48 protein-coding genes (1 of these 48 only partly in view) are annotated in these 57,671 nt (G+C 59.2%); 27 read left to right on the forward strand and 21 right to left on the reverse strand.

Features of this window, described 5'->3' with window-relative positions; translation table 11 throughout:
- Positions 1-243: 243 nt before the first annotated feature.
- The 7 genes from ACMXYJ_RS10900 (at position 244) to ACMXYJ_RS10930 (ending at position 4,452) form a co-directional block, all read left to right on the forward strand.
- A complete protein-coding gene (locus tag ACMXYJ_RS10900) occupies positions 244-438 on the forward strand; it encodes a hypothetical protein (RefSeq protein ID WP_082555884.1) in 195 nt (64 codons plus the stop codon).
- A 40-nt stretch (positions 439-478) separates the two neighbouring features.
- Positions 479-1,816 carry a serine hydrolase domain-containing protein gene (locus ACMXYJ_RS10905; RefSeq protein ID WP_415759807.1) on the forward strand — a complete coding sequence of 446 codons (1,338 nt, stop codon included), beginning with the start codon at positions 479-481 and terminating at the stop codon, positions 1,814-1,816.
- A gap of 35 nt (positions 1,817-1,851) precedes the next feature.
- Positions 1,852-2,172 carry a YbjQ family protein gene (locus tag ACMXYJ_RS10910; protein ID WP_415759809.1) on the forward strand — a complete coding sequence of 107 codons (321 nt, stop codon included), beginning with the start codon at positions 1,852-1,854 and terminating at the stop codon, positions 2,170-2,172.
- Positions 2,173-2,839: 667 nt separating this feature from the next.
- Positions 2,840-3,211 carry a hypothetical protein gene (locus tag ACMXYJ_RS10915; RefSeq protein ID WP_059404653.1) on the forward strand — a complete coding sequence of 124 codons (372 nt, stop codon included), beginning with the start codon at positions 2,840-2,842 and terminating at the stop codon, positions 3,209-3,211.
- A gap of 183 nt (positions 3,212-3,394) precedes the next feature.
- Complete coding sequence (locus tag ACMXYJ_RS10920) at positions 3,395-3,823, forward strand: glycine zipper domain-containing protein (protein ID WP_415759811.1); 429 nt, start codon at positions 3,395-3,397, stop codon at positions 3,821-3,823.
- Between the two features lie 128 nt (positions 3,824-3,951).
- Positions 3,952-4,140 carry a hypothetical protein gene (locus ACMXYJ_RS10925; RefSeq protein ID WP_415759813.1) on the forward strand — a complete coding sequence of 63 codons (189 nt, stop codon included), beginning with the start codon at positions 3,952-3,954 and terminating at the stop codon, positions 4,138-4,140.
- A gap of 99 nt (positions 4,141-4,239) precedes the next feature.
- Positions 4,240-4,452: a hypothetical protein gene (locus ACMXYJ_RS10930; RefSeq protein WP_415759814.1), complete on the forward strand. Its 213-nt coding sequence runs from the start codon at positions 4,240-4,242 to the stop codon at positions 4,450-4,452.
- A 566-nt stretch (positions 4,453-5,018) separates the two neighbouring features.
- On the opposite strand, the gene ACMXYJ_RS10935 is transcribed toward ACMXYJ_RS10930, so the two are convergent.
- Both ACMXYJ_RS10935 and ACMXYJ_RS10940 read right to left on the reverse strand, forming a co-directional pair.
- Positions 5,019-5,417 carry a hypothetical protein gene (locus ACMXYJ_RS10935; RefSeq protein WP_415759815.1) on the reverse strand — a complete coding sequence of 133 codons (399 nt, stop codon included), beginning with the start codon at positions 5,415-5,417 and terminating at the stop codon, positions 5,019-5,021.
- A gap of 3 nt (positions 5,418-5,420) precedes the next feature.
- Positions 5,421-10,274 (reverse strand): RHS repeat-associated core domain-containing protein, encoded by a 4,854-nt coding sequence (locus ACMXYJ_RS10940; protein ID WP_415759817.1) that lies wholly within the window; start codon positions 10,272-10,274, stop codon positions 5,421-5,423.
- A 263-nt stretch (positions 10,275-10,537) separates the two neighbouring features.
- Between ACMXYJ_RS10940 and ACMXYJ_RS10945 the strand changes: the two genes are divergently transcribed.
- Positions 10,538-11,233 carry an HAD-IA family hydrolase gene (locus ACMXYJ_RS10945; protein WP_415759818.1) on the forward strand — a complete coding sequence of 232 codons (696 nt, stop codon included), beginning with the start codon at positions 10,538-10,540 and terminating at the stop codon, positions 11,231-11,233.
- Positions 11,234-11,302: 69 nt separating this feature from the next.
- On the opposite strand, the gene ACMXYJ_RS10950 is transcribed toward ACMXYJ_RS10945, so the two are convergent.
- Entirely contained in the window at positions 11,303-12,049 is a 747-nt protein-coding gene (locus tag ACMXYJ_RS10950; protein ID WP_415759819.1) for a 3-oxoacyl-ACP reductase family protein, read from the reverse strand.
- A 125-nt stretch (positions 12,050-12,174) separates the two neighbouring features.
- On the opposite strand from ACMXYJ_RS10950, the gene ACMXYJ_RS10955 reads away from it, so the two are divergent.
- Positions 12,175-13,098 (forward strand): LysR family transcriptional regulator, encoded by a 924-nt coding sequence (locus ACMXYJ_RS10955; protein ID WP_415759821.1) that lies wholly within the window; start codon positions 12,175-12,177, stop codon positions 13,096-13,098.
- A 117-nt stretch (positions 13,099-13,215) separates the two neighbouring features.
- Here the strand turns inward: ACMXYJ_RS10955 and ACMXYJ_RS10960 are convergent, their stop codons facing one another.
- From ACMXYJ_RS10960 to ACMXYJ_RS10970, 3 genes are all read right to left on the reverse strand, one after another.
- Positions 13,216-13,944, reverse strand: coding sequence for an aspartate/glutamate racemase family protein (locus ACMXYJ_RS10960; RefSeq protein WP_033055712.1), 729 nt, complete (start codon positions 13,942-13,944; stop codon positions 13,216-13,218).
- 56 nt (positions 13,945-14,000) lie between these two features.
- Positions 14,001-15,542 carry an NCS1 family nucleobase:cation symporter-1 gene (locus ACMXYJ_RS10965; RefSeq protein ID WP_415759822.1) on the reverse strand — a complete coding sequence of 514 codons (1,542 nt, stop codon included), beginning with the start codon at positions 15,540-15,542 and terminating at the stop codon, positions 14,001-14,003.
- Positions 15,543-16,114: 572 nt separating this feature from the next.
- Positions 16,115-16,855, reverse strand: coding sequence for a phosphoadenylyl-sulfate reductase (locus ACMXYJ_RS10970; RefSeq protein WP_008027340.1), 741 nt, complete (start codon positions 16,853-16,855; stop codon positions 16,115-16,117).
- 173 nt (positions 16,856-17,028) lie between these two features.
- Here ACMXYJ_RS10970 and thrH point away from each other — a divergent pair, with 173 nt between their 5' ends.
- Complete coding sequence (gene thrH / locus ACMXYJ_RS10975; RefSeq protein WP_056744191.1) at positions 17,029-17,646, forward strand: bifunctional phosphoserine phosphatase/homoserine phosphotransferase ThrH; 618 nt, start codon at positions 17,029-17,031, stop codon at positions 17,644-17,646.
- A 99-nt stretch (positions 17,647-17,745) separates the two neighbouring features.
- Here thrH and pabB read toward each other — a convergent pair whose 3' ends face one another.
- From pabB to ACMXYJ_RS10995, 4 genes are all read right to left on the reverse strand, one after another.
- Positions 17,746-19,083: an aminodeoxychorismate synthase component I gene (gene pabB, locus ACMXYJ_RS10980; protein ID WP_415759824.1), complete on the reverse strand. Its 1,338-nt coding sequence runs from the start codon at positions 19,081-19,083 to the stop codon at positions 17,746-17,748.
- Positions 19,084-19,389: 306 nt separating this feature from the next.
- Positions 19,390-20,376, reverse strand: coding sequence for an alpha-L-glutamate ligase-like protein (locus ACMXYJ_RS10985; protein ID WP_415759826.1), 987 nt, complete (start codon positions 20,374-20,376; stop codon positions 19,390-19,392).
- Positions 20,376-21,911 (reverse strand): inactive transglutaminase family protein, encoded by a 1,536-nt coding sequence (locus ACMXYJ_RS10990; protein ID WP_415759827.1) that lies wholly within the window; start codon positions 21,909-21,911, stop codon positions 20,376-20,378. Before ACMXYJ_RS10990 ends, ACMXYJ_RS10985 begins: the two co-directional genes overlap by 1 nt.
- Before the next feature lie 5 nt (positions 21,912-21,916).
- On the reverse strand, positions 21,917-22,453 hold the full coding sequence (locus ACMXYJ_RS10995) for an ATP-dependent zinc protease family protein (protein WP_415759829.1): 537 nt from the start codon (positions 22,451-22,453) through the stop codon (positions 21,917-21,919).
- A 302-nt stretch (positions 22,454-22,755) separates the two neighbouring features.
- Between ACMXYJ_RS10995 and ACMXYJ_RS11000 the strand changes: the two genes are divergently transcribed.
- From ACMXYJ_RS11000 to prpD, 6 genes are all read left to right on the forward strand, one after another.
- Positions 22,756-23,475, forward strand: coding sequence for a GntR family transcriptional regulator (locus ACMXYJ_RS11000; RefSeq protein ID WP_415760708.1), 720 nt, complete (start codon positions 22,756-22,758; stop codon positions 23,473-23,475).
- Complete coding sequence (prpB, locus tag ACMXYJ_RS11005; protein ID WP_010456549.1) at positions 23,472-24,362, forward strand: methylisocitrate lyase; 891 nt, start codon at positions 23,472-23,474, stop codon at positions 24,360-24,362. The genes ACMXYJ_RS11000 and prpB overlap by 4 nt, the downstream gene beginning before the upstream one ends.
- A gap of 167 nt (positions 24,363-24,529) precedes the next feature.
- Positions 24,530-25,657, forward strand: coding sequence for a bifunctional 2-methylcitrate synthase/citrate synthase (prpC, locus tag ACMXYJ_RS11010; RefSeq protein WP_095128807.1), 1,128 nt, complete (start codon positions 24,530-24,532; stop codon positions 25,655-25,657).
- Positions 25,658-25,858: 201 nt separating this feature from the next.
- Positions 25,859-28,450 (forward strand): Fe/S-dependent 2-methylisocitrate dehydratase AcnD, encoded by a 2,592-nt coding sequence (gene acnD, locus ACMXYJ_RS11015; RefSeq protein ID WP_415759830.1) that lies wholly within the window; start codon positions 25,859-25,861, stop codon positions 28,448-28,450.
- Positions 28,451-28,505: 55 nt separating this feature from the next.
- The gene (gene prpF, locus ACMXYJ_RS11020) at positions 28,506-29,696 is read left to right on the forward strand and encodes a 2-methylaconitate cis-trans isomerase PrpF (protein WP_415759831.1); all 1,191 of its coding nucleotides are present in this window, start codon (positions 28,506-28,508) and stop codon (positions 29,694-29,696) included.
- Between the two features lie 195 nt (positions 29,697-29,891).
- Entirely contained in the window at positions 29,892-31,376 is a 1,485-nt protein-coding gene (gene prpD / locus ACMXYJ_RS11025) for a 2-methylcitrate dehydratase (protein WP_415759832.1), read from the forward strand.
- 100 nt (positions 31,377-31,476) lie between these two features.
- On the opposite strand, the gene ACMXYJ_RS11030 is transcribed toward prpD, so the two are convergent.
- Positions 31,477-32,415 (reverse strand): DMT family transporter, encoded by a 939-nt coding sequence (locus ACMXYJ_RS11030; protein WP_415759833.1) that lies wholly within the window; start codon positions 32,413-32,415, stop codon positions 31,477-31,479.
- Positions 32,416-32,507: 92 nt separating this feature from the next.
- Between ACMXYJ_RS11030 and ACMXYJ_RS11035 the strand changes: the two genes are divergently transcribed.
- Positions 32,508-33,917, forward strand: a complete 1,410-nt coding sequence (locus ACMXYJ_RS11035) for a PLP-dependent aminotransferase family protein (RefSeq protein ID WP_415759834.1) — start codon at positions 32,508-32,510, stop codon at positions 33,915-33,917.
- A gap of 123 nt (positions 33,918-34,040) precedes the next feature.
- On the opposite strand, the gene ppsR is transcribed toward ACMXYJ_RS11035, so the two are convergent.
- Positions 34,041-34,859, reverse strand: coding sequence for a posphoenolpyruvate synthetase regulatory kinase/phosphorylase PpsR (gene ppsR, locus ACMXYJ_RS11040; RefSeq protein WP_033055694.1), 819 nt, complete (start codon positions 34,857-34,859; stop codon positions 34,041-34,043).
- Positions 34,860-35,033: 174 nt separating this feature from the next.
- On the opposite strand from ppsR, the gene ppsA reads away from it, so the two are divergent.
- The 8 genes from ppsA to ACMXYJ_RS11080 all read left to right on the forward strand — a co-directional run bounded on the left by ppsA (position 35,034) and on the right by ACMXYJ_RS11080 (position 43,086).
- Positions 35,034-37,409: a phosphoenolpyruvate synthase gene (gene ppsA / locus ACMXYJ_RS11045; protein ID WP_415759835.1), complete on the forward strand. Its 2,376-nt coding sequence runs from the start codon at positions 35,034-35,036 to the stop codon at positions 37,407-37,409.
- A gap of 91 nt (positions 37,410-37,500) precedes the next feature.
- The gene (locus ACMXYJ_RS11050; protein WP_415759836.1) at positions 37,501-38,490 is read left to right on the forward strand and encodes an alpha/beta fold hydrolase; all 990 of its coding nucleotides are present in this window, start codon (positions 37,501-37,503) and stop codon (positions 38,488-38,490) included.
- Positions 38,491-38,611: 121 nt separating this feature from the next.
- Positions 38,612-39,103 carry a ribonuclease E activity regulator RraA gene (rraA, locus tag ACMXYJ_RS11055; protein WP_415759837.1) on the forward strand — a complete coding sequence of 164 codons (492 nt, stop codon included), beginning with the start codon at positions 38,612-38,614 and terminating at the stop codon, positions 39,101-39,103.
- Positions 39,104-39,129: 26 nt separating this feature from the next.
- Positions 39,130-40,125 carry a zinc transporter ZntB gene (locus ACMXYJ_RS11060; protein ID WP_415759838.1) on the forward strand — a complete coding sequence of 332 codons (996 nt, stop codon included), beginning with the start codon at positions 39,130-39,132 and terminating at the stop codon, positions 40,123-40,125.
- A gap of 63 nt (positions 40,126-40,188) precedes the next feature.
- The gene (locus tag ACMXYJ_RS11065; RefSeq protein ID WP_008146303.1) at positions 40,189-40,437 is read left to right on the forward strand and encodes a hypothetical protein; all 249 of its coding nucleotides are present in this window, start codon (positions 40,189-40,191) and stop codon (positions 40,435-40,437) included.
- 2 nt (positions 40,438-40,439) lie between these two features.
- Complete coding sequence (locus ACMXYJ_RS11070; protein WP_008027407.1) at positions 40,440-41,264, forward strand: mechanosensitive ion channel family protein; 825 nt, start codon at positions 40,440-40,442, stop codon at positions 41,262-41,264.
- An 89-nt stretch (positions 41,265-41,353) separates the two neighbouring features.
- Positions 41,354-41,944, forward strand: coding sequence for an RNA polymerase sigma factor SigX (sigX, locus tag ACMXYJ_RS11075; RefSeq protein WP_008146300.1), 591 nt, complete (start codon positions 41,354-41,356; stop codon positions 41,942-41,944).
- A 107-nt stretch (positions 41,945-42,051) separates the two neighbouring features.
- Positions 42,052-43,086 carry an OmpA family protein gene (locus ACMXYJ_RS11080; protein ID WP_415759839.1) on the forward strand — a complete coding sequence of 345 codons (1,035 nt, stop codon included), beginning with the start codon at positions 42,052-42,054 and terminating at the stop codon, positions 43,084-43,086.
- An 85-nt stretch (positions 43,087-43,171) separates the two neighbouring features.
- On the opposite strand, the gene cobA is transcribed toward ACMXYJ_RS11080, so the two are convergent.
- The 8 genes from cobA to ACMXYJ_RS11120 form a co-directional block, all read right to left on the reverse strand.
- Positions 43,172-43,936 (reverse strand): uroporphyrinogen-III C-methyltransferase, encoded by a 765-nt coding sequence (gene cobA, locus ACMXYJ_RS11085; RefSeq protein ID WP_415759840.1) that lies wholly within the window; start codon positions 43,934-43,936, stop codon positions 43,172-43,174.
- An 11-nt stretch (positions 43,937-43,947) separates the two neighbouring features.
- Positions 43,948-46,662: a nitrate reductase gene (locus ACMXYJ_RS11090; protein ID WP_415759841.1), complete on the reverse strand. Its 2,715-nt coding sequence runs from the start codon at positions 46,660-46,662 to the stop codon at positions 43,948-43,950.
- Positions 46,662-46,979: a nitrite reductase small subunit NirD gene (gene nirD / locus ACMXYJ_RS11095; protein ID WP_008146292.1), complete on the reverse strand. Its 318-nt coding sequence runs from the start codon at positions 46,977-46,979 to the stop codon at positions 46,662-46,664. Before nirD ends, ACMXYJ_RS11090 begins: the two co-directional genes overlap by 1 nt.
- Entirely contained in the window at positions 46,976-49,429 is a 2,454-nt protein-coding gene (gene nirB / locus ACMXYJ_RS11100; protein WP_415759843.1) for a nitrite reductase large subunit NirB, read from the reverse strand. Before nirB ends, nirD begins: the two co-directional genes overlap by 4 nt.
- 404 nt (positions 49,430-49,833) lie before the next feature.
- Positions 49,834-51,504 carry a protein kinase domain-containing protein gene (locus ACMXYJ_RS11105; protein ID WP_415759844.1) on the reverse strand — a complete coding sequence of 557 codons (1,671 nt, stop codon included), beginning with the start codon at positions 51,502-51,504 and terminating at the stop codon, positions 49,834-49,836.
- Between the two features lie 7 nt (positions 51,505-51,511).
- Positions 51,512-52,723 (reverse strand): nitrate/nitrite transporter, encoded by a 1,212-nt coding sequence (locus ACMXYJ_RS11110; RefSeq protein ID WP_415759845.1) that lies wholly within the window; start codon positions 52,721-52,723, stop codon positions 51,512-51,514.
- A gap of 333 nt (positions 52,724-53,056) precedes the next feature.
- The gene (locus ACMXYJ_RS11115) at positions 53,057-53,632 is read right to left on the reverse strand and encodes an ANTAR domain-containing response regulator (RefSeq protein ID WP_008146285.1); all 576 of its coding nucleotides are present in this window, start codon (positions 53,630-53,632) and stop codon (positions 53,057-53,059) included.
- Positions 53,633-53,647: 15 nt separating this feature from the next.
- Entirely contained in the window at positions 53,648-54,859 is a 1,212-nt protein-coding gene (locus tag ACMXYJ_RS11120) for a CmpA/NrtA family ABC transporter substrate-binding protein (RefSeq protein ID WP_415759846.1), read from the reverse strand.
- A gap of 230 nt (positions 54,860-55,089) precedes the next feature.
- Here ACMXYJ_RS11120 and ACMXYJ_RS11125 point away from each other — a divergent pair, with 230 nt between their 5' ends.
- Positions 55,090-56,109 (forward strand): quinone-dependent dihydroorotate dehydrogenase, encoded by a 1,020-nt coding sequence (locus tag ACMXYJ_RS11125; RefSeq protein ID WP_033055681.1) that lies wholly within the window; start codon positions 55,090-55,092, stop codon positions 56,107-56,109.
- Between the two features lie 241 nt (positions 56,110-56,350).
- On the opposite strand, the gene rmf is transcribed toward ACMXYJ_RS11125, so the two are convergent.
- Positions 56,351-56,566: a ribosome modulation factor gene (gene rmf, locus ACMXYJ_RS11130; RefSeq protein WP_003223300.1), complete on the reverse strand. Its 216-nt coding sequence runs from the start codon at positions 56,564-56,566 to the stop codon at positions 56,351-56,353.
- Between the two features lie 530 nt (positions 56,567-57,096).
- On the opposite strand from rmf, the gene rlmKL reads away from it, so the two are divergent.
- A protein-coding gene (gene rlmKL / locus ACMXYJ_RS11135) for a bifunctional 23S rRNA (guanine(2069)-N(7))-methyltransferase RlmK/23S rRNA (guanine(2445)-N(2))-methyltransferase RlmL (protein WP_415759847.1) crosses the window boundary here: on the forward strand, positions 57,097-57,671 show its start. It continues 1,696 nt past the right edge of the window; the window shows 575 of its 2,271 coding nt (coding positions 1-575); its start codon is at positions 57,097-57,099; its stop codon lies off the right edge, out of view.

The raw sequence follows: 57,671 nt of genomic DNA on the forward strand, positions 1-57,671 counted from the left end.
TTATTGACCCAAGCCCATCGGCGAAGGCGCTTCCGAAATTCATGTAGGACGGGTGATAGGCATGTGGGAAGTAATGCTGGAAAGCCAGGTAGCTGGGTGCTTTCATAGGTTTCGGCACCTGACTCGAGCCGTTTCGTGAGGGTATTCGCTATGCGCCTTTAGGGGGCAAAATGAATCAACGGCAAGGCACATGACGCGGCCTATTATCTGGAAGGACGAACGCACGTTATGCAGGAATTCACCATGAAACAGGCCGAACTGGAAAAGGTTCATGTGGAGATCGTCAAACTGATGGCTGAGCAGCGCAAGCTGAACGCCGAGGCCGGGAAGATGACCCGTGAGACTTTTTGGTATCCGGTGGCTGTAGCGACCGGGTTGATTGGCACGGTGGCCACTGTCACCGCAACTGTCACCGCAGTGTTGGTCAAGCTGCTCTAACCTGTTGGACTGCCCAAAACCCCTCGAATGGAATCGAACAATGTCTCACCCTTGCGCCGCTTCCCGTCGTATAGCTATTTCCCTCACCGCCGCGCTGATAAGTACCGTCTCCTTATTCGCCACAGCATCCACAACCAGGACTTTCCCCGATGCTGAAGCCAGCGACCCCGCAAAACTCGGCTGGATGGTCGGCTCGCCACCCCCTGCAGATCGCACCGTGCGTTTCGAAGACGGCAGCTATTTCCAGTTCCCGGCGATGCGCTGGAGTGTCTCTAACTTCCGTCAACTGATGCCTACGATCAACGTTTCACGGGGGCTCGGCGCGCCGGTTCCATTGGTGTCTGCGCTGCGCAAAGACATCGATGCGATCAACTTCGTCCCGCTGGGCGCGAAGGCTCCGATGACCTGGGAGCAATCCCTTGCGGCCACCTACACCGACGGGATTGTGGTGATGCATCGCGGGAAAGTGGTCTACGAGCGTTACTTTGGCGTGCTGAAGCCTGAAGGCCAGCACGCGGCAATGTCGGTGACCAAGTCCGTGATCGGCACGTTGGGGGCGATGTTGGTGGCAGAAGGGCGAATCGATGCGAACAAGCACGTCGCCGAATACGTCCCTGAACTGGCGGCTTCCGCATTTGGCAGCGCCACGGTGCGCCAGGTCCTCGATATGACGACCGGCCTCAAGTACAGCGAGGACTACGCCGACCCGAACGCCGAGGTCTGGGCTCATGCAAAAGCCGGCAGCCCTCTGCCCAAGCCAAAGGACTACAGCGGTCCGCGAAGTTACTATGAGTTTTTGCAGACGGTTCAACCGCAAGGCGAACACGGCAGCGCGTTTGGCTACAAGACCGTCAATACCGATGTACTGGGCTGGATCATCGCTCGAGCGACCGGTCGCAACGTCGCACAGTTGTTGTCGGAACGTATCTGGAGTCGTTTGGGTACTGAGCAGGACGCCTATTTCACGGTGGACTCCATTGGCACCCCGTTTGCCGGCGGCGGCTTGAACACCGGTTTGCGTGACCTGGCACGGTTTGGCGAGATGTTGCGTAATGACGGCCAGTTCAACGGTCAGCAAATCGTGCCCAAAGCGGTGGTTGACGACCTCCGTCGCGGCGGCGACAAGCAGGCATTCGCCCAGGCGGGTTACGATTTGTTGAAGGGTTGGAGCTACCGTTCAATGTGGTGGGTGACCAACAAAGAGGGCGGAGCCTTCATGGCGCGTGGGGTTCATGGGCAACGCATTTATGTAGACCCGAAAGCCGAGATGGTGATTGTTCGCTACGCCTCCCACCCGGTCGCCAGTAACTCGGCTAACGATCCGGTCACCTTGCCGGCGTTTGATGCGTTGGCTCAACATCTGTCCAGGTTGCCTTGAGTAATTACCCTCGGGCCATGAAAGAAGGAAATTTAATGATCACCACCACAACCCACTCCATCGAAGGCCGACAAATCACCGCCTATCTGGACATCGTCAGTGCCGAGTCGGTGCAGGGTGTCAACGTGATCCGCGATATGTTCGCTGGGATGCGGGATTTTTTCGGTGGGCGCTCTCAGACATTGGAGCGGGCGCTGAAGGAGGCACGGATTCAGGCAACCGACGAGTTGAAGGAGCGGGCGCGGGCACTTCAGGCTGATGCGGTGGTGGGGCTTGATTATGAGATCAGCATGCCGGCCGGGAAAGGCGGAATGGTGGTGGTGTTCGTGACCGGGACGGCGGTCAAGTTGAGGTGATTTGAGTCACGCTGCCGTTCGTCGGGGACGCAATAATCCGAACTACAAGTCCGGTAATGACTGACTAGTCTCAAAAGCGTTGAAGGTCGATATTTTCCAGGCAAATAGGGCTTGCCGGTGTCGACCCTTTTTTGAGAGGGGAAAGGTATGGCTGATTCGTATATCGAAGACGACGGGTCTGAGTTTCCGATCAATAATTGCGTGCAGTGTGGTCAAGCGGAGTATGTGCAGGGCTTTGGTGAGAACCGGGTCCAGGTCGCCAAATTGAAATCCAAGGTGCCCCGAACCGAAAAAGCGAATTTCTTGCCCAAGAGGATGCCGTCTTCCAGGAAGTAACCGTCAACTGGATAACCCCCGCCATTGAGCGGGGTTTTCATTTTCACAACGTCGACTGTTGGGATTTGGACTACAGATACATAACCCGCTGTTGGTATTTTTTTTCACAAACTTTTCACACCTACCTACGTAGGCTCAACTCATCCGTTAGAAAGCAGTACCTGGCCCGTTCCCCAGCGGGCTTTTTTTTGCCTGTCATAAAACCTTTTCTAAAAACGCTGTCCAACCGTCGCCTATTGCGAGGTTGTACCCGTGCGTGTCTGGACTTTGTCTCCTCTAAAGCATTCAATCTCGCCCCTTTCGGTTACCCCCTTTTTTTGAGGTTCTTGTCATGCGTTTAACACTGCCTGCTTTGGTTCTGGGGCTTTTGGTTGCTCAAGGTGCGATGGCTGCGGGTGATGGCACTGCCGCCATCGGTGGTGGTTTGGGTGGCGCGCTGGGTAATGTGGTCGGCCAGAGCATGGGCGGCAGCACCGGTGCAGCAATTGGTGCTGGTGTCGCGGGCGCGGCCGGCAGTGCTGTTGCAGCACGCAAAGGCAGCCGCACTAAAGCCGCCATTGGCGGTGGTGTCGGCGCGGCCGGTGGTTCGGTGATCGGCAACAGCCTGGGCGGCAAGACCGGTTCCACCATTGGCGCAGGTTTGGGCGGCGCATTGGGCGGCGGCGTGGGCAGCAACCTGGCCAAAGGTCACAAGCGTCACTGATCCTGATCGATCAGCTGAAAAAGCCCGGCTTGATGCCGGGCTTTTCGTATCTGGATATTTCTTCTTCACACTCTTCGGAACTACAGCTGTCCAACGATCAGCGCTGGTGTGATGAAAACGCTAGACTCACGCCATCCGTAACGCGTTCTCTTACCCCCGATACGGAATTTAGAGGTTCATATCATGCGTTTGACATTGTCCACGTTGGTTCTGGGACTTTTGGTCGCTCAAGGTGCAATGGCCGCCGGTGACGGCACTGCTGCAGTTGGCGGTGGTATTGGCGGTGCGCTAGGTAACGTGGTCGGCCAGCAAATGGGCGGCAGCACGGGTGCCGCGATTGGCGCCGGTGTAGGCGGCGCGGCAGGTAGCGCGGTCGGCGCGAACAAAGGCAGTCGCACAGAAGCGGCTATTGGTGGTGGTCTGGGATCGGCCGGTGGCTCGGTGATCGGCAATAGCCTGGGCGGCAAGACCGGTTCGACCATTGGCGCAGGCCTGGGCGGCGCGGCGGGTGGTGCGGTAGGCAACAACCTGGGTAACGATAGCGGCAGTTCGCACTCCGGTAGCGGCCACAAGCATAAGCATAAAAACAAGCACAAGAACAAACATCACTGATTCGACATCTAACTACACCAGAAACCCGGCCCAGCGCCGGGTTTTTCGTTCCTGGTAGCAGGACTCTGGAACGTTTGGTCGTGGGCCGCCTCGAACTTCATACACCCCAGAATGTTGTGAGGCATGCCATGACTCCTGAAACAGAAGGCAAGGAAGAAAAAGGCCCGAGCGGGCTTCCGTTCATTAACGATCCAGGAAACGAAGACCCAGGCTCACTGATGGATGACGCAACGGTGCCGCTCAATGATTCCGATGATGCGGGCGACGTCGGAAATATCGAGTTCGAAGACGAGGAAGAGGATGAGGACGAAAATTGACCCTGCTGTTTGACCGATCGTCTCTCTGATCGAACTCAGCGCAGGGCGCAATCCTCGAAACTTCAGGGCCTGCTATTCAGGCCCCACGAGAGGTGCCTTATGAACGCTGATCCGAAAGACTCCGACATCGACGATACCCCCGAATATCCGCTGCCTTCACCGACCGATCCCCTGAGTCGTGATCAACGTCCGCCTGATGACGACACCGCTGTAGAGCAGTTGCCGTCTGATGAAGTGAAGCGTGGGGATGTGGAAGCTCTCACCGACGACCCGGACATCGCCGGTGAAGACGGCTCAAACGAACCAAGCTGAACATACGCTGTGGCGCAGCGCCATTCGTCGATTGTGCGGCACCTTTAAAAAGCGATGACTGCCAGAAATCAGGTACGCACCTTTTAAAGGAGATACACCATGATCAGGTCAAAATTGACGGCCCTGACGGTGATCGGCGTGTTGTCGGCCGGCTCAATGTCGGCGTTTGCCCAGTCCTCCGGCAACGATGCACCTGTGGATAAGGGCGGGATGCCGCCGTACTCCGAAATGAATGCGGGCTCCGCGGACGAGAAGGCGCTGCCGCCTGGCGCTATTAAGGGTGGGAATGGTGGTGATGCAAATGGAAGTAGCACCAGCCCGGAGAAGGGAAGCGGGGCGATGAGTGGTGGAGATTCGATGGGGAGCGGTTCTGGGAGTGGGTCTGGAGGATCCGGTAGTTCTGGGATGAGTGGGAGCGGGAGCGGTGGGAGTTCGGGGCGTGCGGGAGGAGGAACTGGGGGGGCAGGTGGTGGTACGAGTGGTTCGGGTGGTTAAGTCCGAATTCTTACCGGAAGATGAGCCCAGTTCTAACTGGGCTTTTTCCAGATACTTTATATTTACCCTAGCTACTCGTCGGAGATATCAGACTCAACCCATTGCATGAAAAACTCTTCCTGAACCTCAGGTTCGTTTGTCAGATTATTTTCCTCGTAATCAAAGATACTTACTAAATCACTTCTTAATGCTTGTTTACCCAGTGTCAGCTCATATGCTTTTACACCTAACGACATCTGTGAGGACATACTAGAGGGGTGTACGTTTATTTTTGCTCCTTTACACAAAAAAGTTACGTCACGATGGTCTTTCCTGACATGACCCAGGCATTTGTAAAAATCGTCGCCAGAGTATGAGTTTCGATAACCATCTTCCATAACAAAAGTGATGCTCAGATTTTCGGAGTCACAGAGAAGCTCAGCGGATTGACGCTTGCCATTTTTGATTATCAAAATCGTTACGCTGTCCACGTTCTATTTCCTGTTCGGATTTAAGGTGGTGTGACCAGATGGGCGACCATTAGCACCAATAGGGGTTACGCCTAAAATATCTTCTCTTTTGACTCCGCCTTGAATTGCTAACTCTCGCTCGCTACCAAACTTATATTTTTTCCCAAGCTCCGAAGTCAGATCTCGCCCTGGGATCATCCGTATGGTGTACAAAAAACCGCTTCTCATGTTGAATTTTGTTGCGAAATCGATTCCAACCTCTCTAACTGGGGTAGTGCTTACAAAATTGCTTGGAGGCTTGTTGCTATCTAGGGAATGGAGCAGCAAGTCATTGCTGTCGCCCTTGGTTTTAAATCCTTGTTCAAATATCTCATCTGGGTGACGACCGTCTCCACGATATAAATACAATTCCTCTGGGTATGATGGGAGTTGAGCTTCCCCCTCATCAACCTTAATACTCCCCGCCGGATCCACATCCCCAAATGCCGGCCGCTTACACCCATCCCCACCCGGACACTCACTCAACCCCAGCGGATCAACCCACCCCGTCGGGTTCCGCGTGTACTGATACCCGTTTAACCCTCCCGCCAACTTGCTCGGATCCGGCGTCAAATACCGTCCAACATCCGGATTGTAGTAGCGATGCCGGTTGTAATGCAGGCCCGTCTCCGCATCGAAATACTGCCCCTGAAACCTCAACGGCTGATCAAGCACCTGATGGGTATCGCGGTTGAGGCGAGTCAGGCGGCCATAGGCGGTGTATCGGGCGGCCCAGATGATGTCGCCGCTGTAGTCGGTGAGTTCTTGCGGTGTGCCGAGGTGGTCGAGTTGGTAGTAGAACGGGCAGGCCTGGCGTGGGCCTTTGCCGTCGAGCATGGCCAACGGGCGGAAGCTGCCGGGTTCGTATACGTAGCTGCGGTAGTGCTCGCGGCTGCTTTCGGCGATGAGGTGGTCGCCTTGCCAGAAGAACTCGGTGGTTTTGCCGTCGACGGTTTTGGCGATGCGGCGGCCGAAGGCGTCGTAGCGGTAGGTCGCCTGGCTGCCGTTAGGCAGGGTGACGCCGATCAGCCGATGTTGGCAGTCGTAGCGGTATTCGGTGATCAGTTTTTGCGCGGTGCCGCGGCGCTCACGGATGAGGTTGCCGAAGGCGTCGTAGTCGTAATGGCGGTCGCCTTGGATGAGCAGGCGGTTGCCTTTGACGTTGGCTGGGCCGGGGCGGTCCTGCATCAGCAGGTTGCCCGCCGGGTCGTGGGCGAAGCTTTCCGGTTGTTGATCACGGGAGTGGCGGACGGGGATCAGGCGGTTGAGCGGGTCGTATTGGTAGCTGCGTTGGCCGTGTCGCGTGTCGGCAATGTAGTCGAGGTTACCGTTGGCGCTGTAGGCATAGTCGCGACGATACAGCTGACTGACAGCGTGGGCCTTCAATCGGCCCTGATCGTCGTAGGCATATTCGCTGAGCAATTGCCCCTGCTGGCGCTGCTGTTCGCGGCCGAAGGCAAACTGGTGGGTCGTGAGCCGCGCGCCGTTGAGGTCGATCGCCGTCAGCGCCCCGCCCTTGGCGTGGTGGTAATCGAGTTTGCTGCCGTCCGGCAGGCGCAGGCGATTGAGCTGGCCGCAAGCGTCGTAGCCATAACGCAACGTGCCCCAACCCTGATGCTCGGTGATCAGCCGATCCTGCGGGTCGTATTCGAACTCCAGCGGATGATCGTGGCCGTCGTCGACGCCGATCAGTCGGCCGAGGCTGTCATAGCGGTATTCAACCTTGATGCCGTCGGGCAGGGTTTTGACCCGCAACCGCCCGGCCGAGTCCCGCTTATAAGCCGTTACCAACCGCGAGCCATCTTCGCCGAACTCGGTTTTCTCCAGCAGCTGGCCGTTGAGGTCGTAGGCGTACGCCGTGCGTTGACCGTCGAATCCGGTTTCCTGTCGGATCAAGCCATTGGGCGTGTAGTCCAGGAGATATGTTTCGCCGGATTCGTTTTCGATCTCGGTAAGAAGCAGCTGCGCGTTGTCGTAGCGGTACTTCAGCTGGGTGCCGTCGGGGTTGAGGCGGCGGCTGACCAGATGCAGGTCGTCGATGTATTCGTAACGGGTGACGCGACCCAGTTCATCGCGTTCGGCGGTGATCTTGCCGTAGGCGTTGTAGCTGAAGGCGCGGCTGGCGCCGGTAGGCAGCGTGGTCTGGATCAGTCGGCCAACGGCATCCCAGTGGTACTGGGTGACGGCGCCGTGTTCGTCCTGACGGGTAATCTGCCGCCCCAACGCATCGTAGGAAAACCGCCGCTGACCGCCGTCCGGCAAGGTCTCTTCGAGCAGTTGCCCCAAGGCGTTCCAGACGAACACATGCCGGCTGGTGTCCGGGTAGCGGATCGACAGCAGTTGCCCTTTGTCGTCGTAGTAATAGTGGCTGACCTGACCGTCGGGGTCGGTCGCTTCGGTGATGTCGCCTTGCGCATTGCGCTGATATTTCCACACCGCTTTGCCGCGATACCGCGCGTGCAGGAAACCGTTGCGATACTCGTAGGCTGTCGGCTCGTCTTCCGGCAGAATCAGCGCGATCAGCCGTCCGACTTCGTCGTAACGGTATTCGGTGACGGCGCCAAGCGGATCCTGCTCGGCAATCAGCTGACCGTTGTCGTCGTAAGCCTTGAGGTGTTCGCCGCCGTCCAGCTCGACCTTGCGCACCAGTCGCGCCCGGTCGTCGTGCTCGTAAATCTCTTCGCTACCGTCAGTGTTCTTAACCAGCACACTGCCGTTGTCGTCCCAGCTATAACGCGTGTCCATCTGCGTAAACGACGCCCAATGCCGCACGCACCGGGCCGCTTTACCGGCACGCTCCCACTCCCAGTAGAAACTTGCTCCGCCGGCGAGTTGCCGCTGCAGAATCACGTGCTGATCGTCGTAGTCGTAACGTTCGCTTTCGCCAGCGGCATTGGTGGCTTCGATCAAGCGATGACGAGCGTCGTAACGGTAGGCAACCAGTGTTTGCTCGGTACGCCAGGCGTCTTCCAGGGTGTCGGCCGGCTGAAAACGCTGATAGTCGACGGCGACCATGTACCGGCGGTCATAGCGCAAAAGAAGGGAACGCCCTGCGCCGTTATCGAGGCGTTTGATCCTGTTAGACGTGTCCCGCTGTACCGTCAGCCGATTGCCATAGGCATCGCTGATTGCTGTCAGACGTCCTGCACGAAAGTGGAAAAACCGCGCTTTTTCGCCAGCCAGGGCGAGGATCAGTTCTTCGGGTCCATCGCCCAGATAAATCGCTGCCCGCGACAGGCTGTTGTGAATTGTCGGGCGCTCTATATTCGGTAACGGAAAGGTCGTACGACGGTTTTCATGGTCGATCCAGATGACGTGATCGCCATCGATTTCCAGGTGATGGGCGAGTGAGTGACTCCAACCAAATCCGAGCCCGCAATCGATCTCCACCGCACTGGTGCGATAGAGCCGGGTGAAGTCGAACGGCAAAATCCCGTCAAGTGAACCATCGGTCAGCGTGAGCAGTTCTTCGCCTGTGACCATCGACACCGGACAGCCATGGGTACAGGTCAACGGTCCGCAATCGGCGCTGTCGCCATTGGGGTTTTTCGCCTGATCCGGGGCATCGTCGCGATGTTCCTGCCTGCCAATCCTGGTCATGGCTTCAGACTTGTCGCGAGCAATGGCCACCGGATTCTTCACCAACAAAACCGGCGCAACCCCCGCGGTGATTTGCAACGACACGGCGGGAGCAGGATTGATCGGTGCATTCCGGGCATTGACCATCAGCGGTTTGAGCGCGCCAGCGTGGGCTGTCAGGTCGGACCTGGCGGTGAGCTCAGCCAATCGCAAACTGGCGGCCGCCAGCCATTGTCGGGTCTGTGGGGACTTGATCCCGGACAGCACCTTCTCACTCAGGCGCAACTCCAGTCCTGCAGGACCGGTGAGGCACATGAGCAGGAAACTGATCAATATCTCTGTACGAATTTCCGCCACGACTTCGGCGATGTACTGCGGCGGCAGCATCCTCAGCCAAGTGGTGAACGCCGCGAGATGAATGAACATCAACGGCTCGTCGCTCAGCATCAGCAACACCTTGGCGATGGACTCCGCCGAGGCGTTCAGCAGCGTTTCAATCTCGGTTTGGGTCAGGTATTCAAGGAGTTTTTCGCTGTTGGCCTGAAGGTCCGCGATCAGGGCGTAAATCTGTTTTACGTCATCCCACAAACTGTTCAGCGAGTTCTCGAAACCGCGCCAATCGGCCTGTTGCAGCATGCCATAGCGCTTGATGAAACCGGCCTGGGAGAACCCGGCCCACGCTGGCTCGAACTCAGTCGTCCACTCATTGCGCAACCAGCGTTCCAGTTCGCCGATGACGCCCTGATAGGAGGCATAAAGTGCTTTGACGTGATCAGCGGATACCTCGGGAAAGAAGGTGATGCGATAACGCTGGCCGCGCTGGCAATCGGGGATTTCCAGGATGCCAGTGGGGCCGATCTCGTGGTAGATCGGCTCGCCAAACGTCTGCTCGCCCGCCACCTCGGAAAGCAAAGGTTCAAGCATCACCGGCGTATTGCCGATCGGCACGAAACGCGCTGCCTCAAACATATGCACCAAAGTCAACGGACCGCTGGTCTGGCACGCGGCGACTGTCGCACTGACAGGCGTAGTCGAATGCTTCGGTGCGTTTAGACGGACTTCATTGCCGACCTTGAATACTTGCTCGACATCCAGGGCCTTGCCGGTCCAGAAACTTTCAGCCCAGGCGTCGTAATCATTGAGGCAGAGCCGAAAGTCATCGAGCAGCGCTTCGACATCCGGGTGCTCAGGGTCCATGGCGGCGACCACCAGCAGCCCGATGGTGTTGTTCAAGGCCAGGAGGTTGTCAGGTATGAACATTCGCAGTCCCTCGCGCGGATCAATTCAGAGCGCGAGACTTTGCGGGGGATCGGCGGGGAAAGAAGTCGGGAAAGTAAGTGTTTGGTGTAGGGGAAATCGCTAAATGACGGAGAGCACTTCGGCGCAGGTTTTAGTACCGCTCAGGCATTGCCCGTTGCCCTATGCCCGCCGCGCTCGCTATGCTGCTGAATCCTTTAATCGATCGCGGACCCGGCCGTACCTGAGCCGCCTCTGGGATGTCATTAGAAAACGGATCAGATGCGATGAATGCACCGCTGAATGAATTCGGCCCGATCAAGGCCGTGATTTTCGATATGGACGGCTTGTTGCTGGACACCGAGGGCATTTACACCGAGGTCACGTCCATGATTGCTGCGCGTTACGGTCGAGTCTTCGACTGGAGCGTCAAACAGAACATCATCGGCCGTGGTGCAGGTGATCTGGCGCGTTATGTGGTCAAGGCGCTGGACCTGCCGATTACCGCCGAAGAGTTCCTGGTGATCCGCGAACCGCTGATGCGCGAGCGTTTTCCTACAGCGCTGGCGATGCCTGGCGCACAGGAGCTGGTTCGGCATCTGAAGGCCAACAACATTCCGATCGCGGTGGGCACCAGCTCTTCGCGTCAGTCGTTCGGCCAGAAAACCACCTTGCACCGCGATTGGTTCGCGCTGTTCGATTTCATCGTGACGGCTGACGATCCGGAGGTCGGCGCGGCCAAACCGGCGCCGGACATCTTCCTCACGGCGGCGCGGCGCCTGGGTGTCGCGCCTGAGGATTGCCTGGTGTTCGAGGATTCGCCGTTCGGTGTCACGGCGGCGAAAGCGGCGGGGATGACCGCGATTGCGATCCCGGATGCGGCGATGGCTGACGAAAAGTACGCACACGCCGATGGCATTCTTCGTACGCTGAAAGCGTTCAAACCGAGCGCTTGCGGTTTGCCAGCGCTCGAATGGGCTTAACGCGGCGTACATGAAAACGCCGGCAACCTGATCAGGGTTGCCGGCGTTTTTTATGCGTGATTCAGAACATCAGGCGCCGAAACCACCGTCGATGGTCAGGCTGGCACCGGTGATGTAGCCGGCTTCCGGCCCCACGAGGTAAGCGACGAAGCTGGCGATTTCTTCCGCTTTGCCGTAGCGACCCACCGCCATCAACGGGATCAGGCTTTCGGCGAAGTCGCCACTGGCCGGGTTCATGTCAGTGTCGACCGGGCCCGGTTGCACGTTGTTGATGGTGATGCCACGCGGGCCGAGGTCGCGCGCCAGGCCTTTGGTCAGGCCGACCAGCGCCGACTTGCTCATGGCGTACGGGCCACCACCGGCGAAGGGCATGCGGTCGGCGTTGGTGCTGCCGATGTTGATGATGCGACCGCCTTCCGTCATGTGTTTGGCAGCGGCCTGGGTGGCGATGAATACGCTGCGCACGTTGATCGCGAGGGTCTGGTCGAAGTCTTCGAGTTTGAAATCTTCCAGCGGTGCAACGGCCAGCACGCCTGCGTTGTTGACCAGAATGTCCAGGCGACCAAAGGCTTTTACGGTGGCGGTCACGGCGTTGCGGATGGCCTCGGCGTCGGCGCTGTCAGCCTTGATCGCGAGGGCTTTGCCGCCGTTACCGGTGATGCTGTTTTGCAATTCTTCGGCTTTGGCCGTGGAGCTGACGTAGGTGAAGGCCACTGTCGCGCCTTCAGCGGCCAGGCGTTTGACAATGGCGGCGCCGATACCGCGGGATCCGCCTTGAATCAAAACCACTTTGCCGCTGAGGTTCTGAGTAGTCATATCGATCTCCAAAGTCCCGAGGCGAGATGTCTCGGTTGATGGAGCCTAGTATCGATTCAGGATTACCGGCTGAGTAGACGGTAATTGCGATAGTCTGTGTAAACCAAAAGTTTATAGTGGCGCTTATGGAAACCTTCAGCAGTATCGAATGCTTCGTGCGCAGTGCCGAGGTCGGCAGCTTCGCCGAAGCCGCGCGCCGTCTGAGTCTGACCCCGGCGGCGGTGGGCAAGAGTGTTGCCAAACTTGAGGCGCGACTGGGTGTGCGGCTGTTTCAGCGCAGCACTCGCAGCCTGACGCTCACTGAAGCGGGTCATCGGTTTCTCGGCGAAGTGAGTTCCAGTCTTCACACGATCCAGAATGCTGTGGCCAATCTGGCCAGCGCCGAGGGTCTACCCGCGGGGACGTTGAAGGTCAGCATGGGCACGGTGTTCGGGCGGTTGTACATCGTGCCGTTGCTCGGGGAGTTTCTGCGGCGCTTTCCGGCGATCAACCCGGACTGGCATTTCGATAACCGTCAGGTCGATCTGATCGCTCAGGGTTTCGATGCGGCGATTGGTGGGGGATTCGAGCTGCCGCAGGGGGTGGTGGCGCGCAAGCTGACGCCGGCCCATCGGGTGTTGGTCGCGTCAGCCGACTATCTTGCAGGGCGTGAGGTGATTGCCGAGCCCGATGATCTGAAGCATCACGATGGCATCCTGATTCGATCGCCGCAGACGGGCCGTGTGCGTTCCTGGCAATTGACCAGTCGCGCCCAGCAACACAGCTCGCTGACGCTCAAGGCGCGGATGACCATGAGTGATTCGGAGGCGGCCTGCGCCACGGCCGCCCAAGGGTTGGGCATTGCGCTGGTGAGCATGCCGTTTGCCGTGGGCTATCTGGAGGCCGGGACCTTGCAGCGGGTGCTGCCGGACTGGTTTGTCGACGATGGCAACATTTCGATTTATTACGCAGAGCACAAACTGCTGCCCGGTAAGACCCGGGCGTTTGTGGATTTCATCATTGAGCAGTTTGCGGAGCAGGGGTTGGGGCAGCGGTTTAGTGCTCTTTGAGTCTGGCTGGAGACCGAGGCGTGGCCATCGCGAGCAGGCTCGCTCCCACATTGGATTTTGTGAACGACACAGACCCATTGTGGGAGCGAGCTTGCTCGCGATTAACGATGACGCGCTCTACCTGCCGAAACGCCCGGGCCAGCCAATAATTTTCTTCGGCCGCGGGGTCGCATAAGTCCGCACTTTGGACGTCGACAAGCCCAACCGCACCAACGACTCGGCAATCGTCACCGCCGCCGTCACACCATCCACCACCGGCACGCCAGTGCGCCGGCGAATCTGTTCATCCAGCCCGGCCATGCCGCCGCAGCCCAGGCAAATTACCTCGGCCTTGTCTTCCAGCACGGCCAATTCCGCCTGGCGAATAATTGCCTCCAGCGCACGCTCAGGATCGGATTCCAGTTCCAGCACCGCCAAACCACTGGCCCGCACCGACGCGCAGCGGTCCCAGAGTCCGGACAGTTTGAGGCGATCCTCGATCAGCGGCACGGTGCGGTCCAGCGTGGTGACCACCGAGTAGGCATGGCCGAGGAACATGGCGGTGCTGGCCGCCGCATCGGTGATGTCCACCACCGGCACGTTGAGCAACTCCTGCAAACCTTCGCGGCCGTGTTCGCCGTAACCGGCCTGGATCACGGCGTCGAAGGGTTGGTCGTAAGCCATCACCCGATCCATCACCGCGATGGCGGCCAGATAGCTTTCGAAATTGCCTTCAATGGAGTCAGCACCGAAGTAGGGCGTCAGGCCGATGATTTCCGTGCCCGGCGCGGCCACGGACTGAGCCGAACGTGCGATGGCCTGGGTGATGGATTCGGTGGTGTTGACGTTGACCACGAGAATTCGCATGTGAAGTCCTTATAGCGGGTGGTTCTGCGGCCCGAGGGTGCTGGGCCGCCAAGGGATTAATGGCTGACGTTATCGACGGCGATGGCTTCACCGCTGACGTCTGCGTAATGGGGCTGCCGTTTGGCGATGATCAGGTAGAGCATCCCGGCAATCCCGGCCCCAATCAGCCAGGAGAAGGGCGATACGCTGTCGAAGCCCGGTACCAGCGCCAGGACGATGGCGATCAGTGCGGCAGGAATGAACGCCGCGACGGCGCGTAAATTGACTCCGCGGCTGTAGTAATAAGCGCCGTTAGGATCTTCGCTGTACAACTGCGGCACGTTGACCTGACCTTTTCGTACGAGCCAGTAGTCGACCATGATCACGCCGTACAACGGGCCGAGCAGGGCGCCGAGGCCGGACAGGAAATACACGATCACCAGCGGGCTGTTGTAGAGGTTCCACGGCAGGATCAGTACTGCAATGGTCGCGCTGATCAGGCCGGCGCGGCGGAACGTCAGGTATTTGGGCGCCAGGTTGCTCAGCACGAAGGCCGGGGCGACGAAGTTGGCCATGATGTTCACCGCCACGGTGACGATCAGGAACGCCAGGCAGCCGAGCACCAGAAAGAAGGTGTTGGGAATCGAGGCGATGATCTCGGTCGGGCTTTCGATGATCCGGCCATTGATCTGAAATTGCGCGCCGCAGAGCAGGACGGTGATGCTGGCGAACACCAGAATATTCACCGGCAGGCCCCAGAAATTGCCGACCTTGATGGTCTTGCGGCACGGTGACGAGCGAGCGAAGTCGCAGAAGTTGAGGATCAGCGTGCCGTAGATCGACAGCCACAACGCACCGCCGGCAAAGATGTTGCGCCACATCTCGCCGCCGGTCAGCGGTTCGCGGATCGACCAGGCGATGGTCGCGTTGGCCTGAAAGTACATCCACCCGGCGAGGGCGGCGACGGTCAGCAGAATCACCGGCCCAGCGAACGCCTCGTAGCGCCGCACCATCTCCATGCCGTAGGCGAGAATCGCCAGTTGCACGAACCAGATCGCCACGAAGCACACCCAGCCCAGGCTCGATAGGCCGAGGATCGAATTGTGGTCGTAGTCGGCGAAGCCCGGATGAACCGCTGTCAGCAGTACCCGAAAGACCACCGAGGCGAGGTAGGTCTGAATCCCGAACCAGGCGATGGCGATAACGGCACGGATCAATGCAGGAATCTGCGCCCCGTGAATGCCGAAACTGATCCGGCTGATGACAGGAAACGGCACGCCGGTCTTCTGCCCCATGTAACCGGAGAGGTTCATGAAGCTATACACCAACGCCGCGCCGATCCCCAGGGACAGCAGGATTTGCCAGCCGCCCAGTCCGAGGGCATACAGCCCGATGGCGAATGAATAATTGGCGATGTTGTGAACGTCGTTTGTCCACAGGGCAAAGATGCTGTAGCGGCCCCAGCGTCGACCTTCGGCCTTGGTCGGCGCCAGGTCCTTGTTGTGCAGGCGAGGGCTGAGTACGACAGGTTCTTGAAACGTTTGGTCGTGAGGGGTTGAAGTCGGTGGGAAGGAGGGCAGATCCAGCGCGATGTTGTTATTGGAGAGGCTAGTACGCATTCCGGCAGGCTCCGAGCTTGGCGTCGCGATGACTGTGCATGAGCGTTGGCTCGACAAATCTTCGTCGCGGGCAGTCAGCATCATTGGTTACGGGGCATCTGCAGCCTGTACGGGATAGGGCGCTTCAGGCTTGCGGATCTAAAGTGTGTTTATGTTTTGATGTGATTGTATACAAAACATGTATGCACTTAAGCCAGATCCATGCCAGTCAGCGATCTATGAAATCTGACGCTAATTTCGTTTCGTTATCGATAAGTGATAAGTGACTGAAATAAAGGCGATAAAAATTGACTGTTTGAACAGGTATTTATTTTTCAGCGGGATTTGCAGAAAACGTCGACTGAGGAAGTCAGGGCAGGGGCGTGTAACTTTTTGGGGCGCTAAAATAAAAAGTGCACACACAAATGGCACCTATGGTGACATTCGTGTGTACACATTTTTGGAGCCGATCATTGAACCTGTGGGAGCGGGCTTGCTCGCGAAGAGGCCTTCACATTCGACATCTATGCTGAATGTCAGTCCGCTTTCGCGAGCAAGCCCGCTCCCACATTTGGATCTCACAAGGCGGGACGTTATGCCTTGGATTTGCTGATGATGTTGCCCGCATGCAGACCGCATTCTTTCTGCGTCGCTTCTTCCCACCACCAACGACCTTCGCGCTCGTGCTGGTTCGGCAACACCGGACGGGTGCAGGGCTCGCAGCCGATGCTGATGAACCCGCGTTCGTGCAGGCTGTTGTACGGCAGCTCCAGCATGCGGATGTAACCCCAGATCTCTTCGCTGGTCATTTGCGCCAGCGGGTTGAACTTGTACAGGGTGCGTTCCGGGGTGGAGAACGCGGTGTCGATTTCCAGCACGGCGACGGCGCTGCGGGTGCCGGGGCTCTGGTCCCGACGCTGGCCGGTGGCCCAGGCGGTGACGCCGGACAACTTGCGGCGCAGTGGCTCGATCTTGCGGATGCCGCAGCATTCGCCATGGCCGTCCTTGTAGAAACTGAACAGGCCTTTTTCCTTCACGAAAGGTTCGAGCTTGGTGTAGTCCGGCGACACCAGTTCGATGTCGATCTTGTAGTGCTCGCGCACCTGATCGATGAAGCGGTAGGTCTCGGGGTGCAAGCGGCCAGTGTCGAGGCTGAACACTTTGACGTTCTTGTTCAGCTTCCAGGCCATGTCCACCAGCACCACGTCTTCGGCGCCGCTGAAAGATATCCACAGGTCATCGCCAAACTCGGCGAACGCGAGTTTCAGGATGTCCTGGGCGGATTTGTTGGCATAGGTCGTGGCGAGTTCCACGACGTCGAACGTTGGGCTCATCAGGGCGGCTTCCTACAGGTCGGTGGCGCTGGGCGCTCTATATAGGCCAGATGGTAACAAAATCCTGCAGCGACTGGCGCGCCCTATGCGTTGCACCGGTCAGCCTGAATCGCTAGAGTTCGGCAGTCTTTTGGCTCGCTCGACTCAATAATCAATACAAATGGGAGTGTCTTGTGGAAATTGCCTGTCTGGATCTTGAAGGTGTACTGGTTCCGGAAATCTGGATCGCCTTCGCCGAAAAAACCGGGATCGAATCCCTCAGGGCTACCACCCGGGACATCCCCGACTACGACGTGCTGATGAAGCAGCGTCTGCGGATTCTCGACGAGCACGGCTTGAAACTCACTGACATCCAGGAAGTGATCGCCACGCTCAAGCCGCTGGACGGTGCCATCGAGTTCGTCAACTGGCTGCGTGAGCGCTTTCAGGTGGTGATTCTGTCGGACACGTTCTACGAGTTCTCCCAGCCGCTGATGCGTCAACTGGGTTTCCCGACCTTGCTCTGCCATCGTCTGATTACTGACGATTCCGGGCGGGTGACGAGCTATCAATTGCGTCAGAAAGATCCCAAGCGCCAGTCGGTTTTGGCCTTCAAGAGCCTTTACTATCGGGTGATCGCGGCGGGGGATTCCTACAACGACACCACGATGCTGGGCGAGGCGGATGCGGGGATTCTGTTCCATGCGCCAGACAATGTGATTCGCGAGTTTCCGCAGTTCCCGGCGGTGCACAGCTTTGAAGAGCTGAAGCAGGAATTCATCAAGGCTTCGAATCGGGCGTTGAGTTTGTAGTCGTCTGGGAGGACGTCATCGCGAGCAAGCTCGCTCCCACAGGGTTCGGTGATCGCCTGTGGGAGCGAGCTTGCTCCGGGCGGCGTTCCGACGATGCTTTTAAAGGTTCTGCAAGGTATCGAGCAACACCTTCACCTTGGTAATCGATTCCTGATACTCGGACTGCCACTCGGAATCTGCGACGATCCCGCCACCGCCCCAGCAACACACCTGCCCATCCTTGACCAGCAAACTGCGAATCGCGATGGAGCTGTCCATCTCGCCGCGCACATCCAGATACAGCAAAGACCCGCAGTACAACCCGCGACGCGTCGGCTCCAGTTCGTCGATGATCTGCATCGCGCGAATTTTCGGCGCACCGGTAATCGAGCCGCCAGGGAAGCTGCCGGCGATCAGGTCCAGCGCGTCCCGGTCATCCGCCAGTTCTCCAGTGACGCTGCTCACCAGGTGATGCACGTTCGGATAGCTTTCCAGGCTGAACAACTCCGGCACTCGCACCGAGCCGATACGACAAGTGCGGCCGAGGTCATTGCGCAGCAAGTCGACGATCATCAGGTTTTCTGCGCGGTCCTTGGGGCTGGCCAGCAGTTCGGCGGCGTTTGCCGCATCTTCGGCAGCGGTCAGTCCGCGAGGGCGGGTGCCTTTGATCGGGCGGGTTTCCACATGGCGTTCGCTGACTTTGACGAAACGTTCTGGCGACAGGCTCAATACCGCGCCGCCGTCGGGCAGGCTCTGAAAACCGGAAAACGGCGTCGGGCACGCCGCTCGCAGCGCGCAATACGCGGCCCAAGGATCGCCCTGGCACTGAGCGCGGAAACGCTGGGCGAAATTGACCTGGTAACAGTCGCCGGCCTGGATGTACTGCTGAATGCGTTCGAGCGCGTGGCGATATTCGTCAGTGCTCAGGTCGGCCTTCATCGGGGCTTTCAATGTGAAAGGTTCGACCACTTCAACCGAAGGCTCACTGAACAGTGAGATCAGGCGCTGACGTTCGCTATCGATCAGCGACGGGTGGAAGACCAACTGACTTGTACTCAGTTGGTGATCGGTAATCAGCGCCCAGTCATACAACCCGAAACGTGCGTCGGGCAGTTGCAGATCGTCCTGCGCCTGACTGGGCAGGTTTTCCAGATGCCGACCGAAGTCGTAGCTGAGGTAGCCGATTAAGCCTCCCGCGAAGGGCAGGTCAACAGATACCGTCGCTTCACCGAGTCGTGTCAGATTGTCGCGAAGGCGTTGCAGGAAATCGCTGCCACTTTCGGCAGGCAATACTGCTATTTGCTCCAGTGGCCAGGCACTGAGCAAGTCGTAGCGACCGCGATCGGCGGTTGGTCGACCACTGTCGAGCAGCACGGCACCGGGGGCATGACGAATCGCCGCAAAGTACTCGGCGGGGTTGGCGCAATAGGGGAGCGGGTGTACGGAACAGGTCAACATGGGCGGGGCAGATCAGCCATCGAGGCGGGGTGGCGATTGTAGTCTTCTCGGGGAATTGCTCCTAGAGGGGATGTCGGGGATTGGCAGGTTGGTGGAGGTTCAGGATTCGTGTCGGATTCAAAAGCCACCCCTCACCCCAGCCCTCTCCCCAGTGGGGAGAGGGGGAAAGGGAGCAGATTGGGGGCTTTTCAAAACCTGAGTTCGGCTCGGGCTTTCAGGTCGACGCAGCTCCAAGAACACCTCGGTCAGTCCCCTCTACCTCTGGGCGGTCCGGCGTTTCGGGAGGGTTAGGGTGAGGGGTGGATTTCAGCCTTCAACCGCAGGAATATGCCCAAACATTTCCTGAACAAACTCAACCCGTTCCTGCACCGTCTCAACAACCCCGCGAGCCTTCAACTCTTCCAGTCGCGCCTCGACCGCATGGGTGCGCAACGTCAGCCCGCAATCATTGGCAATCTGAATGTTCAGCCCTGGCCGGGCATTGAGCTCAAGAATCAGCGGACCTTTCTCCTGGTCCAGCACCATGTCGACACCGATGTAACCCAGTCCGCACAGCTCATAGCAGCCCGCGGCAAGTTTCATGAAACCGTCCCAGTAGGGCAGTTGCACGCCATCGACCGCGTTGGTGGTGTCCGGGTGTTTGTTGATGATGTTGTTCAGCCAGGTGCCACGCAGTGTCAGGCCAGTGGCGAGGTCGACACCAACGCCGATAGCCCCCTGGTGCAGGTTGGCCTTGCCGCCGGACTGACGGGTTGGCAGCCGCAGCATGGCCATCACCGGATAGCCCATCAGCACGATGATCCGAATGTCCGGCACGCCTTCGTAGCTGATGCTCTTGAAGATCTGGTCCGGGGTCACGCGGTACTCGATCAGCGCCCGATCCCGGTGACCGCCCAATGAGTAGAGGCCGGTCAGGATGCTGGAGATATGGTGCTCGAGTTCCTCATGGTCGACGATCTTGCCGGACACTGTGCGATAGCGCCCCTCGAACCGGTCGGCCACCACAATGATGCCGTCACCGCCCGCACCCTGGGCCGGTTTGATCACGAAATCGTTGCGCCCGCCGATGATGTCGTTGAGGTTGTCGATTTCTTTCTCGGTGGAAATCACGCCATACAGTTCCGGCACATGAATGCCGGCGGCGATGGCGCGTTCCTTGGTGATGATTTTGTCATCCACAATCGGGTACAGACTGCGCTTGTTGTACTTGAGCACGTAGTCCGCGTTACGCCGATTGATCCCCATGATGCCCCGGGCTTCCAGGGCCTTCCAGGTCTTCCAGAAGCCGAACATCAGGCGTCAGCCTTCTTCAGGAAAGCCTTGAAACGCACCAGTTCGGTCAGGCGGTAGCCGCGATAACGACCCATCGCCAGCATGAAGCCCACCAGGATCAACAGGATCGCGGGGAAGGTGAACACGAAGTAAACCAGTTCCGGAACGCTCATGATCAGGTGCGCCAGCGACGCGGCGAACAGCGTACCGATCGCCACTTTCATAGCGTGGCCCGAACCGCGTTCTTCCCACGTAATCGACAGGCGTTCGATGGTCATGGTCAGAATCACCATCGGGAACAGCGCCACCGACAGCCCGCGTTCCAGGCCGAGTTTATGGCTGAGCAGGCTGATCGCCGCGATCAGCACCACTACGAAGGTCAGCACCACCGACAGCCTCGGCAGCATTTGCAGCTTCAAGTGTTCAAGGTAGGAGCGCAGCGACAGGCCCAGCGCCGTGATGATCGTAAACAGCACAATACCGAAGCCGAGCTGGGTTTCCCGGAACGCCAGCGCGATCAGCACCGGCGTAAAGGTGCCGAGGGTCTGAATGCCGATCAGGTTGCGCAGGATCAGGATCACCAGCACACCGATCGGGATCATCACCATGATCATGAACGTCTGCTGGGTTTGCAGCGGCAGGCCGTACAGCGAGTATTCGAGGAAGTTGGCGTCGGTGTTTTCGTCGGTCAGCTTGGCCAGGCGAATCGCGTTCATTTCGCTGTTGTTCAGGCTGAAAGTCACGTTGGCCTTCTTGCCGCCATCGACGGTGATCAGGTTTTCGTCGCCGGTCCACCACAGCAGGCGGTCGGTCGGCAGGCCCTGTTCACCGGTTTCCGGGTTGAAGTACAGCCAGTCGGTGCCGTTGAAACTGCGCAGCCACAGTTCCGGCATTTGCGGCTGGTCGGCCACCAGACGAATGGTGTGGACCTTTTCCACCGGCACGTGCGCGATGGACAGCACCAATTCGACGATTTTCGCCTTGTGCCCGGGGGACGGATCGCCGCCCAGCAACAGTTTCACGTTGTCGTCGTTAAGATTGTTGACACGCTTGATGGCTTCGCCGATGAAGGTTTCGACGTCGGCCGAGTGCTGACGAATCGGCGCGAGCAGGGCTTCGGCGGCGACTTTTTCTGCGCCTTCGACGGCGATGCTGTCGCGGAAGGTAGGGCCTTTGATCTTGGATTTTTCACCGGTGTAGCGCTTGGTCAGCACCAGGCGGTAATAAAGGGTCTGATTGCCCTTGGCCCGACGTGCCGACCAGGTGACTTTGCGGTTGCCGTCGACACGGTTCACGGCCACGCCGTAGTTATTGGAGATGAAGCTCTCGTTGAGGCTGACGTAATCGCGGCTCAGCGGCGGCACGAACATCTGGATCTTGACCGGGTCCTTGGTACTGGCGACGAACTCGACTTTGGCGTCGATGTTCCACAAGTCGTCGGTGGCGTCTTCGGTCACGGGGATGCCGAGCACGAAGATCTGATAGGCCGTGACTGAAATACCCAGCACCACCAGGATGGCGATCAGGAATTTCAGGTGAAGGGTAAGAGAGCGCATTGGAATTACTCTGCGGTATGAACGTCGGTGGCGCAGGCGGGTTTGCCAGCAGCGTATTTAAGACTGGGGTCGACCAGCGCATCGAAGCGTTTCAGCGCTTCGGAGCCGATCAGGAGCGGATATTGGAAGGCGCTACGGTCGGTCAAGTTCACTTCGATGCTGCGTAAAGCCGAACCCATGCAGATATTCAGCTCGATCACCGGACGGGCGGTGTACTTCTTGCCTTCTTCCGGGTCGTAGTCGCCGGCCCGGCGCTTGATCTTGCTGACGCGGGCCAGTGGCCGTTCGATCGGGTGCGAGTGCGCAGCGTCGATCGCCAGATAGAAGCGCACCCAGGATTCGCCATTGCGTTTGAAGCGTTTGATGTCACGGGCGCTCAGGGACGCGGTTTTCGCCCCGGTGTCGAGTTTGGCGGCGACTTCCAGGTCGATGCCGTCCAGGGCGGCGTACTCGTTGAGGCCGTAAACAGTCTTTTCCCCCGCCGCGGCGAAACCGGGCAGGCAAAGAAGATAAAGGAAGGTGGGGAAGGGCTTGAGTCTCATAAATCCTGGTGCGCAGCGGTCCGTACTTCGATTCAAGGCCCTGGCATCGCTGCGCAAGCTCCCTCGTATGCCTATCAACTGTTTATGACAAGCAGTGCAGATGTCACAAACAAATGCGGCCGGCATTCTAGCACGGTGGTTTTATGGCGCCACCGCCGGGAGGCGGCTATAAACAGAAGGGCTGCGTCGTTCTGGTGCAGTCGGTTATTAGATGATTGTCGACAATACCTAATTATCCTTTGACTAAAAGGTCTGTATTCGCTAGTTTTTGCGGCATCAGCTTTCAAGGTGTCGACAATATGCTGGATCAACTCGATCCCCCGGTCATTGCCCAAGACGATTCGGAGACACTGTCCGAGAACGTCTTCCGGCGCATTCAGGCGGCCATCGTCAAGGGCGAGATCGCCCCGGGCAGCAAGATCTCCGAGCCGGAACTGGCGCGCACCTATGGCATCAGCCGCGGGCCGTTGCGTGAGGCGATCCACCGTCTGGAAGGCCAGCGCCTGCTGGTTCGCGTGCCGCACGTCGGGGCGCGGGTGGTTTCGTTGAGCCACGCCGAGCTGCTGGAACTCTACGAAATCCGCGAATCCCTCGAAGGCATGGCTTGCCGTCTGGCGGCCGAGCGCATGACCCTCGAAGAAATCGACGAACTGCGCCGGGTCCTCGAAACCCATGAGCGCGATGCGGCGTTTCAGGCCGGTGTCGGCTACTACCAGCAGGAAGGCGATTTCGACTTCCATTACCGAATCATCCAGGGCAGCGGCAACCGCACCCTGACGCAGATGCTTTGCGGCGAGCTCTATCAACTGGTGCGCATGTACCGCATCCAGTTTTCCACCACGCCCAATCGTCCGCGTCAGGCCTTTGCCGAGCACCACCGAATTCTCGACGCCATCGCCGACCGTGACGGTGAGCTAGCCGAGTTGTTGATGCGCCGTCATATCGGCGCCTCCAAACGCAATATCGCCCGTCACTACCAGGACGGCGCTAACCAGACAGTCACTGAACGAGGTGAGTCATGAGTTCCAACAAGAGCACTCCAGGCCAGCGTTTCCGCGATGCGGTCGCCAGCGAACATCCGCTGCAAGTGGTCGGCGCGATCAACGCCAATCACGCGCTGCTGGCCAAGCGCGCCGGTTTCAAGGCTATTTATCTGTCGGGTGGCGGGGTGGCTGCAGGCTCCCTCGGCGTGCCGGACCTGGGCATCACCGGCCTGGACGACGTGCTGACCGACGTGCGTCGCATCACTGACGTCTGCGACCTGCCGCTGCTGGTGGACGTGGACACCGGTTTCGGTTCCTCGGCGTTCAACGTCGCGCGCACCGTCAAGTCGATGATCAAGTTCGGCGCGGCGGCGATTCACATCGAGGATCAGGTCGGCGCCAAGCGTTGCGGTCACCGTCCTAATAAAGAGATCGTGTCCCTGCAGGAAATGGTCGACCGCATCAAGGCTGCTGTTGATGCGCGCACCGATGACAGCTTCGTGATCATGGCCCGTACCGACGCCCTCGCGGTGGAAGGTCTGGAATCTGCACTGGATCGTGCCGCGGCGTGCATCGAGGCTGGCGCCGACATGATTTTCCCGGAAGCCATCACCGAACTGGACATGTACAAGCTGTTCGCCAACCGCGTGAAAGCGCCGATCCTGGCCAACATCACCGAATTCGGCGCGACGCCGCTGTACACCACCGAGCAGCTTGCCGCTGCTGATGTGTCGCTGGTGTTGTATCCGCTGTCGGCGTTCCGCGCGATGAACAAAGCCGCGGAAAACGTCTACACCGCGATCCGCCGCGACGGCACGCAACAGAACGTCATCGACACCATGCAGACCCGCATGGAGCTTTACGATCGCATCGACTACCACACCTTCGAGCAGAAGCTCGATGCGTTGTTCGCTGCTAAAAAATGAAGATCAAGAGATCGCAGCCTCGTTTCACTCGACAGCTCCTACAGGGTTGTTGTCGAACGCGGTCGATGTAGGAGCTGCCGAAGGCTGCGATCTTTTCGGCAACACTCAAAAGACCTGATGAATCACAACTTGCCGATTCCCTAACAAATTCAAGATTGGAGACAGCAATGGCCGAAGCAAAAGTACTCAGTGGCGCCGGGCTCCGTGGCCAGGTTGCCGGGCAAACCGCACTGTCCACCGTGGGCCAGTCGGGCGCAGGTCTGACCTATCGTGGCTACGACGTTCGCGAACTGGCGGCTGACGCACAATTCGAAGAAGTGGCCTACCTGCTGCTTTACGGCGAACTGCCGACCAAAACCCAACTCGCCGCTTACATCAGCAAACTGAGCAAGCTGCGCGACCTGCCGCAAGCACTGAAAGAAGTGCTGGAACGCATCCCCGCCGACGCCCACCCGATGGACGTGATGCGCACCGGTTGCTCGTTCCTGGGCAACATCGAGCCGGAGAAAGACTTCTCCGAACAACACGACGTGACCGACCGTTTGCTCGCCGCGTTCCCGGCGATCATGTGCTACTGGTATCGCTTCAGCCATGACGGCAAACGCATCAGCTGCGTGAGCGACGAACAATCCATCGGCGGCCACTTCCTGCACCTGCTGCACGACAAGAAGCCGAGCGAGTTGCACGTCAAAGTGATGAACGTTTCGCTGATCCTCTACGCGGAACACGAGTTCAATGCCTCGACGTTCACCGCACGGGTTTGCGCCTCGACCCTGTCGGACATGTATTCCTGCGTCACGGCGGCCATTGGCTCGCTGCGCGGTCCGCTGCATGGCGGCGCCAACGAAGCGGCGATGGAAATGATCGAGCGCTTCAGCTCGCCGGAAGAGGCGATCAAAGGCACTCTCGGCATGCTCGAGCGCAAGGACAAGATCATGGGCTTCGGCCACGCGATCTATAAGGACAACGATCCGCGCAACGAGGTGATCAAGGGCTGGTCGAAAAAACTCGCTGACGAAGTGGGCGACACCGTGTTGTTCCCGGTTTCCGAAGCCATCGACAAGACCATGTGGGAACAGAAGAAGCTGTTTCCGAACGCCGACTTCTACCATGCGTCGACGTACCACTTCATGGGCATCCCGACCAAATTGTTCACACCGATCTTCGTCTGCTCGCGCCTGACCGGCTGGGCGGCGCACGTGTTCGAACAACGTGCCAACAACCGCATCATCCGCCCGAGCGCCGAATACGTCGGCGTCGAACAGCGCAAGTTCGTGCCAATCGAACAACGCTGAATGGTGAGCTGACCCGGAGCAGGAAAACACCGCTAAGCCCTTGTGGGAGTGAGCCTGCTCGCGATGACGGACTGACATTCAACATTGATGTCGACTGATGTATCGCTATCGCGAGCAGGCTCGCTCCCACAGTGGAAGGTGTGAGCTTCGAATCCGGTGCCAGGCCCCACCTTTTGAAACTACCGTGACCGAGTCCTGACGATGAACACTGAATTCCGTAAACCGCTGCCCGGCAGCCATCTGGATTACTTCGACGTCCGCGCGGCTGTCGAGGCCATCCAGCCCGGCGCCTACGACACTCTGCCGTACACCTCCCGCGTGCTGGCGGAAAACCTGGTGCGTCGCTGCGACCCGGCCACGCTCACAGAATCCCTGAAGCAATTCATCGAGCGCAAACGCGACCTCGACTTCCCATGGTTCCCGGCTCGTGTGGTGTGCCACGACATTCTCGGCCAGACCGCGCTGGTCGACCTCGCCGGCCTGCGTGACGCCATCGCCCTGCAAGGTGGCGACCCGGCGCAAGTGAACCCGGTGGTGCCGACCCAATTGATTGTCGACCACTCCCTGGCCGTCGAGCGCGGTGGTTTCGATCCGGAAGCGTTCGAGAAGAACCGCGCCATCGAAGACCGTCGCAACGAAGACCGTTTCCACTTCATCAACTGGACCAAAAAGGCCTTCAAGAACGTTGATGTGATTCCGCCGGGCAACGGGATCATGCACCAGATCAACCTGGAGAAAATGTCTCCGGTGATCCAGGTGCGCGACGGCGTGGCGTTCCCCGATACTTGCGTGGGCACCGACAGTCACACCCCGCACGTCGATGCACTGGGCGTGATCGCCATCGGTGTCGGCGGTCTGGAAGCGGAAAGCGTAATGCTCGGCCGCGCGTCGTGGATGCGTCTGCCGGAAAGCGTTGGCGTTGAACTGACCGGCAAGCTGCAACCGGGCATCACCGCCACCGACATGGTGCTGGCGCTGACCGAGTTCCTGCGTCAGCAAAAAGTCGTCGGCGCGTGGCTGGAGTTCTTCGGCGAAGGCGCCTCTGCGCTGACCCTCGGCGACCGTGCGACCATTTCCAACATGGCCCCGGAATACGGCGCCACTGCTGCGATGTTCTACATCGACCAGCAGACCATCGATTACCTGAAACTCACCGGCCGTGAAGACGAGCAGGTGCAGTTGGTCGAGAGCTACGCCAAGACCACAGGCCTGTGGGCTGACAGCCTGAAAGGCGCGCAATACGAGCGCGGGTTGACCTTCAACCTGTCCTCGGTAGTGCGCAACATGGCCGGCCCGAGCAACCCGCACGCTCGCGTTGCGACCTCGGACCTCGCGGCTCAAGGCATCTCCGGTCAGTGGACCGAAGTGCCCGGCCAGATGCCGGATGGCGCAGTGATCATCGCCGCCATCACCAGTTGCACCAACACCAGCAACCCGCGCAACGTCATCGCCGCCGGCCTGCTGGCGCGCAATGCCAACAAACTCGGGTTGACCCGCAAGCCGTGGGTCAAATCGTCCCTGGCGCCGGGTTCGAAAACCGTGGCGCTGTACCTGGACGAAGCCGGCCTGACCACTGAGCTGGAACAACTCGGTTTCGGCATCGTCGCCTTCGCTTGCACAACGTGCAACGGCATGTCCGGTGCGTTGGACCCGGTGATCCAACAAGAGATCATTGACCGCGACCTGTACGCCACCGCTGTGCTGTCCGGCAACCGCAACTTCGACGGCCGGATTCACCCGTACGCCAAGAACGCGTTCCTCGCTTCGCCGCCATTGGTCGTGGCTTACGCCATCGCCGGGACCATCCGCTTCGACATCGAAAAAGATGTGCTGGGCGTGGTTGATGGCAAGGAAATCCGCCTGAAAGACATCTGGCCGAGCGACGAAGAAATCGACGCAGTGGTCAAGGCGTCGGTCAAGCCGGAGCAGTTCCGTCAGGTCTACATTCCGATGTTCGCCATCCACGAAGACACCGGCCCGAAAGTGACGCCGCTGTACGACTGGCGCGAGATGAGCACCTATATCCGCCGTCCGCCGTACTGGGAAGGCGCGCTGGCCGGGGCTCGTCCGCTCAAGGGCATGCGCCCGCTGGCGGTGCTGCCGGACAACATCACCACCGATCACCTGTCGCCGTCGAACGCGATCATGCTCGACAGCGCCGCCGGTGAATACCTGGCGAAAATGGGCTTGCCGGAAGAGGACTTCAACTCTTACGCGACCCACCGCGGTGACCACCTGACTGCGCAGCGCGCCACCTTCGCCAACCCGAAACTGTTCAATGAAATGGTTCAGGAAAACGGCAAGGTCAAACAGGGTTCGCTGACTCGCGTCGAGCCGGAAGGCCAAGTGATGCGCATGTGGGAAGCCATCGAAACCTACATGGAACGCAAGCAGCCGCTGATCATCATCGCTGGCGCCGACTACGGTCAGGGTTCGTCCCGCGACTGGGCAGCCAAAGGCGTGCGTCTGGCGGGTGTGGAAGCGATTGCAGCCGAAGGCTTCGAACGCATTCACCGCACCAATCTGGTGGGCATGGGCGTGTTGCCGCTGGAGTTCAAAACGGGCACCGACCGCCACACCCTGGCCATCGACGGCAGCGAAACCTACGACGTGATCGGTGAGCGTACTCCGCGTGCCGAGCTGACGCTGGTGATCAACCGCAAGAACGGCGAACGCGTCGAAGTGCCGGTGACCTGCCGCCTCGACACCGCCGAAGAAGTGTCGATCTACGAGGCGGGCGGCGTGTTGCAACGCTTCGCTCAGGACTTCCTTGAATCGGCAGTAGCCGTCTAAATCACGACGTGCGGACACGGGATGTTGAGTCCCGTGTCCGCTTTGAAGGAGCACCATGGCTCACGCACCTCAAATTAAAATCGCCGCCACCTACATGCGTGGCGGCACCAGCAAAGGCGTGTTCTTCAGCCTGAAAGACCTGCCCGAAGCGGCGCAGATTCCAGGGCCTGCTCGCGATGCGTTGTTGCTGCGCGTGATCGGCAGCCCCGACCCGTATGACAAGCAAATCGATGGCATGGGCGGCGCAACCTCCAGCACCAGCAAAACCGTGATCCTGTCGAAAAGCATCAAGGCCGATCACGACGTCGATTACCTGTTCGGCCAGGTGTCCATCGACAAGCCGTTCGTCGATTGGAGCGGCAACTGCGGCAACCTGTCGGCGGCGGTCGGTTCGTTCGCCATCAGCAATGGTCTGGTGGACGCCAGCCGCATCCCGCAGAACGGCGTTGCCGTGGTTCGCGTGTGGCAGGCCAACATCGGCAAGACCATCATCGCTCACGTGCCGATCACCCATGGTGAAGTGCAGGAAACCGGCGATTTCGAACTCGACGGCGTGACCTTTCCTGCCGCTGAAGTGCAGGTCGAATTCATGGATCCGGCAGCGGAAGAAGAGGGCGGCGGTGGTTCGATGTTTCCTACCGGGAACCTGGTCGATGACCTCGAAGTGCCCGGCGTCGGAACCTTCAAGGCGACCATGATCAATGCCGGTATTCCGACGATTTTCGTCAATGCCGAAGACATCGGTTACACCGGCACCGAACTGCAAGGCGCGATCAACAGCGATCCGAAAGCGCTGCTGATGTTTGAAACCATTCGGGCTTACGGCGCATTGCGCATGGGCCTGATCAAGGACCTGGACGAAGCGGCCAAGCGTCAGCACACGCCTAAGGTCGCCTTTGTGGCCAAGCCTGCGGACTACATTTCTTCGAGTGGCAAAGCGATTGCGGCGGGCGATGTCGATCTGTTGGTGCGGGCGCTGTCCATGGGCAAGTTGCACCACGCAATGATGGGCACGGCGGCGGTGGCGATTGGTACGGCGGCGGCGATTTCCGGCACGCTGGTGAACCTCGCCGCGGGCGGTATTGAGCGCAATGCCGTGCGCTTTGGGCATCCGTCCGGCACCTTGCGCGTGGGGGCTGAGGCCAGCCAGGTGAACGGTGAATGGACCGTGAAAAAAGCCATCATGAGCCGCAGTGCGCGGGTGTTGATGGAAGGTTACGTCCGTGTTCCGGGCGATTCGTTCTAACTGACACAACCCCCTGTAGGAGCTGCCGAAGGCTGCGATCTTTTGATCTTGCCTTTAAAAAGCAAAATCAAAAGATCGCAGCCTTCGGCAGCTCCTACAGTTGATTGCATTGCCAAAACAAGAAAGTTGTAACTAATCGAGATTGCCCCCTGAACCGAGGTCCCATCAACGAACCACTTCAAGAGTGAATCGAACATGAGCACCAACGTCGACCAGAACAACCGCCCCAACTACGACACGGTCCTGCAGGACATTGCCGACTACGTCCTCAACTTCAAGATCCAATCCGCCGAAGCCCTCGACACCGCCCGCAACTGCCTGATGGACACGTTGGGCTGCGGCCTGCTGGCCCTGCGCTTCCCCGAGTGCACCAAACACCTCGGCCCCATGGTGGAAGGCACCGTCGTCCCGTTTGGCGCGCGCGTCCCCGGCACCAGTTATCGCCTCGACCCGGTCAAGGCGGCGTGGGACATCGGCTGCATCGTTCGCTGGCTCGATTACAACGACACTTGGCTCGCCGCCGAGTGGGGCCATCCGTCCGATAACCTCGGTGGCATTCTCGCGGTGGCGGACCATCTGTCGCAAAAACGCCTGGCCACTGGCGATGCGCCGCTGACCGTTCGAGCTGTGCTCGAAGCCATGATCATGGCCCACGAAATCCAGGGCGTGATCGCGCTGGAAAACTCCTTCAATCGCGTAGGCCTCGATCACGTCATTCTGGTGAAAGTCGCCTCGACCGCTGTCACCGCCAAGCTGATGGGCGCCAACCGTGAGCAGTTGTTGTCCGCATTGTCCCATGCGTTCGCCGACGGTCAGGCGCTGCGCACTTACCGTCATGCGCCGAATGCCGGATCGCGTAAATCCTGGGCGGCCGGCGATGCGTCCAGCCGTGGCGTGCGTCTGGCGGACATCGCGATGCGTGGCGAAATGGGCATCCCCGGCGTACTGACCGCCAAACAATGGGGCTTCTACGACGTGCTGTTCAGCCACACCAACAACGACCTGGCGCTCAAGCCCGAAGACAAACGCGCGTTCAGCTTCTCCCGGCCGTACGGCAGCTACGTGATGGAAAACGTGCTGTTCAAAATCAGTTTCCCCGCCGAATTCCACGCGCAAACGGCGTGCGAAGCGGCAGTGACGTTGCATCCGCAAGTCAGAAATCGTCTGCACGAAATCGCCAAAATCGTCATCACCACCCACGAATCGGCGATCCGCATCATCTCCAAGGTCGGCCCGCTGGCCAACGCTGCGGACCGCGACCATTGCATTCAATACATGACCGCCGTGCCGCTGGCGTTCGGCAATCTGGTGGCCGAGCAGTACGAGGACGACTTCCACGCGGCGCACCCGATCATCGATGTGCTGCGCGAAAAAATGGTCATCGTCGAAGACCCGCGCTACACCCGCGAATACCTGGAGGCCGACAAGCGCTCCATCGCCAATGCGATACAGGTGTTCTTCAAGGACGGCTCCAGCACCGAAAACGTGTTGGTGGAGTACCCGATCGGCCATCGCCGTCGCCGCTCCGACGGCATTCCGCTGCTGGAAGACAAGTTCAAGGCCAACCTGGCGACCCGCTTCACCGCCCAGCGCAGTGCCGAGATCTTTGCGTTGTGCAAGGATCAGGCGGCGCTTGAGGCGACACCGGTGAATCGGTTCGTAGACTTGTTCGTCATTTGATCGGTTAAACATCAATCCCCCGTAGGAGCTGCCGCAGGCTGCGATCTTTTGATCTTCGCTTTTAAAAACAAAATCAAGAGATCGCAGCCTGCGGCAGCTCCTACAGGGGCCGTGTCAGCCACTTTTCCACAGGCAATTTGGTGATCGCAAACCCCGTCAGCAAAATCGCCGAGTACATCATCAGTTCCCGGGACAAGGTTTGCCCCTCGTACCAGGCACCGATGATCACCGCGAATACCGGAAAAATGATGAACACAAACGACAGAATGATCGGGCTCAGTCGCTTGAGCAGCAGGAAGTAAACGATAAACCCGCCCACCGACGCCACTAGTCCCAGGTAGAGCAGGGCGCTCCACGAACGCGCGGTGATGTCATCGAACACCGGTGCTTCGACACTCAATCCGGCGACAAACAGCATCAGCCCGGCGATGCCGATTGGCAGCGTGTTGTAGGTAATCACGCTGATCGCCGTACCGTGTTTTTTAGTCACCACGTAACACAGCGCATGCATCACCGCGGCGCAGAGAATCGCCAACACCCCGAACAACTCAGCGTGGTCCAGATGCAGTCCCTGGCTGCGGATGATCATGAACAGACTGCCGAAACCGATAGCGATGCCGAGCACTTGCGAGGGGTAGATTTTCTCCCGCAAAAACAGCGCGGAAAACAGCAGGATGAACACCGGCATGCAGCTGAACAGCAGCGCCGTCAGGCCGGACGAAACGTGCGTCTCGCCGTAGTTGAGCAAGTAATACGGCAGGCTGAAATACGTCAACGTGACGAAGACAAAGAACCAACGACTCTCCCTGGGAAACAGCAGCGGCTCACGACGTATCAGGGCGAAGCCGAGAAATAACGGAAAAGCGATGAGGAATCGAAGGCCGGCGGCGGTCAGCGGTGGCACGCTTTCAACGGCAATCTTGATCCCGAGCCACGTGGTGCCCCAACTCAGGCACACGATCAGAAACAACACGCTGGTGATCAGGGCGGCGAGCCAGGGTTTGGCAGTACGTGAAGTTGCGCTGATGGCAATGGACATGATCGAGCTCCTTTTATCGTCGGAATTGACCTCCCTTTGCAAAAGGTCTATCCCTGATTGAACCTGTTTCAAACACGCTATTCGGGGCTGTAATGACTGTCAAAACAAGTATTGCCATGGTGTCAATCCTGCGCGACGGCCTCGCGAACGGTCTGGGGGTGAAATACAAACGCCTCGCCGATGCGATCGAAAAAGGCATTGCTGAAGGGCTGATCGAGCCCGGCTGCAAATTGCCGCCTCATCGGTTGTTGGCGGATAGCCTCGGCGTGACCATCGGCACCATCAGTCGCGCTTACGGTGAACTCGAACGTGTGGGATTGGTGGTCGCGCGCGTAGGAGACGGCACGTATGTGCGTCAGCGCGGGATGGAACGGCCGCGGGACTGTGGCTTTCGTAATGTCAGCGATGAACCGCAGGCGTTTTTTGACATGAGCCGCAATCAACCGATTCCGGGGCAGGAAGCGCTTTTTTTGAGTCAGAGCCTGCAAGCGTTGTCCCTTGATCCTGAGGCCTTGCAACACCTCGGGGGCTACAGCGCCGAGGCTGGATTGCTACGCTACCGTGCGGCGGGCGCGCACTGGCTCAGGCATAAAGCGTTTGTTCCGAACACCGAACAGATCGTTTGCGTGAACGGCGGCCAGCACGGTCTGTTGTGTGCCTTGATGGGGTTGCTCAAAGCGGGCGATACGTTGGTGACGGAGCACCTGACCTACCCGGGGTTGATCAGCGTCGCACGCCAGCTAGGGATAAAACTCATCGGTGTCGGGATGGATGATGAAGGACTGATGCCCGATGCCCTGGAGGAGGTTTGCCGTAATCATCGTGTGTCGGCGCTGTATTGCACGCCGACGATCCAGAATCCTACGGCTGCAGTGATGTCCGTCGCACGGCGGGAAGCGATTGCAGAGGTCTGTCGCCAGCACAATCTGTTGATCTTTGAAGACGAAGCCCACGCGGTATTGGCTCAACAGCGACCGTTACCCTTGAGCCATTTTGCCCCGGAGCGCTCGGTGCTGATCGGCAGCCTGAGCAAGGCGGTTTCGGCGGGTTTGCGAGTCGGTTACCTGCATGCGCCGCAACCGTTGATCGGACGCTTGAGCGCAGCCGTGCGCGGGACGTGCTGGATGGCCAGCCCGTTGTCGCTGGAGGTGGCGAGCCTGTGGATAGAAAACGGCATTGCCGAGCAGTTGCTGGGCCAGCAGATTGCCGAGATCGGTCGGCGCAAGGCGTTGGTGAGTGGTGTGCTGGAGGGCTTGGCGTACAAAACCCATTCCCATAGCCCGCACTTCTGGATCGAAGTACCCGAGCCGTGGCGGGCCTCGCAGATTGCTGAGGAGCTGAAGGCGAATAATTATCTGGTGGCGACTGCCGAGATGTTTGCGGTCGGGCATGGGGCGGTGCCGCAGTTCATCAGGGCGAGTGTTTGCAATTCGGCGGGGGATGATCGGTTGTTGCTGAGAGGATTTGAAGCGTTGGCCGGGGCACTCGCAGAGACTGCGTAATCATTCATCGCGAGCAGGCTCACTCCTACAGGGGACTTCTGTCGTTCACACATGTTGTGTCCACTGAAGATCCCTTTTGGGAGCGAGCTTGCTCGCGATAGCGATGTAACTGTCGCCGAAAAACTACTTGAACCGCCGCTCGACCCCTTTCTCCACAAGGATCTTCGCCGAAATCTCTTCCACCGAAAAATGCGTGGAATTGATGTGCGGAATGTTCTCGCGGCGGAACAGATTCTCCACCTCGCGCACTTCGAATTCGCACTGGGCGTAACTCGAATAGCGGCTGTTGGGCTTGCGCTCGTTGCGGATCGCGGTGAGGCGGTCCGGGTCGATGGTCAGGCCGAACAGTTTGTGCTGGTGGGCACGCAGGGTGGCTGGCAGTTGCAGGCGTTCCATGTCGTCTTCGGTCAGCGGATAGTTGGCCGCGCGGATGCCGAACTGCATGGCCATGTACAGGCACGTCGGCGTCTTACCACAACGCGACACGCCCACTAGGATCAGGTCCGCCTTGTCGTAATAATGCGTGCGCGCACCGTCGTCGTTGTCGAGGGCGAAGTTCACCGCCTCGATGCGCTCCATGTAATTGGAGTTGCTGCCAATCGAGTGGGATTTGCCGACAGTGTAGGAAGAATGCTCGGTCAATTCCTGTTCAAGAGGCGCCAGGAAGGTCGAGAAAATGTCGATCATGAAACCATTGGACGTTGCGAGGATCTCACGGATGTCCTGATTGACAATGGTGTCGAAGATGATCGGCCGAAAGCCGTCGGTTTCGGCGGCTTTGTTGATTTGTTGTACCATGGCCCGCGCTTTATCCACGTTGTCGATGTATGGCCGCGTGAATTTGCTGAAGGTAATGTTTTCGAACTGCGCCAGGAGGCTTTGGCCGAGGGTCTCGGCTGTGATGCCGGTGCCATCGGAGATAAAGAAAGCAGATCGTTTCATTTGCACCTTGGGCCTTAAGCTAGTGACGAATCTTGGATATGATAGGCGCGATTTGCTGGCCGCCAGTGGCCCGCATTCTCACTTATTTTCCAGGTCCAGGCCATACAGCCGGTAAACGCTCCTTAGAGCAGCCGGCTTCTGAGCTTTTCCAACACAGTTAGTGGAGAGATCACCTTGGTAGAGTACGTAGTTTCCCTCGATAAGCTCGGCGTCCATGATGTAGAGCACGTAGGGGGCAAGAACGCATCCCTGGGCGAGATGATCAGTAACCTTGCAGGTGCCGGTGTATCGGTGCCCGGTGGCTTCGCCACGACAGCTCAGGCTTATCGTGATTTTCTCGAGCTGAGCGGCCTGAACGATCAGATCCACGCCGCCCTCGACGCCCTGGACGTCGACGATGTCAACGCCCTGGCCAAGACCGGCGCCCAGATCCGTCAATGGATCATGGAAGCCGAATTCCCCGAGAAGCTCAACGCCGAGATCCGCACCGCGTTCGCCACGCTGTCGGCCGGCAACCCTGACATGGCCGTGGCCGTGCGCTCTTCCGCTACCGCCGAAGACCTGCCGGACGCTTCCTTTGCCGGTCAGCAGGAAACTTTCCTGAACATCCGTGGTGTCGAAAACGTTATTCGCGCCGCCAAAGAGGTGTTCGCGTCGCTGTTTAACGACCGCGCGATTTCCTACCGCGTCCACCAGGGCTTCGACCACAAGCTGGTAGCCCTGTCGGCCGGCGTGCAGCGCATGGTCCGCTCCGAAACCGGCACCGCCGGCGTGATGTTCACCCTCGATACCGAATCGGGCTTCCGTGACGTGGTGTTTATCACCGGCGCCTACGGCCTGGGTGAAACCGTCGTACAAGGCGCGGTGAACCCGGATGAGTTCTACGTCCACAAAGGCACGCTGGCAGCCGGTCGTCCGGCCATCCTGCGTCGCAATCTGGGCAGCAAAGCCATCAAGATGATCTACGGCGAAGTGGCGACGGCCGGTAAGTCGGTCAAGACCATCGACGTCGACAAGGCTGATCGCGCACGTTTCTGCCTGAGCGACGCCGAAGTCAGCGAACTGGCCAAGCAAGCGATGATCATCGAGAAGCACTACAAGTGCCCGATGGACATCGAATGGGCCAAAGACGGCGACGACGGCAAGCTCTACATCGTTCAGGCCCGTCCTGAAACCGTGAAGAGCCGCACCTCGGCCAACGTCATGGAGCGCTACCTGTTGAAAGAAACCGGCACCGTGCTGGTTGAAGGTCGCGCCATCGGCCAGCGCATCGGCGCCGGCAAGGTCCGTATCATCAAGGACGTGTCCGAGATGGACAAAGTCCAGCCAGGCGACGTACTGGTCTCCGACATGACCGACCCGGACTGGGAACCGGTCATGAAGCGCGCCAGCGCCATCGTCACCAACCGTGGCGGTCGTACTTGCCACGCGGCGATCATCGCTCGCGAACTGGGCATCCCGGCCGTGGTCGGTTGCGGCAACGCCACCCAGCTGTTGAAAGACGGCCAGGGCGTGACCGTTTCCTGCGCTGAAGGCGACACCGGTTACATCTTCGAAGGTGAACTGGGCTTCGACATCAAGAAAAACTCCGTCGATGCCATGCCTGATCTGCCGTTCAAGATCATGATGAACGTTGGTAACCCGGATCGTGCATTCGACTTCGCGCAACTGCCGAACGCCGGTGTGGGCCTGGCCCGTCTGGAATTCATCATCAACCGCATGATCGGTGTTCACCCCAAGGCGCTGCTGAACTACGCCGGGCTGCCGCAGGACATCAAGGACAGCGTCGACAAGCGCATTGCCGGCTACGACGATCCGGTTGGCTTCTATGTCGAGAAGCTGGTTGAAGGCATCAGTACCCTGGCCGCTGCGTTCACCCCGAAAAAGGTCATCGTGCGTCTGTCGGACTTCAAGTCCAACGAATACGCGAACCTGATCGGCGGCAAGCTCTACGAGCCGGAAGAAGAAAACCCGATGCTGGGCTTCCGTGGCGCTTCTCGTTACATCAGCGAAACGTTCCGTGACTGCTTCGAACTCGAGTGCCGCGCCCTCAAGCGTGTGCGCAACGAGATGGGCCTGACCAACGTCGAAATCATGGTGCCGTTCGTCCGTACACTGGGCGAAGCCAGCCAGGTCATCGACCTGTTGGCGGAGAACGGTCTGAAGCGCGGCGAAAACGGTCTGCGCATCATCATGATGTGCGAACTGCCGTCCAACGCGATCCTCGCTGAAGAATTCCTCGAGTTCTTCGATGGCTTCTCCATCGGTTCCAACGACCTGACCCAGTTGACCCTGGGCCTGGACCGCGACTCCGGGATCATCGCGCACCTGTTTGACGAGCGTAATCCGGCGGTCAAGAAGCTGCTGGCCAACGCGATTCAGGCCTGCAACAAGGCTGGCAAGTACATCGGCATTTGCGGTCAGGGTCCTTCGGACCACCCTGATCTGGCCAAGTGGTTGATGGAGCAGGGCATCGAAAGCGTTTCGTTGAACCCCGATTCCGTACTGGAAACCTGGTTCTTCCTCGCTGAAGGTCAAGCTACGGCTTGATGTGAATGAAGCCTCGGTCAAGTGGCCGAGGCTTTAAGAATCAAGTAGGGCGGGCTCCTCTGGAAGCCGCCCTTTTTTGTGCAAGAGCATTATGCAAAGCAGCAGCAACCTATTTCCTGTCGCTCTGATCAGCGCCGAGCGGCGCGGCGATCTGAGCGAAGACGTCTATCGTCTGAAACCTGGCAACAGCCCTGACGGCACCGTCGAACTGGCTGTGACGCGCCTGGGCATGGCGGATGGCTCAGGCGCGCGTGGCGTTCCGGTTATTTTGCTTCACGGCAGCTTTTCCAATCGCCGGTTCTGGTTTTCCCCGAAGGGGCTTGGGCTGGGCGCCTATCTGACGCGACTGGGATTCGATGTATGGATTCCCGAAATGCGCGGCCACGGCCTGTCCCAGCGCAACCAGAACTACCGCAAGAACCGCGTTGCCGACTACGCCCGTTACGATTTGCCGGCCATTGGCGCGTTCGTGCGCGAGCAGAGCGGCCAGATCCCGCACTGGATCGGTCACTCGCTGGGCGGGATAACGCTGGCGGCGGCATTGGGTGGTGAGTACATCGGCGAGCCGGTGGTGGCTTCCGCGGCGTTTTTCGGTACACAAGTCAGTCGCACCTACTGGCCGTTGAAAATTCCGCCGGTGGAGTGGAGCGGGCGCTTCATTCTCAAACGTTTTGCCCAGCTGTCCGGTTCACGGCTCAAGCGCGGCCCTGAGGACGAGCCCATTGGCCTGGCCTTGGAAAGTATGCGCTGGTATGGCCTGTTCGGTCGCTTTGGCGACGCCGACAAGGATTGGTGGGGCGGTTTGGCCGACGTTCAGTTGCCGGTACTGGCCGTGAGTGCCGCAGGTGACCATCAGGACCCGACCTGGGCTTGTCGCAAGCTGTTCGATCAGGTGGGTTCCGAGCATAAGCAATTCATCAACCTGGGTCGCGAGCAGGGCTTTGGCGATAACTTCGGTCATGTGGAGATGCTCGTCAGCAAAGCCGCGCAGACTGAAGTCTGGCCGCTGGTGGCGCGCTGGTTGGCAGATCAGCAGACGCCATTGATGGGTGAAAAACCGGATCTGGCGACGGCGGTCTGAGCCAGATGCTCTAACAAGGGCATTTCGCTCCGTTCGGCTTGCGGCTAAGATATGACGCATTGAGCTGTTCTGGTCACGTTTCGACACCCTCGATTGTCTTCCTCTTTACAGGAGTTTCTCGATGAACCATTACCTCACGCCTGACCTGTGCGACGCCTATCCGGAGCTGGTGCAGGTGCTGGAACCGATGTTCAGCAATTTCGGGGGCCGTGATTCTTTCGGCGGCGAAATCGTGACCATCAAATGCTTCGAAGATAATTCGCTGGTCAAGGAACAAGCCGAGCTCAAGGGCAATGGCAAGGTGTTGGTGGTCGACGGTGGCGGTTCCCTGCGTCGTGCGCTGCTGGGCGACATGATCGCCGAGAAGGCCGCGAAAAACGGCTGGGAAGGGCTGGTGATCTACGGTTGCATTCGTGACGTCGACGTCATTGCGCAAACCGATCTGGGTGTTCAGGCGCTGGCCAGCCACCCGATGAAAACCGACAAGCGTGGCATCGGAGATCTCAACGTTGCCGTGACCTTTGCTGGCGTGACGCTCCATCCAGGTCACTACATCTATGCGGACAATAACGGCGTGATCATCTCGCCAAGTCCGCTGAAGATGCCTGAATAAAGCGCTACACCAACAAAGGGGTGAGGATGTTCGAGGAAGAAAACGCGCAGTGGGGGCTGGTGCATGCCCTGGTACTGGACGGTAAAGGCGGTGCGCGTTCGATAGCCCGGACTGAACTCGATGACTTGCAGCTGCAGGCCCATGAAAGCCTGTGGCTGCACTGGGACCGTAGTCACCCGCAAACCCAGACCTGGTTGCGAAAATCCAGCGGTCTGAGCGAATTCAGCTGTGATCTTTTACTTGAAGAAAACACCCGTCCGCGTCTTTTACAGCTTTCGGACAGCGAACTGCTGCTATTTTTGCGTGGGGTTAACCTGAACCCGGGCGCCGAGCCTGAAGACATGGTCTCGGTACGGATTTTTGGGTCAGCCCAGCGGGTTATTTCTCTGCGTTTGCGTCCGTTGCGCGCCACCGATGAGTTGATGGTGCAGCTCGAAGAAGGCAAAGGACCGAAAACGGCGTCAGAACTCATCCTTTATATGGCGCAATACCTCACCAACAAGGTGCAGGATCTGGTCAGTTGCCTCTCGGAAGTGGTCGATGAGGAAGAAGAAAAACTGGATGCCGACGAACGGTACACACCCGAGCACGGCGCCATTTTGCAGATCCGTCGCAGGGCCGCTGCGCTGAAACGTTTTCTTGCGCCGCAGCGGGAAATATTCGGGCAGCTGACACGGATAAAACTGCCTTGGTTCGTCGAAGACGACGGTGATTACTGGAACGAATTGAACAACAGCCTGACCCGGTATCTTGAGGAGCTGGAATTGACCCGGGAGCGGGTGGGGTTGGTCCTCGAGGCCGAAGATAGACGTTTGAGCGTGCGAATGAACCGCACGATGTACCGCTTCGGGATCATCACCGGGATCTTTTTGCCGATGAGTTTTCTGGCGGGGCTTCTGGGCATCAACGTTGGTGGCATTCCGTTATCTGCCAGCCCTTATGGCTTCCTGATTGCGTGTCTGCTGATGGTCTCGGTGGCGCTGGGACAGTGGTGGTTATTCCGACGTTTGCGCTGGTTCTGAGGGTGAGCCATGTGACCCGAGCAAATTTGACCGCGTCTTTCACAGACATCACGAGAGGTGCGTATGCACGATCCGTTTGAACAGTCTTTGCGCGACATGCTCAAGGCATCACCGTCCACCCGGGACGACGATGCGTGCCTTGGGCGTGTACTGAAAACCGCCAACCGCCAAGTCGGCGCTGGTGATCTGTTCAGCCTGCTGGGCCGCTGGTTGCCCGCGCTGATGATTGCCTTGAATAACGGATCGGCCCATGTCGCTCCGGTTTCCCGTCACCGTAAACCTACCGTTCGCACTGCTGATAAGGCTGATTGAATATGGAACTTGATCTCTGGACTCAGAGCCTTGTCACTGCAATGACTGCGTTATGGACCAAGGTTGCAAATTTCATCCCGAACCTGTTCGGCGCACTGGTTGTGCTGCTGTTGGGTTTCGTCGTTGCGAAACTTTTGGACACTTTGCTGTCCAAGTTGCTCGCCAAGCTTGGGCTCGATCGCCTGATGGGCGGCACCGGTCTGACAAAATTGCTGTCCCGGGCCGGCCTTCAAGTGCCGATCTCGACCTTGATCGGAAAGATTGTCTATTGGTTCGTTCTGCTGATTTTTCTGGTTTCGGCCGCAGAATCCCTTGGACTTGAGCGAGTTTCGGCTACGCTTGACATGCTTGCGCTGTATTTGCCGAAAGTATTTGGCGCCGCGCTGGTGCTGCTGGTGGGTGTTTTGCTCGCGCAATTGGCCAATGGGCTGGTGCGGGGGGCGGCAGAGGGCGTAGGGCTGGACTACGCTGCGGGCCTGGGGAGAATTGCCCAGGGCCTGGTGATTATCATCAGTATTTCGGTCGCAATCAGCCAGTTGGAGGTCAAGACTGACCTGCTCAACCACGTGATTGTGATTGTATTGATTACCGTTGGTCTGGCAGTTGCGCTGGCCATGGGGTTGGGAAGCCGGGAAATTGCCGGTCAGATTCTTGCGGGAATCTATGTGCGTGAGTTGTATCAGGTTGGGCAACAAGTACGTGTTGGCGAGGTCGAAGGTCAGATCGAAGAGATCGGCACGGTTAAGACCACATTGCTGACCGATGAGGGTGAGCTAGTCTCTCTCTCCAATCGGATCCTCCTGGAACAGCATGTGAGTAGCCGCTAACCCGGCAAACCCTGCTAATGTATGCCGCCGCAAAAATGCCCTGAAAAGGGTTGCGGCGGACATTGACCTGACTGTCGGCCCGACTTGTTTTGAATAAAGCTCAATCGCTGTCCACGCGCTACGACCCCCGCGAGCTCTCTGATGAGGAGTTGGTCGCGCGCTCGCATACCGAGCTGTTTCACGTAACGCGCGCCTATGAAGAACTGATGCGGCGTTACCAGCGAACATTATTTAACGTCTGTGCGCGGTATCTTGGGAACGATCGCGACGCAGACGATGTCTGTCAGGAAGTGATGTTGAAGGTGCTGTATGGCCTGAAGAACTTCGAGGGCAAATCGAAGTTCAAGACATGGCTATATAGCATCACGTACAACGAGTGCATCACGCAGTATCGGAAAGAACGGCGAAAGCGTCGCTTGATGGATGCTTTGAGTCTGGACCCCCTCGAGGAAGCGTCTGAAGAAAAGGCGCCGAAACCCGAGGATAAGGGTGGACTTGATCGCTGGTTAGTGTATGTGAACCCGATTGACCGTGAAATTCTGGTGCTACGATTTGTCGCAGAGCTGGAATTTCAAGAGATCGCGGATATCATGCACATGGGTTTGAGTGCGACAAAAATGCGTTACAAACGTGCTCTAGATAAATTGCGTGAGAAATTTGCAGGCATTGCTGAAACTTAGTTCGGCGCAAATATCTCTTACGTGTAGGCAAGTTCTGATAGACTTGCCGCCGAGTTGTCCCCCGGTTTGCGGGACTGCTTCACAATCACCAGATGGGGATTTAACGGATGAAACTGAAAAACACCTTGGGCTTGGCCATTGGTTCTTTGATTGCCGCCACTTCGTTCGGCGCTCTGGCACAAGGCCAAGGCGCAGTTGAAATCGAAGGCTTCGCCAAGAAAGAACAATTCGACAGCGCTCGTAACTTCAAGAACAACGGCAACCTCTTCGGTGGTTCGGTTGGTTACTTCCTGACCGACGACGTTGAACTGCGTCTGGCCTACGACGAAGTGCACAACGTTCGTTCCGACGACGGCAAGAACATCAAGGGCGCCAACACCGCTCTGGATGCTCTGTACCACTTCAACAACCCAGGTGACATGCTGCGTCCTTACGTCTCTGCCGGTTTCTCGGACCAGAGCATCGGCCAGAATGGCAGCAACGGTCGTAACCGTTCTACCTTCGCCAACGTTGGCGGCGGTGCCAAGCTGTACTTCACCGAGAACTTCTACGCCCGTGCTGGCGTTGAAGCTCAATACAACATCGACCAGGGCGACACCGAGTGGGCTCCAAGCGTCGGTATCGGTGTGAACTTCGGTGGCGGCTCCAAGCCAGCTGCAGCTCCAGCTCCAGCACCAGCTGAAGTCTGCTCCGACAGCGACAACGATGGCGTTTGCGACAACGTTGACAAGTGCCCGGACACCCCAGCCAACGTAACTGTTGACGCTGATGGCTGCCCAGCAGTTGCTGAAGTTGTTCGTGTTGAGCTGGACGTGAAATTCGACTTCGACAAGTCGGTAGTCAAGCCTAACAGCTACGGCGACATCAAAAACCTGGCTGACTTCATGAAGCAGTACCCATCCACCAGCACTACTGTTGAAGGTCACACTGACTCCGTCGGTCCTGACGCTTACAACCAGAAACTGTCCGAGCGTCGTGCAAACGCCGTTAAGCAAGTTCTGACCAACCAGTACGGTGTTGAATCGTCCCGCGTTCAGTCTGTTGGCTACGGCGAATCCCGCCCAGTTGCTGACAACAAAACTGAAGCTGGTCGCGCTGTAAACCGTCGCGTAGAAGCGCAGGTTGAAGCTAACGCTAAGTAATTAGCGCGCAGCTCTGAAAAGCCCGGCTTAGGCCGGGCTTTTCTTTGTCTGCGATTAGTGAGGGCAGGGTTGAAGCGGGGGAGAGTCAGGCCGACTGATTGACTGCGTTCGCGGGAAAATCAGATACCGACAGGGATACTTCTGCGCGGGCCGCTACAGCTCCGATGACCAGGATGGCCGGGCTCTTTAACTCAAAGGCGTAGGCATCGTCTTCCATCGCTGTCAGATCGCTCCGACATTCCCGTTGGTGTGGCAGGGAAGCGTTTTCAATCATTGCCACCGGTGTATCCGCCGCCATTCCTCCGGCCAGCAGCTGTTCACGGATCTCGCTCAGTTTTGCGACACCCATATACACCACCAGCGTCGTGCCACCCTGGGCCAGGGCTTGCCAGTTCAGACTGCTGCCATCCTGAGTGTGGGCGGTGACCAGCGTCACGCCACGTGCAACGCCCCGCAGGGTCAACGGAATATCGCATTGTGTTGCACCCGCAAGCCCGGCAGTGATGCCGTTGACCAGTTCGACTTCGACCCCATGTTCACGCAACCACTGCGCCTCTTCGCCGCCTCGGCCAAAAATGCACGGGTCGCCGCCCTTGAGCCGCACCACGCATTTACCCTGGCGGGCGTAACGCAGCATCAGGCGATGAATGAACGCCTGAGGTGTGGAGCGACAGCCGCCGCGCTTGCCTACGGGAATGATCCTCGCCTGCGGGCAATGCTCCAGCACCGCGCCGTTGACCAGGTCATCGATCAGCACCACATCCGCTTCGCTCAACGCCCGCACGGCCTTGAGGGTCAACAATTCCGGATCGCCAGGACCCGCACCCACCAGCCAGACTTTTGCGCTCATAGTGTTTTTCCTCACGAGGTGACGGCGACCGGCTGCGCAGTGGCGGCCAGCAAACGCTTGATTTCCGGGACGCAGGAGCCGCATTGCGTGCCGCAGCCCAATTCTTGTTTCAAGCCCTGCAGGTCCAGGCCGCGGCTAATGCCGGCGCAGACCGCGCTTTGGCTGACGTTTTTGCAGTTGCACAGGGTTTTGTTACCGACGGCCGGCGTATTGGCGTTGCCCGGTGGGGCGCTCAGCGGTGCCAGCAGCCAGCGCCGCAGTTGTTCGTCGGCGCGACCTTCCAGCCACAGGCTTTGCAGCCAGTGTTGGGCAAGGGTTTCACCGGCCAGGCGAATGGCAGTGATCCGGCCGTTCTCGATCCGTACCCGCTTGCCGATGGAGCGCCGTGGGTCGTCGTAGGCCAAAACCGGGCCATCGTTGAGTCCCAGGCATTGATCGATATCACGCAGCAATTGAGGGTCGGGCGCGACGGCGCTGGCAGCGCGTATCAGCAGCGCGGGGCGTTCACGGCCGGCCAAGCTGAGGCTGACGTAGGAAAACGCCTCACAGAGCGGTCGAAGCGTCTCAAAATGCTGTTGAACATCGCCCTCGATCAGGGCGAATAGCTGCCATGGGAGATTTGCAGGTTCGAGGCGCACGCCGCTGTGCTTGAGTTCGGGTTGTTTCGATAATGGGTCGAAAGCCGGTTGGGTGAGGGTATTTACGCCGCCCTTGAGGAAACGATCGCCCCAATGCATTGGTAGAAAGGCCTGGCCGGGTCGCACGCTGTCGTCACCGCCGACGGCGACAATCACCGCGCCGCGGCGGCTTTTCAGGCTGACCAGGTCGCCCGATTGCAGCCGATGCCGGCGCAGTTCATCCGGGTGCAAACTCAACACGGCTTCGCTGACGTGACCGAATAGTTGCGCGGCGGTGCCGGTGCGGCTCATGCCGTGCCATTGATCCCGCAAGCGGCCGGTGATCAGGGTCAGCGGGAAGCGCGCGTCGCGCTGTTCCTTGGCGGCGCGGTACGGGTCTGCCACGAATTGCGCACGTCCACTGGCCGTCGGGAAAATTCCGTCCAGGTACAGCCGGGCCGTGCCTTCGCTGGCGCCAGTGGGGAAGGGCCATTGCTGCGGGCCGAGGCGGTCGATCAGTGCATGACTGATGCCGGACAAGTCCAGATCACGCCCGCGGGTCAATTGCTTGTATTCGTCGAAGACCTGCGCCGGGTTTTCAAAGCCAAACAGGCTGGCTTGCCCGGGACGCAGATATTTTTCCAGGCGCTGTGCGAAATCCACCGTGATCGCCCAGTCCGAGCGGGTTTCACCAGGTGCGACGATCGCTCGGCGAACGTGGGAAATGCGCCGTTCAGAGTTGGTCACCGTGCCGTCCTTTTCGCCCCAACTGGCGGCGGGCAGCAACAGGTCGGCAAACGCGGCGGTTTCGGTAGTGCGGAACGCTTCCTGCAACACCACGAACGGGCAGGCTTGCAGTGCCGCGCGCACCGCAGTTTGATCCGGCATTGATTGCGCGGGGTTGGTGCAGGCGATCCACAGTGCCTTGATCTTGCCGCTGCGCACCTGCTCAAACAACTCGATAGCGGTGAGCCCGGTGTTTGCAGGCAGTTGATCCACGCCCCAATACGCCGCCACTTCCGCGCGATGTTCGGCATTGGCGGCCTCGCGATGGCCCGGCAGCAGGTTCGACAAGCTGCCGGTTTCGCGGCCACCCATGGCATTTGGCTGACCGGTCAGTGAGAAAGGTCCTGCGCCGGGGCGGCCGATTTGTCCGGTGGCCAGGTGCAGGTTGATCAGCGCACTGTTTTTCGCGCTGCCGGCGGTGGACTGGTTCAAGCCCATGCACCACAGCGACAGGAAACTCGGTGAAGTGCCAACCCATTCGGCGCATTGCTGCAGTTGCTCGATGCTGATCCCGCAGAGCTGCGAAACCATCTGCGGCGTGTAATCTCGCACCAGGTTTTTCAGTTCGGCCAAGCCTTCGGTGTGGGCCTTGATGAAGTCGCGGTCGACCCAGTCTTCCCACAGCAGCAGGTGCAAAATCCCATGGAACAAGGCGACATCGGTGCCCGGCAGAATCGCCAGGTGCAGGTCAGCCAGATCGCAGGTATCGGTACGACGCGGGTCGATGACGATGACTTTCATCTGCGGCCGGCGGGATTTCGCTTCCTCCAGGCGACGGAAAAGTATCGGGTGGGCGTAGGCCATGTTGCTGCCAACGATCATCACGCAGTCGCTCAATTCCAGGTCTTCGTAGCTGCACGGCGGTGCGTCGGCGCCCAGGCTGCGCTTGTAACCGACCACGGCCGAAGACATGCACAGGCGAGAATTGCTGTCGATGTTGTTGGTGCCCACCAGCGCTCGCGCCAGTTTGTTGAAGGCGTAGTAATCCTCGGTCAGCAATTGCCCGGAAATGTAGAACGCCACGCTGTCCGGGCCGTGTTCGGCAATGGTCTCGGCAAAAACGCTGGCGGCGTGATCGAGGGCGGTGTCCCAGTCGGTGCGGCTGCGGGCCTGGCCTTTTCCCAGGCGCAGTTCGGGATACAACGCCCGGGCCGCGAGGTCGCCGGTCAGGTGCAAGGTAGAGCCTTTACTGCACAGTTTGCCGAAGTTGGCCGGGTGGGCCGGATCGCCGCTGACGCCGAGAATGCGCTCGCCGTCATGTTCGATCAGCACGCCGCAGCCGACCCCGCAATAGCAGCAGGTGGAAGCGGTGATCTGGTTCATCAGCTTGCTTCCCGCAGGGCCAGCAACACCCGGCCATTCTCGACCCGTGCTGAATGGTGGTGAGCGCAACCGATGTCCGGGGCCTGGGCTTCACCGGTCTCAAGGTCGATCTGCCAGTTATGCAGCGGGCAGGCGACCCGTTTGCCGTAGATCAAACCTTGGGACAGTGGCCCGCCCTTGTGCGGGCAGCGGTCATCGAGTGCGAAAACCTCATCGTCGCTGGTACGAAAAATCGCGATGTCGCCTTTCGGGCCGGCGATGATCCGCGAGCCCAGAGCATTGATTTCTTCCAGTGCGCAGATATCCAGCCAGTTCATGCCGACACCTCCAGGTTCTTCACTGCGATGACGTCGAATTCTTTCTTCAGCTGCGGTTGTTCCAGGCGTTCCTTCCACGGGTCTTGTTCGAACGACAAGGAGAATTGCAGGCGATCGTTGAGCGCCTTGCGCCGCTCCGGGTCTTCCAGCACGGCTTTCTTGATGTGTTCCATGCCGACCCGTTGCAGGTAGTGCACGGTGCGTTCAAGGTAGAAAGCTTCTTCGCGATAGAGCTGCAGGAACGCGCCGTTGTATTCGCGCACTTCCTCGGCGGTCTTGAGCTTGACGAAGAATTCCGCGACTTCGGTCTTGATCCCGCCGTTGCCACCGATGTACATCTCCCAGCCCGAATCCACACCGATAATTCCGACGTCCTTGATGCCCGCTTCCGAACAGTTGCGTGGGCAACCGGAGACGGCCAGTTTCACTTTGTGCGGCGACCACATGTTGAACAGGTCGTGCTCAAGCTCGATGCCCAGTTGCGTGGAGTTCTGGGTGCCGAAGCGGCAGAACTCGCTGCCGACGCAGGTCTTCACGGTACGGATGGATTTGCCGTAGGCGTGGCCGGACGGCATGTCGAGGTCCTTCCAGACACCCGGCAGGTCCTGCTTCTTGATCCCCAGCAAATCGATACGCTGGCCTCCGGTCACCTTGACCATTGGCACGTTGTATTTGTCGGCCACGTCGGCAATGCGCCGCAGTTCCGAAGGATTGGTCACACCGCCCCACATCCGAGGGACTACAGAGTAAGTGCCGTCCTTCTGAATGTTGGCGTGGGCCCGTTCGTTGATCAGGCGCGATTGTGGATCGTCCTTGGCTTCGCCCGGCCAGGTGGAAATCAGGTAGTAGTTGAGCGCCGGGCGGCACGTGGCGCAGCCGTTCGGCGTGCGCCAGTTCAAATAGCTCAGGGTGCCGGCGATGGTCAGCAGATGCTGCTCGCGGATGGCCTGACGAATTTGCCCGTGGTTCAGGTCGCTGCAACCGCAAATGGCTTTTTCGCTTTTCGGTTTGACGTCTGCTGCGCCGCCCACGGTGTTGATCAGGATCTGTTCCACCAACCCGGCGCAGGAGCCGCAGGAGCTGGCAGCCTTGGTGTGTTTCTTGACGTCGTCGACGCTGAACAACCCGTGCTCCTGAATCGCCTTGACGATGGTGCCTTTGCACACGCCGTTGCAGCCGCAGACTTCGGCGGTGTCGGCCATGCTCATGGCTTTGTCCTGACCCTGATGTCCTACGTCGCCCAAGGCGTTTTCACCGAACATCAGGTGATCGCGGATCTCGTCGATGGCGTGATTCTCACGGATCTGCCGGAAATACCAGCCACCGTCTGCCGTATCGCCGTACAGACAGGCCCCGACCAGCACGTCATCCTTGATCACCAGTTTTTTGTAGACCCCGCCGATAGGGTCGGAGAGGGTGATGGTTTCGGTGCCTTCGCCGCCCATGAAGTCGCCGGCGGAGAACAGGTCGATGCCGGTGACTTTCAATTTGGTCGACGTCACCGAGCCCTTGTAGGTGGCGAAGCCCAATTGAGCGAGGTGGTTGGCGCAGACCTTGGCCTGTTCGAACAGTGGCGCCACCAGGCCGTAAGCGATGCCGCGGTGGCTGGCGCATTCGCCGATGGCGTAGATGCGCGGGTCGTAGGTTTGCAGGGTGTCGTTGACCAGAATCCCGCGGTTGCAGGGAATGCCGGATTTTTCCGCGAGTTCGGTGTTGGGGCGAATGCCGGCGGCCATCACCACCAGGTCGGCGGGGATGATGTCGCCATTCTTGAACTCAACCGAGCCGACCCGACCATTGCCGGCATCGTGCAGGGCCTGGGTTTGCTCGCAAAGGCGAAAGTGCAGGCCGCGGGCTTCCAGGGCGGTTTGCAGCAATTGGCCGCTGGTTTTATCCAGTTGCCGCTCCAGCAGCCATTCACCGATGTGCACCACGGTGACGTGCATGCCGCGCAGCATCAGGCCGTTGGCGGCTTCCAGGCCGAGCAGGCCACCACCGATCACAACGGCGTGCTTGTGGATTTTCGCGGTGTCGATCATTGCCTGGGTGTCGGCGATGTCGCGGTAGCCGATCACGCCGTCCAAGGTGTTGCCGGGGATCGGCAGGATGAACGGAGTCGAGCCGGTGGCGATCAGCAGGCGATCGTATTCGGCCTCGCTGCCGTCTTCGGCGATAACCCGACGTTTGACCCTGTCGATCTCCACCACTTTGCGGTTGAGCAGCAGCTTGATGTTGTTGTCCAGGTACCAGTCCAGATCGTTCAGCACGATCTCTTCGAAGGTCTGTTCGCCGGCCAGTACCGGTGACAGCAGGATGCGGTTGTAGTTGGTATGGGGTTCGGCGCCGAAGACCGTGATGTCGTACAGCTCATTGCTCAGCTTGAGCAGTTCTTCCAGGGTGCGAACCCCGGCCATGCCGTTGCCGATCATCACCAGTTTTAGTTTTTTCATCAGGTTCTCCGGGGAGCTCGGACCCGCCTCATCAGGGCTTTCAGGTCTTGCTCGACAAAATTTTGCGCAAACAAAAAAAGGCGTCCCGCTAGTTGCCTAGCGAGGACGCCTTTGTCCTGGTCCCGTTCTCTCGGGAAGCGCATCCTTCGTCGTTGAAGGCTGGGCTGTATGTAAGTTGAAAGATGTAATGCAGTGGTTGTGCCAAGTCGCAAAAATGCGGAATTTATGGGCTCTTGGCATGGGTGGAGGGTATTTCCATGCACCGGTTCAATGCGTCATGCCCGGTTTTGAAGCAGAAAAGTCAAAAGATCGCAGCCTGCGGCAGTTCCTACAGGAGATCGTGGGCACCCGTAGGAGTTGCCGCAGGCTGCGATCTTTTGATCTTTTTGGGTGCAGTGAAAAACTCAGCCATGAAACAGTAAAAACAGCAGCACCAGATTCACCAGCAACGACACCAGCGCCAAGGTCCGCCAGACCTTCAACGGTTCGCGCTCCAGCAGCGGTCTGGGTCGCACGCTCAAACTGCGTCGCTCGCCCTGTTCCAACAGCAGCAACCATTCTTCCGCCGTTTCAAAGCGCTGACCCGGATCCGCCGCCACGGCGCGCTCCAGACTTTGCGCAATCCATTCCGGCAGGTCGGGTCGATAGCGACTGGCGCTGACAGAAACCCCGAACCTTGGGCGCTGGAAGGCTTCGATTTCGCCGTAGGGATAATGCCCGGTGAGCAGGAAATACAGGGTCACGCCGACGGCATACAAATCCTGTTGCGGTGTCGGTGCGTCCCCGCGAAAGGCTTCCGGCGCGATATAGCTGGGCGTTCCGGGCAGGGCAGAAGGCTGATCTTCAGACAGGCCGGGGCAGTAGGCGAGGCCGAAGTCCAGCAGGCGTAATTCGCCGTCGTCCCCCAGCAGCAAGTTCTCCGGTTTGATGTCGCGATGGAGAATCTGCCGTCGATGCAGTATGCCAACGGCGCGCAGCAGGCGTTCGGCAAGATCCAGCCATTGGGGCAGAGGCAGCGGTCCGACTTCTGCGTGCAGCTCCGCCAAGGTAGATCCGGAATATTCCCGCATCACATAGTACAAATGCTGACGCTGACTGGCGGCATGGACTTCAGGGAAATGCCGCCCGGCCACGCGCTTGAGAAACCATTCTTCCGACAGCAACGCCTGCCCTGCGAGGTGATCGTCGCGCAGAGCGCCCGGCAAGGTTTTCAGCAGCCAGGGTTGTTGTTGCCCATCGCGTACCCGATAGAGTAATGACTGCTGGCTCTGACCGAGTATCCCTTCGACTTGCCAACCTTCAAAAATCTGACCTGGTTTCAAGGCGGGCGGCAGCGGCCATTGCTGCAAATGAATCAACGCATCGCCGATGCTCGTTTCACCGAGGGCATCGACTCGCACCAGCAAGGCGCTGGCATTGTCCTGGCTGCCGGCCAGATGCGCCGCACTGACCAAGGTCTGTGCAGCGCTGTTCAGATCCGGTTGATCGCGCAGAATTGCCGCAATCGCGGTGTCGCCCAGCACGGCCCAAATGCCGTCGCTGAGCAATACGAAACTTTCGTTCAGCCGCAGTTCGCCATCGAGAAAATCCAGCACCAAATGCTGATCGAGCCCCAACGCTCGCTTGAGTACATGTTGCATGCCCGGCTGGTCCCAGACGTGATCCTCACTGACCCGCTGCAAGGTGTCGGCGTGCCAGCGATAAACCCGGCAATCGCCGACATGGGCCAAGGTAAACCGCCTACCGCGCATGACCAAAGCACTGACAGTGGTGAGCAACGGTTGCCCACCACCATTGGCCTGCAACCAGCGATTTTGTGCCAACAGCAGGCGATCCAGTGCCTGCGCGACGCCCCAGGTTTCCGGCGTGGCGTAGTAATCCAGCGCCAGGGCCTGCAACGTCGAGCGGGCGGCGAGGCCGCCATCGGCGCACTGGCTGACGCCATCGGCGATGGCGAACAGGTAACCCTTGCTCGCCGCCAGCGCCGGGGCCGGAGTCACCAGGCGCAAGGCGTCCTGATTCTCCTCGCGAGGGCCGATGGCGCTCGCTTCGGCAAAACTCAGTTGCAGGCTCATTAAGGCTTCAGACCCGAGCAGCGGTCACGGCTGCCGAACCCCAAGTGGTTCTCCAGCGACGTTTCACGCCGTGCAGACCGAACCAGGCCAGAACGCCAAGGCTGGCGAACAGCCACAAGGCCAGTTGATAGCTTCCGGTGCTTTGTTTGATTGCGCCCATGCCCGCGGCCAGTGCAAATCCGCCAATACCGCCGGCCATGCCGATCAAACCGGTCATCACACCGATCTCGCGACGAAAACGCTGCGGCACCAATTGGAAAACGGCGCCGTTACCGGCACCCAAACCGAGCATGGTGCAGACGAAAAGTGCCAGTGCCGCGTAGGAACTCGGCAGATTGAAACCCACCGCTGCGATGCAGACCGCCGCCACCGTGTACATCCCCAAAAGGGTGCGAATGCCACCGAAGCGGTCAGCCAGAGCGCCGCCCAGCGGACGCATCAAGCTGCCACCGAACACACAGGCTGCGGTGTAGTAACCGGCGGTCACCGGGCTCAGGCCATATTGGTCGTTGAAATAGCCGGGCAGGGCGCTGGCCAGGCCGATGAAGCCGCCGAAGGTCACGCTGTAGAAAAACATGAACCACCAGCTGTCGCGGTCGCCCAAGGCCTTGAAGTAGTCGGACATCGACTTGGCTTTTGGCCGCTCAGGCGCGTTTTTGGCCAGCCAGGCGAAGACGATGATGGTCAGAATCAGCGGGATCAGCGCGAAGCCGAACACGTTGCTCCAGCCAAACGCAGCCGCCAGCACCGGGGCGATCAGTGCGGCGAGCACGGTGCCCGAGTTACCGGCACCGGCGATGCCCATGGCTTTGCCTTGGTGTTGTGGCGGATACCATTGCGAGGCCAGCGGCAGGGCGACGGCGAAGGACGCGCCGGCCATGCCGAGGAACAGGCCCAGCACCAGCGCTTGTTCGTAACTGTGGATGCCGAGTTTCCAGGCACCGAACAGGGCGCAGATGACGATTACCTGGCCAATCAGCCCGGCGGTTTTCGGTGACAGGCGATCAGCCAGCAAGCCCATGACAAAGCGCAATACCGCCCCGGCCAGAATCGGCGTGGCCACCACCAGCCCGCGCTGCTGGGTGGTCAGGTGCAGGTCGGCGGCGATCTGCACTGCCAGTGGGCCAAGCAGGTACCAGACCATGAAGCTCAGGTCGAAGTAGAGGAAGGCCGCGAACAATGTCGGGGTATGGCCGGATTTCCAGAAGCTTGAATTCATCGCGCACCTCAGCTGTTAGGAGTCTCGAGAAGGAGTCATGAGCTTGCAGGTGGGGCGCCGCATCGGCCGCACCACCGGCCCCGGTCTATGGGGCCAAAACAAAAAAAACGCCGCCACCGGATTCGCCAAGGGGCAAATGAGGTGAGCGACGTCTTTGTCGTAGGTGGGGCAACCGCCGTTGGTTACCTGTAGTGATTACCTAGCGAGATCTGTGCCAACAGTCGAAACCGAGTCGCGGCCATATTCGCGAGCAAGCCCGCTCCCACAGGGGAATGCGCACAACTGTGGGAGCGGGCTTGCTCGCGATGGCGTCCTATCAGGCGACACAGAGGGTTAGCCGAGTAGCTCGCTCATGGCAATGATCTGCTCCGCCACCTGAATCAGCTTCTGCTGACGGCTCATGGCCTGGCGGCGCATCAGGGTGTAGGCCTCTTCCTCGTTGCAGTCTTTCATTTTCATCAGCAGCCCTTTGGCCAGCTCGATGCGCTTGCGCTCGGCCAGTTGTTGGTCGCGGGCGTTTAGCTGGGCGCGCAGGGCCTGGTCGCTTTCAAAGCGCGCCATGGCCACGTCGAGAATCGGCTGCAAGCGCTGTGCGTGGATGCCTTCGACGATGTAGGCACTGACGCCGGACTTGATCGCCTGACGCATCACATCGGGATCATGTTCATCGGTAAACATCACGATCGGCCGCGGTTGATCGCGGCTCACCAGCACCACTTGTTCCATCACATCGCGGCTCGGTGACTCGGTATCGATCAAAATCACGTCCGGACGCACCGTTTCGACGCGCGCGGGCAGGTCGATGGTCAGGCCCGACTCGTCGATCACCTCGAATCCGGCTTCGGTCAAGGCCGCTTTCAGGCGACCGACTTTCTTCGCGGTGTCGTTGATCAGCAGGATACGCAACATATTCGTAGTCTCCTGTCAGCGGCTGGCGAGAAGGGGCGAGCTGTCGCTCATGGCGTGCAGCTTGAAACTGCGGGCATAGCCGGCGGGGTCCAGGCCATCCCAGACCTTGCCGTCGATCAACTGGCTGCTGCGCATTTGCTGATTACTCGCGGCCACACCGACAGCGGTCGCGGCCTCTCGATACAAGTCTAGTTGCTGGACCTGACGGGCCACGCCCAGGTAGTCCGGGTCGTCGCGCAACAAACCCCAACGACGAAACTGGGTCATGAACCACATGCCATCGGACAGATACGGCAGATTGACCTCGCCATCACCATGGAAACGCAGTGCGTGCGGGTCCTGCCAGCGATTACCCAGGCCATCGGCGTAGTCACCGAGCAATCGCGGTTCAATGCAGTCGAGTGGCGCGTCGAGGTATTGGGGCGCACTCAACAGCTTCGCGGTGCTGCGGCGATTCTCGGTGCTTTCTTCGATGAAGCGGCTGGCCTCCAGAATCGCCATCACCAGCGCCCTTGCGGTGTTGGGGTATTGCTCGACAAAGGCGCGGGTGCAGCCGAGGACTTTTTCCGGGTGATCGGGCCAGATGGTCTGGGTGGTTGCCATCGTGAACCCCAGATTTTGCTGCACCGCACTGGCGGACCATGGCTCGCCGACGCAGAAGCCGTCGATGCGCCCGGCTTGCAGGTGCGCAACCATTTGTGGCGGCGGCACGACCACGCTGTCGACGTCCTGCAACGGATGAATACCCTGACTCGCGAGCCAGTAATACAGCCACATGGCGTGGGTGCCGGTAGGAAATGTCTGGGCGAAGGTGAGTTTTGGGCGACTTTGGTGCACGTGTCGGTCCAGTGCTTCAGGACTGGTCACGCCTAAAGTCTGTAAGCCATGGGAAAGGTTGATGCTCTGGCCGTTCTGATTCAGGCCCATGAGCACCGCCATGTCGGTCGACGCAACACCGCCGATGCCCAAATGCACGGCGTAGATCAAACCGTACAGGCTGTGGGCGGCGTCGAGTTCGCCACTGACCAGTTTGTCCCGCAGGTTGGCCCAGGACGACTGACGCTTGAGGTTCAGGGTCAGGCCATAAGGTTGGGCAAAGCCCTGCGTGGCCGCGACCACTACCGAGGCGCAGTCGCTCAGGGCCATGAAGCCGAGGCTGATTTCGGTCTTTTCCGGGGCATCGCTGCCGTTGACCCAGGCCAGAGGGTTGGCTGGAACTTCAATCATCAGTAAACACCTTCCATAAAAAAGCGCCGTACCGGGCTGCTTGCCAGGGCAAGGCCAAGTGACGACGCCTTTGTCTTTCGACTCATCCCGCCGTTGGCATGAGTGCTTATGTGAGTGACGGTGCAAGGCATATGCCATCGCTCGCTGATTTTGTCGCGCGCCTCGCCTGCAACCCCGATGCCCGGCTATAATCGCCGCCACTTTTCGTAGCCCGCAGGCAAACCCCGCCCATGTACACCCTGGCCCGTCAGCTGTTGTTCAAACTTTCCCCGGAAACCTCCCACGATCTGTCCCTGGACCTGATCGGCGCGGGCGGGCGTTTGGGCCTCAACGGCTTGCTGTGCAAGGCACCGGCGAAAATGCCGGTGACCGTCATGGGCCTCGACTTCCCGAACCCGGTGGGTCTGGCGGCCGGTCTGGACAAGAACGGCGCGGCCATCGACGGTTTTGCGCAACTGGGTTTTGGGTTTGTCGAAATCGGCACCATCACCCCGCGTCCGCAGCCGGGCAACCCGAAGCCACGCATTTTCCGTCTGCCGGATGCCGAGGCGATCATCAACCGCATGGGGTTCAACAACCTCGGCGTCGATCACCTGCTGGCTCGAGTGGCTGCGGCCAAGTTCAAGGGCGTGCTGGGCATCAATATCGGCAAAAACTTCGATACCCCGGTTGAGCGGGCGGTGGACGACTACCTGATCTGCCTGGACAAGGTCTATGCCCACGCCAGCTATGTGACGGTCAACGTCAGCTCGCCGAACACCCCGGGCCTGCGCAGCCTGCAATTCGGCGATTCGCTGAAGCAGTTGTTGGCCGACCTGGCCACGCGCCGCGCAGAACTGGCGCTGCGCCACGGCAAACATGTACCCCTGGCGATCAAGATTGCGCCGGACATGACCGACGAAGAAACCGCTCAGGTCGCGCAAGCGCTGATCGAAACCGGGATGGACGCGGTGATCGCCACCAACACCACCCTGAGCCGCGTCGGCGTAGAAGGCATGGAGCATGGTGACGAGGCGGGCGGTCTGTCCGGCGCACCGGTTCGCGACAAGAGCACCCACACCGTGAAGGTGCTGGCGGCCGAGTTGGCCGGTCGCTTGCCGATCATCGCCGTGGGCGGCATCACCGAAGGCAAGCACGCGGCTGAGAAAATCGCTGCAGGTGCGAGCCTGGTGCAGCTCTATTCCGGCTTCATCTATAAAGGCCCGGCGCTGATTCGTGAATCGGTAGACGCGATCGCCGCCTTGCGCTGATCCCTGTGGGAGCGAGCTTGCTCGCGATGACGGACTTGCAGCCAACGTCATTGTTGAATGTTAAACCGCTATCGCGAGCAAGCTCGCTCCCACAGTGATGTATGCAGCCAAGGTGAGATTTTGGCAGGCATAAAAAAGGGCTCCTCGAAGGAGCCCCTGGGCCGAAGCCCGCCGCCCGGATGGGGCGTGCGTGGTAAGTCGTTACGTAATCAGATTGTCGTGTCGGAGTGTGTGCCCTGTGTTAGCCGACGGCGTGAAGTTCGTTGAGTCTATGGATTCCCGCAGTGCCGGTCATACCGTCCCAGTTGTCGCCGCGTCCTTCTCGCCAGCCGTTAATCCAGGCTTGGCGTACCGACGGTAGAGTAAATGGGCAAAGCTCACGGGATTTGCCACCAACGCCATATTGATATCCGCGCAAAAATGCTCTTTCCAACGGATCACGCTTAAGTCTTCTCATAGGGTGTTGCCCTCACTTGTTGACTGTATTTATCGCGTCGACCTCAATTGAGGTCTGGCAGAAAAACTCCTGCCGTTGGGGCTCGCTGCCGGCGTCGCGAGCCAAGGTGTTGACGTCATTGCGGCGTCAACCTGTGTTGAGTTCTAACCAATGCGTCACATCGAGGGAATGATCGTTTTGTCATAAGGACGTAACGATAAAGATGGTATGGCGATAAGTAACCGGATGTCTGGTCCGTGTTTATTCGCCAAACCCCCGGTATGATCGGCCCCGCGCTGGATGATGGGGTTAATCCTTTAGTGAGAATGTCTCCTGTTACCCAAGGGACTATTCGACGAAGGGTCGACTTATGACATTTTGTTGCTTCAACTTTTTTATCTGCCTTTGCATCTAAGCTCTTTTAACCCGAGCAGCAGGGGTGGGACGGCACACCTTCGTGCCACGCGGGCGCTCTTTTAGAAAAGCGCCTGATTGAAAACCGGGTCGGCAATGCGTTGCCGGTTCACTTAGCTAAAGGCTCTGAAATTCCAATGTCCGATCAATTCGAAATCTTCCTCACTTGCCCAAAAGGCCTTGAAGGCCTGCTCATCGAGGAAGCCGTCGGGCTTGGCCTTGAGGAAGCGCGTGAGCACACCTCTGCCGTGCGCGGCATGGCCACCATGGAAACCGCCTATCGCCTGTGCCTGTGGTCGCGTCTGGCGAACCGGGTGCTGCTGGTGCTCAAGCGTTTCCCGATGAAAGACGCCGAAGACCTGTATCACGGCGTGCTGGATATCGAGTGGCAAGACCACATGCTCAACGATGGCACCCTGGCCGTTGAGTTCAGCGGTCACGGCTCGGGCATCGACAACACCCACTTCGGCGCCTTGAAGGTCAAGGACGCCATCGTCGACAAACTGCGCACGCCGCAGGGTGACCGTCCGTCCATCGACAAGCTCAACCCGGACCTGCGCATTCACCTGCGCCTGGACCGTGGCGAAGCGATTCTGTCCCTCGACCTCTCCGGCCACAGCCTGCACCAGCGCGGCTATCGCTTGCAGCAAGGCGCGGCACCGCTGAAGGAAAACCTCGCGGCAGCAATCCTGATCCGTTCCGGCTGGCCACG

The sequence above is a fragment of the Pseudomonas arabinosi genome (assembly GCF_047758675.1).
GTDB lineage: Bacteria > Pseudomonadota > Gammaproteobacteria > Pseudomonadales > Pseudomonadaceae > Aquipseudomonas > Aquipseudomonas arabinosi.

Bases quoted from the DNA above. Each gene is read 5' to 3' on its own strand.
- prpF (WP_415759831.1), top strand. From the start codon at position 28,506: ATGGCTCACGCACCTCAAATTAAAATCGCCGCCACCTACATGCGTGGC.
- ACMXYJ_RS10900 (WP_082555884.1), top strand. From the start codon at position 244: ATGAAACAGGCCGAACTGGAAAAGGTTCATGTGGAGATCGTCAAACTG.
- cobA (WP_415759840.1), bottom strand. From the start codon at position 43,936: ATGAGCGCAAAAGTCTGGCTGGTGGGTGCGGGTCCTGGCGATCCGGAA.
- ACMXYJ_RS11060 (WP_415759838.1), top strand. From the start codon at position 39,130: ATGTTCGAGGAAGAAAACGCGCAGTGGGGGCTGGTGCATGCCCTGGTA.
- ACMXYJ_RS10920 (WP_415759811.1), top strand. From the start codon at position 3,395: ATGCGTTTGACATTGTCCACGTTGGTTCTGGGACTTTTGGTCGCTCAA.
- prpD (WP_415759832.1), top strand. From the start codon at position 29,892: ATGAGCACCAACGTCGACCAGAACAACCGCCCCAACTACGACACGGTC.
- ACMXYJ_RS10945 (WP_415759818.1), top strand. From the start codon at position 10,538: ATGAATGCACCGCTGAATGAATTCGGCCCGATCAAGGCCGTGATTTTC.
- ACMXYJ_RS11105 (WP_415759844.1), bottom strand. From the start codon at position 51,504: ATGAGCCTGCAACTGAGTTTTGCCGAAGCGAGCGCCATCGGCCCTCGC.
- ACMXYJ_RS11125 (WP_033055681.1), top strand. From the start codon at position 55,090: ATGTACACCCTGGCCCGTCAGCTGTTGTTCAAACTTTCCCCGGAAACC.
- ACMXYJ_RS10940 (WP_415759817.1), bottom strand. From the start codon at position 10,274: ATGTTCATACCTGACAACCTCCTGGCCTTGAACAACACCATCGGGCTG.
- ACMXYJ_RS10910 (WP_415759809.1), top strand. From the start codon at position 1,852: ATGATCACCACCACAACCCACTCCATCGAAGGCCGACAAATCACCGCC.
- ACMXYJ_RS10965 (WP_415759822.1), bottom strand. From the start codon at position 15,542: ATGCGTACTAGCCTCTCCAATAACAACATCGCGCTGGATCTGCCCTCC.
- ACMXYJ_RS11065 (WP_008146303.1), top strand. From the start codon at position 40,189: ATGCACGATCCGTTTGAACAGTCTTTGCGCGACATGCTCAAGGCATCA.
- rraA (WP_415759837.1), top strand. From the start codon at position 38,612: ATGAACCATTACCTCACGCCTGACCTGTGCGACGCCTATCCGGAGCTG.
- ACMXYJ_RS10970 (WP_008027340.1), bottom strand. From the start codon at position 16,855: ATGAGCCCAACGTTCGACGTCGTGGAACTCGCCACGACCTATGCCAAC.
- ppsR (WP_033055694.1), bottom strand. From the start codon at position 34,859: ATGAAACGATCTGCTTTCTTTATCTCCGATGGCACCGGCATCACAGCC.
- ACMXYJ_RS11050 (WP_415759836.1), top strand. From the start codon at position 37,501: ATGCAAAGCAGCAGCAACCTATTTCCTGTCGCTCTGATCAGCGCCGAG.
- acnD (WP_415759830.1), top strand. From the start codon at position 25,859: ATGAACACTGAATTCCGTAAACCGCTGCCCGGCAGCCATCTGGATTAC.
- ACMXYJ_RS11090 (WP_415759841.1), bottom strand. From the start codon at position 46,662: ATGAACCAGATCACCGCTTCCACCTGCTGCTATTGCGGGGTCGGCTGC.
- ACMXYJ_RS11070 (WP_008027407.1), top strand. From the start codon at position 40,440: ATGGAACTTGATCTCTGGACTCAGAGCCTTGTCACTGCAATGACTGCG.
- ACMXYJ_RS10955 (WP_415759821.1), top strand. From the start codon at position 12,175: ATGGAAACCTTCAGCAGTATCGAATGCTTCGTGCGCAGTGCCGAGGTC.
- ACMXYJ_RS11035 (WP_415759834.1), top strand. From the start codon at position 32,508: ATGACTGTCAAAACAAGTATTGCCATGGTGTCAATCCTGCGCGACGGC.
- ACMXYJ_RS10985 (WP_415759826.1), bottom strand. From the start codon at position 20,376: ATGTTCGGCTTCTGGAAGACCTGGAAGGCCCTGGAAGCCCGGGGCATC.
- ACMXYJ_RS10950 (WP_415759819.1), bottom strand. From the start codon at position 12,049: ATGACTACTCAGAACCTCAGCGGCAAAGTGGTTTTGATTCAAGGCGGA.
- pabB (WP_415759824.1), bottom strand. From the start codon at position 19,083: ATGTTGACCTGTTCCGTACACCCGCTCCCCTATTGCGCCAACCCCGCC.
- ACMXYJ_RS11110 (WP_415759845.1), bottom strand. From the start codon at position 52,723: ATGAATTCAAGCTTCTGGAAATCCGGCCATACCCCGACATTGTTCGCG.
- rmf (WP_003223300.1), bottom strand. From the start codon at position 56,566: ATGAGAAGACTTAAGCGTGATCCGTTGGAAAGAGCATTTTTGCGCGGA.
- ACMXYJ_RS10995 (WP_415759829.1), bottom strand. From the start codon at position 22,453: ATGAGACTCAAGCCCTTCCCCACCTTCCTTTATCTTCTTTGCCTGCCC.
- ACMXYJ_RS10990 (WP_415759827.1), bottom strand. From the start codon at position 21,911: ATGCGCTCTCTTACCCTTCACCTGAAATTCCTGATCGCCATCCTGGTG.
- nirD (WP_008146292.1), bottom strand. From the start codon at position 46,979: ATGAACTGGCTGGATATCTGCGCACTGGAAGAAATCAATGCTCTGGGC.
- ACMXYJ_RS10930 (WP_415759814.1), top strand. From the start codon at position 4,240: ATGAACGCTGATCCGAAAGACTCCGACATCGACGATACCCCCGAATAT.
- ACMXYJ_RS10925 (WP_415759813.1), top strand. From the start codon at position 3,952: ATGACTCCTGAAACAGAAGGCAAGGAAGAAAAAGGCCCGAGCGGGCTT.
- prpC (WP_095128807.1), top strand. From the start codon at position 24,530: ATGGCCGAAGCAAAAGTACTCAGTGGCGCCGGGCTCCGTGGCCAGGTT.
- ACMXYJ_RS10915 (WP_059404653.1), top strand. From the start codon at position 2,840: ATGCGTTTAACACTGCCTGCTTTGGTTCTGGGGCTTTTGGTTGCTCAA.
- prpB (WP_010456549.1), top strand. From the start codon at position 23,472: ATGAGTTCCAACAAGAGCACTCCAGGCCAGCGTTTCCGCGATGCGGTC.
- ACMXYJ_RS11030 (WP_415759833.1), bottom strand. From the start codon at position 32,415: ATGTCCATTGCCATCAGCGCAACTTCACGTACTGCCAAACCCTGGCTC.
- nirB (WP_415759843.1), bottom strand. From the start codon at position 49,429: ATGAAAAAACTAAAACTGGTGATGATCGGCAACGGCATGGCCGGGGTT.
- ACMXYJ_RS11115 (WP_008146285.1), bottom strand. From the start codon at position 53,632: ATGTTGCGTATCCTGCTGATCAACGACACCGCGAAGAAAGTCGGTCGC.
- ACMXYJ_RS11120 (WP_415759846.1), bottom strand. From the start codon at position 54,859: ATGATTGAAGTTCCAGCCAACCCTCTGGCCTGGGTCAACGGCAGCGAT.
- ACMXYJ_RS10960 (WP_033055712.1), bottom strand. From the start codon at position 13,944: ATGCGAATTCTCGTGGTCAACGTCAACACCACCGAATCCATCACCCAG.
- ACMXYJ_RS11080 (WP_415759839.1), top strand. From the start codon at position 42,052: ATGAAACTGAAAAACACCTTGGGCTTGGCCATTGGTTCTTTGATTGCC.
- ACMXYJ_RS10905 (WP_415759807.1), top strand. From the start codon at position 479: ATGTCTCACCCTTGCGCCGCTTCCCGTCGTATAGCTATTTCCCTCACC.